The sequence below is a fragment of the Streptomyces sp. CB02056 genome (assembly GCF_001905545.1).
GTDB lineage: Bacteria > Actinomycetota > Actinomycetes > Streptomycetales > Streptomycetaceae > Kitasatospora.
This window is the reverse complement of sequence record NZ_LIPD01000011.1, coordinates 232,181-289,851: the sequence shown is the minus strand read 5'-3', so window position 1 is coordinate 289,851 and position 57,671 is coordinate 232,181. Positions and strand designations below refer to the sequence as shown.

Annotated in this window: 14 protein-coding genes and 1 pseudogene (2 of these 15 running past the window's edge); 4 read left to right on the top strand and 11 right to left on the bottom strand. The window is 76.7% G+C overall.

Going from position 1 to position 57,671, the window contains the following annotated elements:
• The 11 genes from AMK13_RS43740 to AMK13_RS29120 all read right to left on the bottom strand — a co-directional run.
• Positions 1 to 509, bottom strand: partial view of a hypothetical protein gene (locus AMK13_RS43740; protein ID WP_074004773.1) — the 5' portion only. 1,378 nt of this gene lie to the left of the window's left edge; the window shows 509 of its 1,887 coding nt (coding positions 1-509); it begins with the start codon at positions 507 to 509; its stop codon lies beyond the left edge, outside the window.
• Positions 506 to 2,578 (bottom strand): hypothetical protein, encoded by a 2,073-nt coding sequence (locus AMK13_RS29165; RefSeq protein WP_241853077.1) that lies wholly within the window; start codon positions 2,576 to 2,578, stop codon positions 506 to 508. Before AMK13_RS29165 ends, AMK13_RS43740 begins: the two co-directional genes overlap by 4 nt.
• On the bottom strand, positions 2,575 to 5,133 hold the full coding sequence (locus AMK13_RS29160) for a hypothetical protein (RefSeq protein ID WP_074004771.1): 2,559 nt from the start codon (positions 5,131 to 5,133) through the stop codon (positions 2,575 to 2,577). The genes AMK13_RS29165 and AMK13_RS29160 overlap by 4 nt, the downstream gene beginning before the upstream one ends.
• Positions 5,130 to 8,690, bottom strand: coding sequence for a tubulin-like doman-containing protein (locus AMK13_RS29155; RefSeq protein WP_074004770.1), 3,561 nt, complete (start codon positions 8,688 to 8,690; stop codon positions 5,130 to 5,132). The genes AMK13_RS29160 and AMK13_RS29155 overlap by 4 nt, the downstream gene beginning before the upstream one ends.
• Before the next feature lie 97 nt (positions 8,691 to 8,787).
• Positions 8,788 to 11,157: a choice-of-anchor X domain-containing protein gene (locus AMK13_RS43735; protein ID WP_158077756.1), complete on the bottom strand. Its 2,370-nt coding sequence runs from the start codon at positions 11,155 to 11,157 to the stop codon at positions 8,788 to 8,790.
• Between the two features lie 129 nt (positions 11,158 to 11,286).
• Entirely contained in the window at positions 11,287 to 11,856 is a 570-nt protein-coding gene (locus tag AMK13_RS29145; protein ID WP_074004769.1) for a Pycsar system effector family protein, read from the bottom strand.
• A gap of 6 nt (positions 11,857 to 11,862) precedes the next feature.
• Positions 11,863 to 13,110: a hypothetical protein gene (locus AMK13_RS29140; RefSeq protein ID WP_074004768.1), complete on the bottom strand. Its 1,248-nt coding sequence runs from the start codon at positions 13,108 to 13,110 to the stop codon at positions 11,863 to 11,865.
• A complete protein-coding gene (locus AMK13_RS29135; RefSeq protein WP_198959455.1) occupies positions 13,107 to 15,785 on the bottom strand; it encodes a hypothetical protein in 2,679 nt (892 codons plus the stop codon). The genes AMK13_RS29140 and AMK13_RS29135 overlap by 4 nt, the downstream gene beginning before the upstream one ends.
• Entirely contained in the window at positions 15,778 to 16,629 is an 852-nt protein-coding gene (locus AMK13_RS29130) for a hypothetical protein (RefSeq protein WP_074004766.1), read from the bottom strand. The genes AMK13_RS29135 and AMK13_RS29130 overlap by 8 nt, the downstream gene beginning before the upstream one ends.
• A 91-nt stretch (positions 16,630 to 16,720) precedes the next feature.
• Positions 16,721 to 17,458 (bottom strand): Crp/Fnr family transcriptional regulator, encoded by a 738-nt coding sequence (locus tag AMK13_RS29125; RefSeq protein ID WP_074004765.1) that lies wholly within the window; start codon positions 17,456 to 17,458, stop codon positions 16,721 to 16,723.
• A gap of 235 nt (positions 17,459 to 17,693) precedes the next feature.
• Positions 17,694 to 18,452 carry a thioesterase II family protein gene (locus tag AMK13_RS29120; protein WP_074004764.1) on the bottom strand — a complete coding sequence of 253 codons (759 nt, stop codon included), beginning with the start codon at positions 18,450 to 18,452 and terminating at the stop codon, positions 17,694 to 17,696.
• Positions 18,453 to 18,738: 286 nt separating this feature from the next.
• Between AMK13_RS29120 and AMK13_RS45290 the strand changes: the two are divergent.
• The 4 genes and pseudogenes from AMK13_RS45290 to AMK13_RS29100 form a co-directional block, all read left to right on the top strand.
• Positions 18,739 to 35,505: pseudogene (locus AMK13_RS45290) on the top strand (SDR family NAD(P)-dependent oxidoreductase); the annotation flags it as partial.
• Between the two features lie 247 nt (positions 35,506 to 35,752).
• Complete coding sequence (locus AMK13_RS29110) at positions 35,753 to 45,196, top strand: type I polyketide synthase (RefSeq protein WP_079272579.1); 9,444 nt, start codon at positions 35,753 to 35,755, stop codon at positions 45,194 to 45,196.
• A gap of 29 nt (positions 45,197 to 45,225) precedes the next feature.
• Positions 45,226 to 56,736 carry a type I polyketide synthase gene (locus AMK13_RS29105; RefSeq protein ID WP_074004762.1) on the top strand — a complete coding sequence of 3,837 codons (11,511 nt, stop codon included), beginning with the start codon at positions 45,226 to 45,228 and terminating at the stop codon, positions 56,734 to 56,736.
• A 142-nt stretch (positions 56,737 to 56,878) separates the two neighbouring features.
• Positions 56,879 to 57,671 carry the 5' portion of a type I polyketide synthase gene (locus AMK13_RS29100; protein WP_074004761.1) on the top strand. Its footprint extends 4,595 nt past the window's final position, so 793 of the gene's 5,388 nt are visible here — the first part of the coding sequence; its start codon is at positions 56,879 to 56,881; the stop codon falls past the right edge of the window.

The window sequence follows — 57,671 nt, the reverse complement described above, 5'->3', positions numbered from 1 at the left end:
GGGTGGCGCAGCAGGGCGGCGGTGGCGGCGGTGAGCGTGTCACGGACGTCCGGCAGGAGGGCCAGGGTGTCGGCCCAGGCCGGCACCACGGTCGCCTCCAGGTCCGCCATCGCGAGCCGGGGCTGCCCACCGTGGGCCTGTTCGGCGAACTCCTGCCCGCTCCACGTCCAGTCGCGCAGGGCCAGGCAGGTGCGGGGGCCGAGCAGGCCGGTCGGCCCGACCAGGACGTGGGCGGCCGTGTTGGGCCGCCCGCCCGGGTCGGCCGTGGGCCAGCGCTGGACGAGGGCGGCGCGATCGTCCCGCAGCCGGGTGCGGACCACGCTGGGGCACGGCGCGCCGTCGACCCGCAGGAACGGGGCGAGCTCCTGGCCGAGCTCCTCGGCGTCCTCCTCGGGGCAGGACCAGGCGGCGGCGGTCAGGCCGGCGCTGCGCCGGCCCTGGTTGCCCTGCCAGCGGAAGACGATCTGGTCGACGGCGTCCCGGTCGGAGCCGGGGCCCTGAGCACTCATCGGTCCACCTCGTCGACGGGTCGGCCCTCGGGGAGTTCGACGATGCCGTGCATCGCGAACAGCGAGAGCAGGGGTTCCAGGACCCGCTGGGCGCGGACGCCGCGCGGGTAGCGGCTGTCCTCCTGCCGGCCTCCGGTCGCCGAGGCCACGTGCAGGGTGCAGTGCAGAGCGGTGTCGAAGGGGCGCAGCCAGGCCTTTCCGGCATCGCGGTCGAGCAGTGCGTACACGTCGCGGCTCTCCTCGTGGAGCCGTCGGCGGCTCAGCGCGGTGTGGCCCGGTTCGCCGAGCCAGCGGTCGACGGGGGGTTCGGACCGCAGCAGGTCGGCCTTGGCGACGACCACGGCGGACGGGACGGTCAGGTAGGGGCCGGTGCGGGGGACGCGGTCCAGGACGGTGGCGAAGGCCGGGTCGCCGTCCCGGTTGACGTGCTGGTCGAGCGTCGTGCGGACCTCGTCGAGCTGGGCGAGCGGCATGGCGATCGTGGGGTCGACGACGAAGATCAGGGCGTCGATGCCCAGCAGGAACCGCAGCAGGGCGTCCGTGCGCAGCAGGTCCTCGCCGGCGAGGTCGAAGAACGCGAGCGGCCTGGTCCGTCCGGACGCGTCGGTGATCAGCAGGGACTCGACGAACCGGGCGGTCTCGTCCTGGCCGAGGCCGGCGGTGTGGGCGAGCACCCGGCCGTCGCGCAGCGGCACCACCCGGCTGTTCAGGAATCCGGCGTGCTGGCGCGGGTTGACGGACTGCCAGCTGATGCCGTACGGCTTCAGCCGGTCGTCGGCGATCTCGGCCACCATCTGGGTGAGCAGGTGGCTCTTGCCGGTGTTGGACTGCCCGATCATGGCCACCGTCAGCGGGCGGCCGTTGGTCAGGTAGGGGACGGGGATGTGGTGCTCCCGGACGGTGCCGTTGCCCGGGCAGAGCTGGAAGGCGCCGCGCAGTTCGTCGGCGAGCAGTCGCGGGTTGGGCTGGGCGTGCGGGTTGTAGGGGCGGAGCTCCTGGACGGCGTCGGGGGTGTGGAGGGCGGTCGGGTCGTAGCGGATCGGCTCCAGGCAGTACGGGCAGAGCACCTCGCCGGTCGGAGCACCGGCCGGGTGGCCGATGGCCTCGCCGACCGCTTCGCCGGGCGCCACCGCGCCGGCCGGACGCTTCGACGCCAGCGCCCGGTCGTACCCGGCGCGGTGCGCGGCGAGCCCGTCGGCGGGCAGCCGGTCGGCGGCGGGGGCCCGGTCGGGGGCGAGCAGGGCGAGCAGGGCGGCCGGGGTGGGGCGGTCGGCGGCGCGCGGGGCGAAGGAGGAGCCCATGGTGTGCGCGAGCGAGCGGTGGTCGGCCAGGTCGGGCGGCGGCCGGTCCGGGGCGCCGGGCCGGCCGGTGACCAGGCTGTACATCACCTGGGCGGCGCTCCACAGGCCGTCGCGGGGGTCGCTGCGACCGGCGCCTTCGCGTACCTCCGGCGGTGCGTACGGCGCGGCGCCGCGCGGTGTGCGGGGGCGGCCGGCGTGGGTCACCGCGTCGAGGCCCCAGAGCTGGATCCGCCGGCCGTCCCAGCGGACCGTCTCCGGGGCGATCCCGTGGTGGACCAGGCCGAGCTCGGCCAGCACGGCGAGGGCGTCCACCAACTCCTGTTCGATGACGCGCAGTTGGGCGCCGGGCAGCCCGTGCATCCGCTCGACGGTCCGGCCGCGCGGCGGCCGGTAGAGCGCGAACGGCTCGGCCGCGTCGAGCTCGTAGCCGATCAGGACCGGGAACGGCCCGCTCGCGCCGGGGGCTCCGAGCGCGCGGTGCAGCCGCAGCGCGACCGCGGTCTCGGCGTCGATGGCCGCGCAGGAGGCGAAGGCCGCCTGGGCGCCGCCGGGCGCGTCCGTCCCGGCGGCCCGGACCTGGACGCACTTGACGGTGTTGTTCAGCAGCGTGTTGCGGGTCCGGACCGGGCCGCGGGAGAGCGGGCCGGTGTCGGGGCCGAACCGGGCCCAGGTCCGGTTCCGCCGCCCGTCGGGGGTCAGGAAGGACAGCTCGACGTGTTTCGCGCGGGCGGGCTCGCCGGACCGGGGACCGGGCCCGGGGGTGGTCACCACTCGTACTCCTCGCTCTCCGGTGCTTCGTCGTGCCACTGCCGGACGGTCCTGACGACACCGGGTTTCAGGCCGGTCAGCCGCAGCAGGCCCGCGTACCGGCCGGCCGCGGTCAGCACCTCCCGCTCCCCCCGCGGGCCCGGCGCGCCGCCGAAGTACCCGTCACCGTAGGGCGTGTCGGGTCCGACGGTGTCGCGGGCCGCCTCCGGGCCGAAGCGGATCAGCGCGACGGCCGACGGATCGCGGCTGAGCAGGTCGAGCTGCTCCGACGCGTTCAGCTGGACCACGGTGTGCCCGTCGGGGTCGAGGGCGGTGGAGTCGGCGGCCCGTCGGGCGTCGATGCCCAGCAGGCCGACCGGCCCGCCGCGGTCGCGGTGCGGCGAGGCGAAGGGCGGGGCGGAGAGCACGTCGTTGTGCCGCAGGTGGTCGCGGGCCACGCCGAGGAGCTCCCGGACCCGCTGGGCGATCCGCTCCTGGGCGGCGTCGCCGACGTGGCCGCGCTCGACCGCGCCCCAGTACGGTTCCAGCGCGGTCAGGGCGGCATCGGTCAGATCGCCGGTCAGCACCGTGACGAGGTCGGGGCCGCCCTTGGCCTCGCCGCGCTCCAGCCAGGGCGGCACGACCGCGGTGGGCCCGGGGTCCGCCCCGGCGCCGGACCCGTCGGCCCCGAAGTCGGCCCCGAAGTCGGAGCCGCCGTCGCCCGCGGCGCCGAACTCCCCTGCGGACCGCGGCGGTTCGAGGTTCCAGTCGTAGTCCTCCGTCCACGACGGCTCGTCGAACTCGGGCCCTTCCTCACCGGACTCGTACAGCCAGAGCTCGGCCCCCTCCTCGGAACTCTCGGCTCCCTCGGCCGCCTCGGGCCGGTCGGCGGCGAGGCCGCGCGCCGCCTCCTCCTCCGCGGTGTCGGCCGTCGTCCGCAGCACCCCGACCACGGCCAGCGCGGCGTCCGCGCAGTAGCGCCGCTCCTCGACGGCCCAGAACTCGCGCAGCGCGCGGGTCAACAGGGCGTCCAGGCCGTCGAGTTCGCCCCGCAGCGGGACGACGCCGCGCTCCCGGCCCCAGCGCTGGGCGTAGCCGTGCCACAGCCCCAGCAGCAGCCGGCCCCAGCAGCCGAGGGCGAGCAGCAGGGCGAGCGCGGCCGCCCAGACCGGCAGACCGGTCAGCCAGGCGCCCGCAACGCCCCCGGCGGCGCCGACGAGCGCGGCCGCGCCGAACCACGACGCGTACACCGCCCGCGCCGAACCGCCCGGCAACCGGCGAGCGACCAGCAGCACGCCCACCAGGACCAGCACGGGGACGGTCAGCGCGGCCGGCAGGGCCGCCCCGCTCCACAGCCCGCCGAGGACGCCGGTCAGCGCCGTGAGGGCGAGGACGCCGGCCCCCGGCGGGTCGGGCTCCGGGCGCCGGCCGTCCGGTCCGCCCGCGCGCAGCCCGTCGAGGGCGGCGAGCAGCGGCGTGTTGGACAACGGCTGCACCTGTTCGGCGAGCTGGGCGAAGCGCTGCGCCACCGCGCGCAGCGGCAGCCCGTCGCGCAACAGCCCCAGAGCGAGGCTGCGCAGGCTGTCGCCGATCCGCTCGCCGCTGGTGGCGGCGGGCGCCACGGCCACCCCGAGCCGGGCGAGCCGGGCCGCGGACTCGGCGGCGGGCTGCGCACCGGCCGTCCCCCCGTCGCTGCGCAGGACCTGTCCGACCACATCGTGGTAGCGGTCCAGTGCCTGCCGGGCGCGGCCGAGCGCCGACTCCAGCTCGGCGCGGCCCGCGCCGGTGAGCAGGCCCGCGGGCCTGCCGAAGGCCAGCAGTCCGGCGTCCGCGTCGGCAAGGGCCTCGGCCGCCGCGTCGTGGGCCCGGGCGGCGTCTCCGCCCTCCTCCCGCCGGCCGGGGCTGCCGGAGGCGGCGCCGACGGCCAGCGTGGAGAGGGCGGGCGGCAGGTCGGCGCCGGTGTGGGCCGCCACCCCGGCCGGGGCGGCGGTGCGGGAGCCGGCGAACCGCAGCAGCGCCTCGCTCCACGCCTGGCTCCGGACCTCCGGGGCCAGGCCGTGCTCCAGCACCCACAGACCGGGCGCGGCCACCCCTTCGGGCAGCGCGCCCAGCACGTCCAGGGTCTCGTCGAACACCTCGGGGAGTCCGAGCAGGTCGACCAGGACGGCCAGCGCGTGCGGGTCGTCGGGCGCGGCGGCCCCGGGCCGGCCGTCGCCGGCGTGGAGGTCGCCGGCCCAGATCAGCCCGGCCTCGGGGCCGCGCAGGGTGTCGGGACGGACCAGTCGGCGCTCGGCCGGGTGGCCCTCGGGGGGATGGGCGGTCAGGTCGCCGACCAGCAGGCAGAGCACCCGCACCCGGCCGGGCGCGGGGTACCCCATCAGCTGCTCGTACCTGGTGCGGTGTCCGACCAGGCCGGCGGGGGTGTCGACGACCAGGAAGCGGTGGTCGTGCGGCCGCGGCCGGGGGAGCCGGGCGGTGACGGCGTTCCGCAGGTCGGCCGGGTCGGTGCCGGCGAGTTCGGCCGTGCGGAGGTCGAGGTGGACGACCGGGGTGTGAGGACGGATCGACTCACTCATGCCGATTCGCCTCCCTCACGGCCGACGGCCTGTCCGTCGAGGTCGTCGTAGTACCAGGACGGCGGCTCGGCGGGCCCGTGGTGCGGCTCGGCCGGCTTGCCGTACGGCTCGGCGGGCTTGCGGTACGGCCCGCCGTTCTCGTGCCGGTGGTCGGGGGCACCCCGGCGCTCATCGTCGCGGTCGCGGTCCTGCTCCGAGGCCCGAACCCGTTCGGGCTCACGCTCCCACCTGCCGTCCCGCTCCCGAGCCCGGTGCCGGTCCTGTTCGGGCCCGCTCTCCCGCTCCCGGTCCGGACCGGTCTCGCGCCGGCCACCGCCGTCGGCGGGACGGACGGTGCCCCAGTCGTTCTCCTCGCCGCGCGAAAGCCGCGCGGGCCCGTCGTCCTCGACCTCCTCGATCTCCTCGACCGGACGCGACGACAGCTCGCCGCGCTGGATCGCCTCCAGGAGCCGGCCCAGGTTCGGCTCGACGGCGCGGTGGTCGGGGAACTCCGCCTTCAGCGCCTCCGGCAGGGTCTCCGCCCAGAACTCCCACAGCGGGCGGAACCAGCCCTCGACGCGCTCCCCGCCCGACTCCCGGCGGGACGCGAGCAGGCGCAGCTGCTGCGGCGCGATCTGCTCGACCAGCCGGACGAACAGCGGGTCGGGACGGCCGACCGACCGGGTCAGCCCGACCGGACGGGCCTCCATCAGCTGCTCGCAGTAGTCCCAGACCGTCCGCTCGTCGTCCAGCACGGTCCAGCGCTCGTAGGCGCGCAGCAGCTCGGCCCAGCTGGAGACGCCGTCGTGCTGCGCGCCGAGGCGCAGCCGCACACCCGGCGCGTCGGTGCCGCGCTCGCGGTGCAGCCGCAGCCGGATCACCCGGGGCGAGTCCTCGGAGCCCTCCAGCACGTCCACCTGGCCGTTCCACAGCAGGCAGAGCAGCCGGTGCAGCACGTGCCGGCGGTCCGCCTCGGTGGACACCAGCCAGTCGTCCCGGTGGCCCAGGCGCTGGCGCCAGCGCAGGACGTCCTCGGCCTGCTCCCCCTCCCTCGCCTTGGCCCACTGGCGCAGCACCTTGCGGACCTCGGGCACCTCGGTGAGGCTCATCTCGCTGCGGAACAGCACGACCGTGATCGACTCCGTCTCGACGCCGCGGAACTCCGCCCGCGCGTCCCCGGGCAGCCGCAGCGCCCGGCGCAGGTAGTCCACGACCTCGTCGACGTTCCCGACCTTCGGGTAGGTCACCAGCGCCTTGAGCGGCCCGGTGCCCTCCGGCACGAAGCCGGCCGGCAGCAGGCCGGCCACCTTGCGGCCGAACTGTTCCAGGGCCTCCCTGCTGACCTGGTCGCCGGCCTCGGCGCTGCCCGCCGCCGCGGCCAGCAGGACCCCCATGGACGGCAGCAGCGGACGCTCCTCCAACTGCTCGCCGCCATCCGCGAAGAGCCGCTTGACGCCGGCCTCCACGATCGCCTTGACCCCGCCGACCGCGCCGTCGGGGTCGCGCCGGCTCGCGGCGTGCGCCGTGCGCCACTCGTCACCCCCGACCAGCCGCAGCAGCAGGGCGGCCTGGTCCCCGCTGTCGGCCAGGCCCTGGCTGGTGGCGAGCCTGGCGACCAGGTCGTCGTAGAAGTGCCGCAGGTCGCGCTGCGGCGGCAACAGGTAGGAGACGCCGGTCCGGTCCTCGTACAGCACCCGGGACTGCTCGGCGAAGGCCTTCGGCTCCTGCGCGGAGTGCCGGTGCAGGGCCTCGACCAGGCGGGTGACCTCCCGCTCCAGGGCCCGGGCGGCCGGCTCCCAGCGCTGCTGCTGGTCCCGCCAGCCGTCGTGCCAGATCTGTCGGCCGCGCCAGCGGTACCAGGCGTCCTGCTCGCGCAGCACGGTCTGGACGTCCTCGTCCCCCCAGCGCGGCTGGGCGAGCCCGTAGGCCCGCCGCCTGATCCGGGGCACCGGCGGCGGCTGGTCCGGGGTGCCCGGGGGCAGGGCCGGGCGCCGGGTGCGGTTGTCGAGCAGGCCGAGGAAGCCGAGGCGGGCGAGGTCGTTGGCCTCCTCCGGCACCCCCTTGACGATCCGCTCGACGGTGAACGGGTCGACGGTGGCGAGCAGTTTGTCCACCGCCCGCCGGGGCGCGAAGTTCTGCGCCATGTCCGCGGTGCGCTGCGCCACCCGGCGGGCCAGGTCGGCGAGGGCCTGCTGCATGTCGCCCTGTCGGGCCATCAGCGCGGCCTCGATCGCCGAACCACCGCGCGGCTCCGAGGCGAACGGCTGGAGCTCCAGCGCCCGGCGCTCCAGGAGTTCCTCCAGACCGGAGTCCGCGAACATCTGCTTCACCAGCTCCTCGGCGGGCCGGTGGGTGCGGCGGGAGCCGCTGCTCAACTGCTCGACCGAGGCGCGCAGGAAGCGGCCCGAGACCAGGGACGCCAACTCGTCCACGGGCGCGGTCATCGAGGCGACCAGGCTGGTCGAGACGCCCTTGCGGCCGATCCCGGCGTCGGACACGATCGACCGGGACACCCCGCGGTTGATGAAGCTCTGGGCGAAGGTCTGGTAGTCGTCGTCGGCCCGGGACCGCCCGTTCTCCCGGCCGTCGCCGAGCTCGGTGCCGATCAGCGACATCACCAGCGAGACCATCGAGCGGCGCAGGTCGTCCTGGCGAATGCCGGCGGTGCGGCTGAACAGGAAGGCGGTCGGCAGGATGCCGCTGCGCAGCCGGATCGGCGCGGTGTGCGGGTAGCGGATCCGCAGCGTCAGGTCCTTGTCGAGGTCGCCGAGTTCGGCCCCCTCGATCGGCGCGTTCTGCTCGTCCACCAGCCGGAACAGGTCGACCAGGGCACGGGCGGAGTTCAGCTCCGCCTCCCGGCCGCCCCCGCGCGCCGCCGGGAACGCGGAGGGCATCACCACCAGCGGGTGGATCTTGACACCGTCGAGGCGCTTCTCCTGGAAGGCGTGGTTGATCAGGTGCAGGTAGTCCAGGAAGATCCCGGCGCCGGTGCCACCGGCGACCGAGAACGCCACGAAGACGTCGCAGCCGGTCACCTGGCCGCCGCCGAGCTGGCTCAGGACACCGCCGGCGCGCGCGAGCACGTCGATGGCGTCGGTCAGCGGGGCCAGCACCGGGTCCAGCCCGTCGCGCAGGGTGCCGAACAACCCGGCGCGGCCGACCGTCGGCAGCTGCCCGGCGCCGTTCTTGAGCGGGACGACTCTGGGCTCGTTGGCGCGCGGCGGCAGCCAGGAGGCCGTCTCGTCGGAGAGGCTGGCCCGCAACATCTTGGTGATGTCGGGCGAACTGTCGTAGTTCGGCAGCAGGTTGGGGGTGGCGCGCGAGGTGCGGCTGTACGCGGCACGCAGCGCCGGATCGGCGGTGGCGAGCGGCAGGTGGGCCAGGTCCGCCTCGCTGAAGTCGGCGTAGACGAACTGCAGGCAGTCCGGCAGCTGGTGGGGCGCCATGCCGCCGATGTGGGTGAGTGCGGTGCCGTCGGGGCCGCACAGTTCGGCGCGCAGGCGCCGCTCCAGTTCGGCGCCGACGAGGCCGCCGGTACCGCCCAGGCCGACGAACAGCATCGGCTGGAAGATCTTCATGGGTTCCGCCTTCATCCGGCCGCGCGGGCGCGGCCGGCTCGGGTATCGACCGGCACGGGTCAGGGGTGGTGGAACGGGTGCTCGGGGACGGGGGTGCTCAGATGTAGTCGTCGACGACGGTCTGCGCGCCGGCGTCGGGTGGTGTGGGACGCCCCGCGGGACGGGTCCTGCCGCGCCGTTCGTCCCGGATCCCCACGGCGAGCCCGCCCGCGAGCGGCACCGGCCGGTCCGGCTGGATCCGGGCCCTCGCCTGCCCACGCCGCTCCAGCACCACTCCGCCGTCCAGGCTGCGCTGCACCCGGTACGGTCCGCCGGGCTGCCGGACGAGCCGGGGGTCGGGGCCGCCGAGGCCGTGCACGTCGAACGCGTACCAGCGCTTGGTGCCGGAGTCCGCGGCGATGTCGGCGACTTGGCGGCCCTCCGGGTCCAACAGGAGCAGCCTGAGCCCCGCCGGGTCCTTGCCCAGCCGCGCCCGCAGGCGCAGGGCCAGCCCGGCCAGGACGGCCAGCACCGCCACCAGGCCGCCCAGCAGCAGCGCCCACCACCAGGTCTCCCAGAAGGTCGGCGGCCGGGTGATCGTCAGCGACAGGGGGCTGTCGACCAGGACCCGGTCCCGGTCGGTGGTGTCGACCACGGTGACCTTGCCGCCGAGCCGCAGGTCGCCGCCGTCGAGCAGTCCGTGGAACGCGCCGGGCCGGGCCGCCGTCACCGCGACGTCCACCCGGCGGGACTCGCCGGGCGCCAGGGTGATCTCCTCCGGGGTCACGGCCAGCAGGCCCGGGGCGGTGTCCCGGAGGGCCGGCCGCAGCGTGTGCGGGGCGCCGTCCGCGTTGTGCAGGGCGAGGCTGCCGGCCAGCTCGTCCCCGGGGTGGAGCCGCCGCCCGGCGCCGTCGTCGAGGGTGAGGGCTGCGGTCACCAGCGGCACCGCCGGGGCCACCAGGGTGCCCTGCGAGCGGTCCTCGTCGGCCGTCAGCCCGGACGCGGCGAGGGTGCCGGAGACCTTGATCCGGCCGGTCGCCGCGGCGGGTACGGTCACCGTCCCGCTGAACGCGCCGTCGCCGGCCCTGCCGTCCGGGGCGGAGCCGTCGTCGGCCAGCTTGACCGGCACGGGCGCGAACCCCTCGCCGCTCAGGACGGCGCTGACCCGCAGGTCCTTCAGGTCCTGGGGATCCGTCACCTCCACCCCCTGGCGGGTCTGGAGCCTGAGTGTCACCACGGCCCGCTCGCCGGCCCGCGGCGAGGGCGGCGCCATGGTGATGGAGCCGCGCAGCGCGCCGCGCCACAGCACGTTGACGGTGGCCAGCTGCGCCCGGTGGTCCGCCGGGGCGTCCAGGTGGACCCGCCACTGGCCCGGCTTGGGGTCGGTGATGCGCAGCGACTCGACCGTCTGGTCGCGGGGCGAGAGTTCGAACTTCGAGACCGGGTCGGTGGTGGTGCCGGTGATCTCGCGGCCGTCGGGGTCGACGTAGGTGGCGGTGACGAGGGGGTCACCCTTGTCGACGACGATGCTGCCCACGGTGGTGAGCGGGGAGATCCGCACCTCGATGTCGATCGGCGGGTGGCCGGTGCCACCTGCGGTGGCGCGCAGGCAGTGGGCGGCGGCGAAGGCGGTCCGCATCGCGTCGGCGACGGCGGTGGCGTCCGGTACCACGGTCGCCCGGGGCTGGGCGTCGGGCAGGTCGACGCAACCGCCCTGGAAGCCCGCGGCCGCCATCCGGTCCAGGGCGGCCCGGTCGATGTCCGAGCCGAAGCCGAGCGGCCAGACCTGGATCCGGGCGGCCTGAGCGGCGGCGAGGGCACGGGTCAGCGCCTCCTCGCCGGCGGCGGCGCGGTGGGCCGGGTCGCCGTAGGCCGGGCTGTCGCCGACGTCGAGCCTGCCGTCGGTGAGGAGGAACAGGACCCGGGGCGTGGCCGGGTCGGCCCCGGCGGCGAGCCGGCTGACCCCTTGGAGGACGGCGTTCGGGAAGTCGGTGCCCTGTCCCTCGTCGGGCCTGCGGCTGCGCAGGTCGCTGATGCACCTGCCGATCCGGTCGCGGCCGGCGCCGTCCAGGACGGTGGGCGGGCAGACCTCGTCCACCGGGTGCTGGGACTCGTTGTCCGCGCTGGCGAAGCCGAGCACGGTGACGGTCGACTTCGGGTGGACCTCGCCGAGGGCGATCCCCGCGGCGGCGGCCCGCTCGCGGTCGACCTCGGCGGGCTTGAGGCTGCCCGACTCGTCCACGGCGATCGCGTAGTCGACCGGGCCGACGGCGGCCGGCGGTGCACTCGTCGGCGCGGGGGCCGTCGTGGGGGCCGCCGTGGGGCTCGGCTCGGCGGAGGCCGGGCCGGGCAGGAGGCCGACGGTCAGCAGGGACGCCGCGGTGAGGGCGGCGGCCCGCCCGAGTCCGCCGGTGGCACGCCGGCGTCCACGGGCCCGTGCGCCGGTCGGGCCGCGCCCGGGAGGGCGTGCGAAGAGCAGGTGTGGCACCGTCGTCTCCTCTGGATCGGGGGTGCGTTCCACCGGTCGGCGGACGGACAGGCGTCGGCCGGTGGCAGGCGGTCGGGGTCTGGCGGTCGAGGTAGGGCGGTCGAGGTGGGGCGGTCGGGGCCGGGCGGCTCAGGTGAGCAGGATTCCGGCGGTGGCGAGGACCGAGCCGGGGGCCAGGCAGGCGACGCCCCAGCGGATCCGGCGGTACTTGGCGGCCAGGATGGTGCTGACGTCGACGGCTTGGACGAGCAGCCAGTCGAGCGGGTCCCGGCCGGCCGCGACGATCTGTTCGGTGAGCGCGGGCCGGCCCTCGGAGGTGAGCAGGTCACCGAAGAAGGTCACGCCGTCGTGGTCGCGCAGGGTTCCGGTGCGGGGCAGGATCGCCCGGACCAGCGCGACCGCCCCGGCGGCCCAGAACACGCCGCCGAGCGCGAGCAGGACGGCGGCGAGCGTCCCGGGCCGGCCGTCGGCCCAGTTGCGGTCCAGGAGCAGGGCGGGCAGGCCGAGGGCGGCGGTGAGCAGGATCGAGGACTTGGTGTCGGCCCGTCCGATGTCCTCGCGGACGACGCACAGGAGGCGGTCCGCGACGAAGCGGGCCTCGTCCGAGCAGGGGACGGGTTCGGGGACGGGTTCGGGGGCGGGCGCGGGGGCGGGTTCGGGGGCGGGCGCGGGTGCTGGGGCGGGTCCGGTAGCGGTCATGAGCGGTCAGCTCCTGTCACCGGGGGACCACGGGCGGCGGTCCCGGTCGTCGTCGTGGTCGTCGTGGCGGTCCCTGCGGCGGTCGTCCTCGGAAGCGGCGTGGTCCTGCGGTGCGGTGTCGGAACCGGTGCGGCCCCAGTCGTCGAAGGCCTCGCTGGGCCGGCGCGCGGGCGGAGCCTGCGCGGGGATCCGGTCCCGGGGGGCGGGTTCGGCCTGCACCCACATAGGGGTGAACGCCGGGCCGCCGTCCCGGCGGTCGTCCCGGCCGCCGTGGCCGCTCCCCGGGAGCTCGGGCCTCGCCGCCGGCTCCCGGATCGGCGGCCGGCCGAAGGAGCCCTCGATGCGATACGCGGGCGTTCCCAGCAACTCCCGTACCTGCGCCTCCAGTTCGGCCGACTGGATGACGCCCTTCTCGACCAGCCGCAGGGTGTGCTCCAGCAGCTCGTGCTTGTCCGCGCGGGACTCCTGGCGCAGCAGCTCCATGAAGGCGCGCGCCTGGTCCGGGTTGTCCGAGAGCATGAAGCAGATCTGGTTCCACTCACCGCCGTCCAGCATCGCCCGGAAGGTGCGCATGCGGATCTGGAGCAAACCGGTGCGGTGGTGCTCCGCCGCCACCTCGCGGTCGTAGTCCCGGGCCGTCGTGCGGTCCTCGTAGGCGGAGTTCCGGTCCGCGTCGGCGTGCCGGATGGTCGTGCTGTCCACCGCGACCCGCACGTAGACGTCCGCGTGCAGCCCGAGGTCGTAGCCCAGGTCGTTCCACTGCCCGGTGCGGCAGGCGGAGTTGGCCGCGCGGTCGACCTCGGCGGCGGCGGTCACGGGGTAGCCGGAGCAGATCGCGCGCAGGCGCTCCAGCAGCGGCCCCTTCAGGCGCTCCGCGACGTTCCTGACCTGGCCGTCCACCACCTTGCGGTAGTCGACGACCGACCAGTGCACGTCCACCTCCACCTCGAAGAAGGTGGCGCTGCCGACCGCCGGGATCTGGAGGGACAGCTGGCAGAGGTGGGTGCCCCGGGCCACCTCGCAGATCGTCACCGGCCGGGCGAAGCGCGGGCGGTCGACGTGCTCGGTGCCCATCGCGGTGACCACGCTGTGGCCGCCGTTGCGGTAGAAGTGCACCAGGGCGACCTCGGCGCTCGGCTTGCGGGTGCACTCGGCCGGGCTCCCGTACTCCTTCAGCAGCGGTCCGGCCGGCCGTTCGGGCCGGCCCGCCTTGGCGAGGGCCGGTGGGCCGGCGGCCTGTGGATCGTCCGTCATCGTCGTTCCTCCGTTTCCCTGGTGCCCTCGCCCGGCCGCCCGTCCTCACGGCGGTCCGAGGGCCGCTCCGGTCCGCCGCGCCGGTCGCCGTCAGGGCGGCCGCCGGTGGCGAGGTCCCACAGCTCGCGGGCCCGCGCCGTCGGCAGCGGCTCGTCCGGGTCGCTCATCATGCGTCGCAACAGCCAGTCCAGGAGCCGCCGTTCGCGGTCGGTGCCGACCAGGGCCGGGAGCAGTGCGGCCAGACCGGCCCTGGTGTCCGGGCCGTCCTCGTCGACGGCGGTCCGCAGCCAGAACTCCAGGCAGTCGGTGGCGGCCTCGTAGGAGCGCGGTGTGCGCAGCGCCGTCCACAGCAGGTCGGCCAGCGGGACGGCGCGGTCGGGGCGGGTGGCCGCGAGGGCCAGCGGCAGCGGCCACTCCAGGTACCGGCCCAGGTCCGGCCAGGCCTCGCCGTCCCACACCTCGCCGACCGTGGTCACCGCGAGCCGGACGACCGCCAGCAGGCCCAGGTCCTGGTAGGGCACCCGCTTGTCGGCGGTCCATTCGGCGAGGCGGCGCAGCACGGCCCGGTCGTCGGGGCCGGCGAGCAGCCGGACGATGCCGTGCGAGGCGATCGGCGCCTTGTCACCGTCCTCGTGGGTGCCGATCCGGGCCAGGCCGTCGAGCGCGGCCTCCACGGGCGAGGCGTGGCCGAAGCCGAGCACCAGCGCGGCGGTCCAGCGCAGGTGCGCGGAGGGCGACCTGCTCCAGTCGCCGACGAGGGCGTGGACGGCCGGCCGGTGGCTCTCGTGCCGGGCCGCCTGGTCCAGCACGGTGGCGGCGAAGGCCCGGCGCCGGGCGGCGCGGGCGGTCGCCATCGGCCGGACCAGCTTCTCGTAGCCGGTGGCGAAGTCGCGCGCGCAGAGCTCGCCGGAGGCGAGCGCGGCGCGCACCCAGATCTCGGGCCGGGGGTCGTCGGCGAGCAGCCGCATCCAGCGGACCACCGGCTCGCGGGCCGGGTGGTGCCGGTCCCAGACCTCCGCGAGCACTGCCCCGGACAGGGCCGAGCCCCGGTAGCGGACGATCCGGGCCGGCGCCCGGATGCCCGCCGTCTCCACCTCGCCGTCGGTCAGCTCGGCGCGCAGGGAGGCGAGATCGGAGACCGGGTCGTCGCAGAACAGCGGGCGGGCGGGCGTGTTGCCGGGGTCGCGGGCCACCGCGAGCTCCCAGGTCAGCAGGCGGGCGGCCTCGGCCACCGCACTGTGGGCGGCACCGTTGAGGACCGCCAGGGCGATCCGGGAGGCGGTCGGGTGCAGGACGGCGGCGGCCGACTGCCCGGAGGCCCGGCGGGTGGACGGGCCGGGGGAATCGACCGGGTCGGCGATCTCGCGGTCCGCGCCCGCGAACCACTCCTGGGCCTGCTGCGGGGCCAGGCTGGCGCAGCCCGCGAGGAGTTCCGCGAGGGTCAGCCGGCCGAGCACGTGGGCGGCGGTCAGGTCGGCGAGCAGCTCGGCCTCGGCGGGTCGGAGGTCCTCCAGGCCGACCGCGGAGCGCAGTTCGGCGTCGTCGACGAGCTCGTCGGCCCGCGCGACCAGGTCCTCGGGGGACTCCGCGGCGGCCGCGGCCCCGTCGGCCAGGTGGACGGCGATCCTGGCCCGCAGCAGTTCCTCCGTGGGGGCCGGCGGGCAGATGAGGCCGTACCGGCCGGACAGCAGCGGGGTCGCCGTCGGACCGGCGGCCACCACCAGCACGGCGAAGGAGTCGGAGGCGGAGAGCGCCGTGGCGAGGGCGTCCAGTTCGAACTCGCCCGGGGGCTCGGCGACGCCACCGCGGACGAAGGGGAGTTCGAGCAGGTAGCCGTGCCCGCGCCGGGCGTCGTCGGACACGGTGGCGGCCAGCTGCCGTACGGCGGTCTCCGGGGAGACCCGGGAGACCCGGGACGACGGCTCCGCGACGGCGCCTGCCGCGGGGCCGTCCGTCGGGGCGTCCTGCGCGGCGCCCTCGGCGGACGGCCGGTGCTGCGTCAGCTCGTCGAGCAGGGCGAGCGCGGTGCAGGTCCGCCCGGTGCCGGGGGCGCCGGCGAGCACCAGGACCCGCTGCCGGCGCAGCGTCCGCTGGAGCTCGACGTAGCCCGCCGGCTCCCGGTAGATCCGGCGGACCCGCCGCAGCTCCGCCTCGGGGACCGGTCCGCCGACCCCGCCGACCGCCTGCCGGCTGTCCAGCCGCAGGTGGATGTCGCCGATGTGGGCCTGGTGGAAGACGGTGCGGTCGAACAGGTTGTGGTCGCCGGCCACCCGGTAGGAGCCGCGGGCCTCGCGGTGGGCCCGGGAGGTCGCCCCCAGGCCGGCGGCGGGCCCGCCCTCGTCGTCCTCCTCGTCGAGCAGACTGTCGCGGCTGCGCTCGCGGAACCGGCCGGCGGCCTGCTCGCGTTCGGCGCGCTCCTGCTCCTCGGGGTCCGGACGGCGGCCGTCCCCGACGTGGCCTTCCGGCTGCGGAACGCCGGCTCCGGCGCCCGGCCCGGCGTTCGCCCCCGCGCCCGCTCCCCCGCCGACGGGGGCGGGGCCCTGGTCGGCGGGAGTCCGCGGACGGCCGGCGTCGGAGCCGTTCGGGTCGGAGCCGGCCTCGGGGCGGTCGTCGCCCAGCGGCGGCTTCCACAGGCTCACTTCGGGGGCCTTGACGACGTTCAGCGGCTTAGGCACGGTACGTCCCCCTGACGGTGCGGCCGATGTGCACCGGCCCGTGGTAGACGTTGCCTTCGTTGTTCGACGCATCACCCCCCACGTACACCCCGCCCGGCGCGTGCGGGGCCGCGAGGGTGTCGTCCGCCCCGCCCGGCGCCGCACCCGGTCCGGGGCCCGGCGGGCCGGCGGGCCGGTTGTCGGGCGGGCCGTCGGAGCCGGGCTCCTCCGGCCCCCCGTCGTCCGGCAGCGGTGCCGGCCGGGGCCGGCCGGGCAGCCGGACCCAGGCCGGTGTGGCGCCGTCCTTGAGGCGCAGCCGGGCCGGGGCGTAGTCCTCTGGGTCGACGAAACGGCCGCCGTGGCAGACCACCTCGCGGTAGAGCGAGTCGGAGACGACCACGACCAGGTCGGCCCGGTCCCGGTCGAGCAGCCGGCGGGCCGCCTCCGCGTCGGCGAGCCGGCAGGCGAGGTCGACGGCGTGGCCGCTGATGCCCTGGGCGTCGTGCGTCACCGGGCCGACGTGCAGGGCGATGCGCAGCCCCAGCCGCGTCGCCAACTCCGCGTTCAGCTGACGTAGTTGCTCATGCACCTCGGTGACCCAGACACCGAGGATCCGGGCCGGCGCGATGCCGGGGCCGAGGGCCGCCAGGATGCCGTCGCCCCGGTCCTCCCGGTGGACGGCGCCGGCCGGCACTGCGGCCTCGGTGAACGCCTGGTCGATCACGGCGTACAGCCGCCGGCGCATCCGGGTCTTGCTGGCGTCGTCGTAGGCGCCGGACCTCCGGACGTCCACGCTGACCACCAGCTTGTACACGGCGTCGACTGCGTGGTCGAGCACGGTCACCCCCGCGGTTGTCTTCGACATGCCGCCAGAATCCGGCGCCGCATGCCGGGTTGTCTGTGATGCTTTACATGCGGGCCGGAGTCCCTCCACACCGGTCCCAGGCGTTCGGGTCTCAGGTGTTCGGACGGCCCCCCGGTCCCGGCCCGTACGGCCCCTGGGCGAGCAGCAGGAGCGGGGCGGGGTCGAGGATCTCGACCATCCGGGTGCCGGTGCGCACCAGTCTCTGGTCGCGGAGCAGTTTCAGGGCCTTGGCCACCGCTTCGCGGGTGGCACCGACGGTGGCCGCGAGGTCGTCCTGCGCCAGGTGCACGACGGCGGTCGAACCGCCGCAGGGGCCACGGGAGTCGGCCGTCCGGGCCGTGGCGCCGGTGGCGGAGAGCTCGACGAGGCGCCTGGCCAGGCGCTGGACCACGGTGAGCGAGGCGAAGGCCGAACGCTCGCGGTCGGACTCCCTGAGTCGCGAGGCGAGTTGGGACATCACCTGACTGCCGACCCGGGGGGTCTCGGCCAGGAACCGCCGGAACCGGTCGCCGGGGATCACGAGCGCCTGGACCGTGCCGAGCGCCTGTGCGGTCGCGCTGCGCGGCCGCTCGTCCAACGCGGCCAGCTCGCCCACCAGTTCGCCCGGGCCGCGCAGGCCGAGGACCAGCCGGGTGGCCCCGCGGTCGGTGGCCACGTAGACCATGGACCAGCCGGCCAGCACCAGGAGGACGTGGGTGGTGCGGTCCCCCTCGGAGACCAGGTGCCGCCCGGGAGCGTAGGTCTTCGGGGCTCCGAGTGCGAGAAACGCCTCATGGTCGTGCGCGCTCAGGGTACGGGCGAACGGCAGGTCATCGCCGAGCAGGCCCATGTCACCCCCCAAAGATCGTCAACGGCCTTGGTTCGGTCCGACGTTGGGAGATCGTAGACCTGCCGGAGGCGAACTTCGGCCAAAGCCGCCACAACGCACCCAAGATGGTGCGCAGGGGGTGAATGAGTCTCCTGGGACGCGCGGGGGAAGGGCCCCGGACCGCTCGCGGAGGCGCCGGCTCCGCAACCCCGGCGCCCTCACGGCGACGTACCGGCCGCGCCGCGCCCCGCCGGGTTCAGGAGACCGGCGGCAGCAGGCGGTCGGTGACGATGCGGACGATCTCGCCCTGGTGGTGGGCCAGGTAGAAGTGGCCGCCGGGGAAGACGTGCAGGGCGGAGCCGCCGGTGGTGTGGTCGCGCCAGGACCCGGCCTCGTCGACGGTCGCCTTCTCGTCGCTGTCGCCGACCAGGACGTCGACCGGGCAGGAGAGCGGCGGCCCCGGCCGGTAGCGGTAGGTCTCGACGGCCTTGTAGTCGGCCCGGACCGCGGGGAGGATCATCCGCAGCAGCTCCGGGTCCTGCAGGGCCCGCGGGTCGGTGCCGTCCAGCTTGCGGAGTTCCGCGACGATGCCGTCGACGCCGCGGAGGTGGACGTCCTCGTCCCGGTGCCGGGAGGGTGCGCGGCGGCCGGAGGCGAACAGGGCGACCGGCGGGGTGCCGAGGTCCTCCAGGCGCCGGGCGACCTCGAAGCCGACGACCGCGCCCATGCTGTGGCCGAACAGGGCGAGCGGCAGGTCGCGGTGGGGCAGCAGCGCCTCGGTGACCTGCTCGGCCAGCGCCTCGACGGTCTCGACGCAGGGTTCGTGGCGCCGGTCCTGCCGCCCCGGGTACTGGACCGCGAGGACCTCGATCCCGGCCGCCGTGGCGGCGGACATCGGGTACCAGTAGCTCGCCGACCCTCCCGCGTGGGGCAGGCAGACCAGGCGGACGCGGGCGTCCGGGGCCGGGTGGAAGCGGCGGATCCAGCTGTCGGCCGCGCCGTCGGTGAGCGTCATGGTGTTCCGGTGGTCCCTTCTGGACGGGGTCCTCGCCCCGCCGGCGGGTCCTCCCCACTCCGAGCCTGGTGCAGGCCGGACGGCCGGACAACCCCTCACCACCACCCCCCTTCTCCCGCGGCGGAGCCGGCCGGGACAAGGGCCCGTAGGGGAACCGTAGGGGTGCGGCCCCCGCGGACGGCTGGACGAGACTGCCACGGGATACCGAATGATGCGTCACCCCTCTCTGTTCTCCGGGAGTCCCCAGCCTCCCGTGCTGTTTCCGCGTGCCCAAGGAGCCGTTGACATGCCGCGTACCGAGCTGATCAGGCCGCTGCCCGAACTGCTGCGCTCCCAGGCCGCGTCGCTGCGCGACAAGCCGGCCTTCCGGGACGGCCGCCGGTCCGTGGGCTACGCCGAGCTGGAGCTCCGGACCGGACGGCTGGCCGGCCACCTGGCGGCCCTGGGCCTGGGCCGCGGCGGGCGGGTGGCGATCCACCTGGACGCCGGTGTCGAGGTGGTGGAGGCCTACCTGGCCGCCGTCCGGGCCGCCGGTGTCGCCGTCCCGGTCAACCCGCACTCCAGCGACGAGGAGCTGGCCCACATCCTGGACGACAGCGGCGCCGCCGTGGTCGTCACCGACGCCCGCCACCTGGACCAGGTGCTGCGGCTGCGGGCCGACCGGCCCGGGCTGCTGGTGGTCGTCTCCGGTCCGACGGCGCAGGCGCCGCAGGGGCCGCAGGCGGCGCGGGACCTGCCGTCGTTCGAGGCGCTGGCCACCGTCGAGCCCCCGGTGCCGCCGCGCGACGACCTCGGCCTGGACGAGACCGCCTTCATGCTCTACACCTCGGGCTCCACCGGCGCCCCCAAGGGCGTGCTGTCGACCCAGCGCAGCTGCCTGTGGTCGGTGGCGTCCTGCTACGCGCCGCTGCTCGGGCTCTCCCGCGACGACCTGGTGCTCTGGCCGCTGCCGCTGTTCCACAGCCTGGCGCACATCGTCTGCGTGGTCGGCGTCACCGCGACCGGCGCGACCGCGCACATCATGCCGGGCTTCTCCGCGGACGAGGTGCTGGCCGAGCTGCGCGGCGACGCGTACACCTTCCTCGCCGGGGTGCCCGCCCTCTACCACCACCTGCTGCGGGAGGCCGACGCCGGGCGGCTGGACATGCCGCGGCTGCGGGTCTGCCTGTCGACCGGCGCGGTCACCTCGGCCTCGCTGGCCCGGGACTTCGAGGACGCGTTCGGCATCCCGCTGCTCAACAGCTACGGCTCCACCGAGACCTGCGGCGCGATCGCGACCGAGGCGCCGGGCGCCGAGCGGGTCTCCGGTTCGTGCGGCCTGCCGGTCCCCGGCCTGGAGGTGCGGGTGGTCGACCCGGAGACCGGGATCGACACCGACCCCGGGACGGAGGGCGAGGTGTGGGTGCGCGGGCCGAGCCTGATGCAGGGCTACCACAACCGGCCGGAGGCCACCGCCGAGGCGCTGCGGGACGGTTGGTACCGGACCGGCGACCTGGCGGTCCGGGCGGCCGGCGGCCAGCTGACGATCAGCGGGCGGCGCAAGGAGCTGATCATCCGGGGCGGGGAGAACATCCACCCGGGCGAGATCGAGGACGTCGTCCGCACGGTGCCCGGTGTGCTGGACGTCGCCGTGGCGGGCCGGCCGGACGAGGTGCTCGGCGAGGTGCCGGTCGCGTTCGTGGTCGCCGCGCCGGAGGGCGTCGACGCCGAGCTGGTCTTCGCCGCCTGCGCCGAGCAGCTGTCCTGGTTCAAGGTGCCGCAGGAGGTCCGGGCGATCGCCGCCGTGCCGCGCACCGCCTCGGGCAAGGTCACCCGGCACCGGCTGTTCGACCAGCCCGGCACCCTGCTCGGCGCCCGGGGTGTCCGGCAGGAGTCGCTGTACCGGATGGACTGGGTGCCGCTGCCCGCCGGGCCCGTGGAGCCGGTGCGCGCCGCGCTGCTGGGGAGCCCGTCGGACGGAGCCGCCCGGCTGAACGAACTGGACGGACTTGACGGCCTGGACGGCCTGGCGGTCGACCGCTACGCCGACCTGGCGGAGCTCACCGCGGCCGGTGCGCCCGAGGTCGTCTACCTGCCCTGGCCCGCCGCCGGCGCGGAGCCGGTCGCGGACGCGGCCCGGCGGACCGCCCGCGAGGCCGCCGAACTGCTGACCCGCTGGCTCGCCGACGACCGGCTGCGGGAGACCCGCCTGGTGGTGCTGACCCGGGGCGCGCTGGCCGTGCACCCGGGCGAGGAGGTCCCGGGGCTGGCGCAGGCTCCGCTCTGGGGGCTGCTGCGCGCCGCGCAGACCGCGCACCCCGGCCGCTTCACCGTGGCCGACCTGGACGGCGAGGCCGCCTCCGCGGCCGCCCTGCCGGCCGGTCTGGCCACCGGCGAGCCGCAGTTCGCCGTCCGCGGCGGGGTGCTGCGGGCGCCCCGCCTGGTGCCGGTCACCGCCGCCGCGTCCGGCCGCCGCCTCGACGGCACCGTGCTGGTCACCGGCGCCGGCGGGACGGCCGCGGCCGCGATCGCCCGGCGGCTGGTCGCCGAGCACGGCGTCCGGCACCTGGTGCTGGCCTCCACCACCCCCGACTCGGCCGCGCTGGCCGTGGAGTTGAGCGAGTCCGGCGCGGAGGTCACCCTGGCCGCCTGCGACGCCGCCGACCGCGCGTCCGTCGCCGAGCTGCTCGCGGGCGTCCCGGCCGAGCACCCGCTCACCGCGGTGGTGCACGCGGCCGGCTCCCCCGGGCTGGCCGCCGGCGGGCAGGCCGACCGCTGGGTGCGGACCGGCGTCGACGGCGCGGTGGCCCTGCACGAGCTCACCGCCGGGCTCGACCTGACGGCCTTCCTGCTGGTCTCCTCCACCGGTGCCCTGCGGGGCGCGGACGACGGCGACCACGGCGGCTGCGCCGCGTTCCTGGACGCGCTGGCCCAGCACCGCCGCGCCACCGGCCGGCACGCCGTGTCGCTGGCCTGGGACACCACCGACCCGGGCGCCGTGTCCGACGCCGAGCTGGGTGCGCTGCTGGACTCCGCGCTGGGCGGCGCCGACACCCCCGTGGTCGCCACCCGGGACACCACCGGCGTCCTCTTCCGCGACCCGGCCGCCGCCGACGGCGCGGCGGACACCGTGTTCGCCGCCCGGCTGCGCGCGCTGCCCCGGGCGGAGGCCCGGCAGACGCTGCTCGGCCTGGTGCGGGCCGAGGCGGCCGGGGTGCTCGGCCGGGGCCTGCCGCGGACGATCGCGCCCGAGCGGGCCTTCAAGGACCTCGGGGTGGACTCCGCCTCGGCCGTCCGGCTGCGCAACCGGCTGCGGACCGCGCTCGGCCTGCGCCTCCCGGCGACCGTGGTCTTCGACCACCCCACCCCGGCCCGGCTGGCCGGCTTCCTGCTCGCCGGACTCCTCGACGAGGCACCGGCCCCGGCCGCCCCCGCCCGTCCGGCGGTGGCGGCGGACGAGGACCCGATCGCGATCGTCGCGATGAGCTGCCGCTACCCGGGCGGGGCGATCACCCCCGAGGCCCTGTGGCAGCTGGTCGCCGAGGGCCGGGACGCCGTCTCGGAGTTCCCGACGGACCGCGGCTGGGACACCGACGCCCTGTTCGGCGGCGCCCCCGGCTCGGCCGGCAGCTCCTCGGTCCGGGAGGGCGGATTCCTCTACGACAGCGCCGACTTCGACCCCGACTTCTTCGGCATCAGCCCGCGCGAGGCCCTCGCCATGGACCCGCAGCAGCGGCTGCTGCTGGAGACCTCCTGGGAGGCCATGGAACGGGCCGGGATCGACCCGGAGGCCCTGCGCGGCAGCCGGACCGGCGTGTTCACCGGCGTGATGTTCCACGACTACGCCAGCCGGCTGCCCCGGGTGCCCGAGGAGGTGGAGGGGTACCTCGGCACCGGCACCGCGGGCAGCGTCGCCTCCGGCCGGGTGTCGTACACCTTCGGCTTCGAGGGCCCGGCGATCACCGTGGACACCGCCTGCTCCTCCTCCCTGGTGGCCCTGCACCTGGCGGTCGCGGCCCTGCGGCGCGGGGAGTGCGACCTGGCCCTGGCGGGCGGCGTGGCGCTGATGGCGACGCCCGAGGTGTTCGTCGAGTTCAGCCGCCAGCGCGGCCTCGCCGAGGACGGGCGCTGCAAGTCCTTCGCCGCCTCCGCCGACGGCACCGGCTGGGCCGAGGGTGCGGGTGTGCTGCTGGTCGAGCGGCTGTCGGACGCCCGCCGCAACGGGCACCCGGTGCTGGCCCTGGTCCGCGGCACGGCGGTGAACCAGGACGGCGCGTCCAACGGGCTGACCGCCCCGAGCGGCCCGGCGCAGGAGCGGGTGATCCGCGAGGCGCTGGCCGCCGCGGGCCTGGCCCCGGCCGAGGTCGACGCCGTCGAGGCGCACGGCACCGGCACGAAGCTGGGCGACCCGATCGAGGCCAACGCCCTCCTCGCCACCTACGGCCAGGGCCGCGAACTTCCGCTGCTGCTCGGCTCGTTGAAGTCGAACATCGGGCACGCCCAGGCGGCCGCCGGGGTCGGCGGCATCATCAAGATGGTGCTGGCGATGCGGCACGGGGTGCTCCCCCGCACCCTGCACGTGGACGAGCCCACCCCGCACGTCGACTGGACGGCCGGAGCGGTCGAGCTGCTGACCGAGGACCGGGAGTGGCCGGAGACCGGCCGTCCGCGCCGGGCCGGCGTCTCCTCCTTCGGCGTCAGCGGCACCAACGCCCATGTCATCATCGAACAGCCCGTCGTGGAGGAAGGCCCCACCGGCGAGCCCGCCGCGCACGGCGTGCTGCCGCTGCTGCTGTCCGCGAAGTCGGCGGACGCCCTGCGCGCCCAGGCCGCGCTGCTCCAGGAGTCCGAGGCCGCCCCGATCGACCTCGCCCACTCGCTGGCGACGACCCGCTCGCTGTTCAACCACCGTGCGGTGGTGCTCGGTTCGGACCGCACCGAGCTGACCGAAGGCCTCCGGGCGCTCTCCGAGGGCACCGAGAGCGCCACCGTGCTGACCGGTACGGCGGACGCCACCGGCGGGACCGTCTTCGTGTTCCCCGGGCAGGGCTCGCAGTGGGTCGGGATGGCCGTCGAACTCCTCGACAGCGAGCCGGTGTTCGCCGCGCGGATCGCCGAATGCGCCGACGCCCTGGCCGAGTTCACCGACTGGAACCTGATCGACGTCCTGCGCGGCGCCGATGGTGCCCCCGGCTACGACCGGGTGGACGTCGTCCAGCCCGCCCTCTGGGCCGTCATGGTCTCCCTCGCCGCGCTCTGGCAGGCGCACGGCGTCCAGCCCGACGCCGTCATCGGCCACTCCCAGGGCGAGATCGCCGCCGCCACCGTCGCCGGCGCCCTCACCCTCCAGGACGGCGCCCGCGTCGTCGCCCTGCGCTCCCAGGCCATCACCGCCATCGCCGGAAACGGCGGCATGGTGTCGCTCTCCCAGTCCGCCGAGGACGCGCTCGCCACCATCGCGCCGTGGGCCGACCGCGTCTCCGTCGCGGCCGTCAACGGCCCCTCCTCCGCCGTCGTCGCCGGGGACGCCGACGCCCTGGACGAGCTGCTGCGGCGGTGCGCCGACGACGGCACCCAGGCCCGCCGGGTCACCGTGGACTACGCCTCGCACTCGGCCCATGTCGAGGCCCTGCACGCCGAGTTGCTCGACCTGCTCGCCCCCGTCGCCCCGCGCGGCGCCGACATCCCGTTCTGGTCCACCGTCGACAGCCGCTGGCTGGACACCACGACGATGGACGCCGCCTACTGGTACCGCAACCTCCGCCAGACCGTCCGACTCGCCGACGCCACCCAGCAGTTGGCCGACCAGGGCCACGACCTCTTCATCGAGGTCAGCCCCCACCCCGTCCTCACCGGCGCCATCCAGGACACCCTCCACCACACCACCGCCCACACCCTCGGCACCCTGCGCCGCGACCACGGCGGCACCCGCCGCTTCCTCACCTCCCTCGCCGAAGCCCACGTCCACGGCGCCCCCGCCGACTTCACCCCGCTCCTCACCGACGGCCACCGCACCGACCTCCCCACCTACCCCTTCCAGCGCAACCGCTACTGGCTGGAGGCGGCCCCCGGCGCGTCGGACGTGACCGCCGTCGGTCTGGCCGCGGCCGACCACCCGATGCTCGGCGCGGCCGTCCCGCTCGCCGACGGCCACGGCCACCTGCTGACCGGCCTGATCTCGCGCACCACCCACCCGTGGCTGGCCGACCACACCGTGATGGGCACCACCCTGCTGCCCGGGACCGCCATGGTGGACCTGGCCGTCCGGGCCGGTGACGAGGTCGGCTGCGGCCGCCTCGACGAACTCACCCTGGAAGCCCCGCTGGTGCTGCCCGAGCAGGGCGCCGTCCAGGTCCAGGTGGTGGTCGGCGAGGCCGACGCCACCGGCGCCCGGCCGGTCGGCCTGCACTCGCGGCCGCAGGACGCCGCGGCCTCCCGGCCGTGGACCCGGCACGCCGCGGGCACCCTCTCCCCCGCCGCTCCCGCCGCCCCCGCGGACCTCACCCAGTGGCCGCCGGCCGGCGCCGAACCGCTGCCGGTCGAGGACCTGTACGAGCGGCTGCCCGCCGGGTACGGACCGGCGTTCCAGGGTGTCCGCGCGGCCTGGCGGCGCGGCGAGGAGGTGTTCAGCGAGGTCGTGCTGAGCGAGGAGGTCGCCGACCGGTCGGCCCGCTACGGGCTGCACCCCGCGCTGCTGGACGCCGCCCTGCACGCCATGGACCTCGGCGCCGTCCGGCACCGCGAGGAGTCCGCCGAGGGCCACCTGGCGTTCGCCTGGAGCGGGGTCTCGCTGCACGCCGCCGGCGCGACCGCCCTGCGGGTCCGGCTCTCCCCGGCCGGTCTGGACTCGGTCGCCCTGGAGGCCTCGGACGAGCACGGCGTGCCGGTGGTCTCGGTGGACGGCCTGGCCGTCCGGCCGGTCTCGGCCGACCAGCTGCGCGCGGTCCACGCCGGGCCCGACGGCGACTCGCTGTTCCGCGTCGACTGGACGGACCTGCCCGGGGCCGCCCCGGTCACCGGCCGCTACGCCCTGGTCGGCGAGGACGCCCTCGGCCTGGCCGCCGGGCTCACCGCGGCGGGCAGCACGGTGGACGCGTACCCCGACCTGGCCGCCCTCGCCGCCGCCGACGGCGCCGCCCCCGACACCGTCCTGCTGCCCCTCGCACCGGGCGCCGCACCGGAGTTGGTCCCCGCCGTGCGGGCGGCCACCCACGCGCTGCTGGGCCTGCTCCAGCAGTGGCTCGCCGAGGAGCGCTTCGCCGAGAGCCGCCTGGTCGTGCTCACCCGGGGCGCGGTGGCCGGGGACGGCCCGGGCGACGGCCTGCCGGACCTGGTGACCGCCCCGCTCTGGGGCCTGGTCCGCTCGGCGCAGTCCGAGCACCCGGACCGCATCGTCCTGGTCGACCTGGACGAGCAGGACGCCTCCTACCGCGCCCTGCCCGCCGCCCTGGCCGGCGACGAGCCGCAACTGCTGCTGCACGACGGCTCGGTACGGGCCGCGCGGCTCACCCGGGTCCGGCCCGCCGAGCAGGGCGCCCCCGCGCTCGACCCGAACGGGACGGCCCTGGTCACCGGGGCCACCGGCGGCCTCGGCGTGCTCGCCGCCCGCCACCTGGTCGCCGCCCACGGCGTCCGGCACCTGCTGCTGACCAGCCGCCGCGGCGAGGCCGCCGAGGGCGCCGCCGAACTCCTCGCCGAGCTGCGCGCGACGGGCGCCGAGGTCACCCTGGCCGCCTGCGACGTCGCCGACCGCTCCGCCCTCGCCGAGTTGCTCGCCGCCGTCCCCGCCGAGCACCCGCTCACCGCCGTGGTGCACACCGCCGGGATCGTCGACGACGGCGTGATCGAGACGCTCACCGACGGGCAGTTCGACCGGGTGCTCGCGCCCAAGCTCTCCGGCGCGCTCAACCTGGCCGAGCTCACCCGCGACGCGGACCTGGCCGCCTTCGTGCTGTACTCCTCCGCCGCCGCCGTGTTCGGCGCCGGCGGGCAGGCCAACTACGCCGCCGCCAACGCCTTCCTCGACGCCTACGCCCGGCACCTGCGAGCCGAGGGCCGGTCGGCCGTCTCGCTGGCCTGGGGCCTGTGGGCGGAGCGCAACGGCATGGGCGGCCGGCTCACCGGCACCGACCTGCGCCGGATGGCCGGCGTCGGCACCGCGGCGCTCTCCGCCGAGGAGGGCCTCGCCCTGCTGGACGCCGCCCGCGCGGCCGGTGAACCGGCGCTGATGCCGATCCGGCTCGACCTGGCCGCCGTACGCGCCCAGTCCGACGCCGTCCACCCGCTGCTGCGCGGCCTGGTCCGCACCCGCTCGGGCCGTCGGCGGCCGACCCACCGGGCCGGCGGCTCGGCCCTCGCCCAGCGGCTGGCCGGGCTGACCGGGCCCGAGTGCGACCGGGAGCTGCTGGACCTCGTCCGCGCCACCGCCGGCACCGTGCTCGGGTACCCGGCCGGCACGGCCGTGGACCCCGAACGGACCTTCAAGGAGCTGGGCTTCGACTCGCTCACCGCGGTCGAGCTCCGCAACCGCCTGCACGGCTCGACGGGCCTGCGCCTGCCCGCCACGCTGATCTTCAACTACCCGACCCCGAAGGCCCTGGCCGGCCACCTGCGCGAGCAGGTGCTCGGCGACCGGCTCCCGGCCGCCGCACCGGCCGCGGCCACCACCGCGGCGGCCCGGGACGACGACCCGATCGCGATCGTCGGCATGGGCTGCCGCTTCCCGGGCGGCGTGCGCACCCCGGAGGACCTGTGGGAGCTGGTCCTCGCCGGGCGCGACGCGGTCGGCGCCCTGCCGACCGACCGCGGCTGGGACCTCGACGGGCTCTACGACCCCGACCCCGACCGGGTCGGCACCTCGTACACCCGCGAGGGCGGATTCCTGTACGACGTGGCCGAGTTCGACGCGGCGTTCTTCGGGATCAGCCCGCGCGAGGCGCACGCCATGGACCCGCAGCAGCGGCTGCTGCTGGAGACCTCCTGGGAGGCCTTCGAGCGGGCCGGCGTCGACCCGGTGTCCGTCCGGGGCGGGCAGGTCGGCGTGTTCGTCGGCACCCACGGCCAGGACTACGGCACCCTGCTGGCCGCCGCCCCGCCCGGCAACGAGGGCTACCTGGTCACCGGCAACGCGGCCAGCGTGGTCTCCGGCCGGATCTCCTACGCGCTCGGCCTGGAAGGGCCGGCCGTGACCATCGACACCGCCTGCTCCTCCTCCCTGGTGGCGCTCCACCTCGCCGTCCAGGCGCTGCGCGCCGGCGAGTGCTCGATGGCGCTCGCGGCCGGTGCCGCCGTGATGGCCACCCCCGAGGGCCTGGTGGCGTTCAGCCGCCAGCGCGGCCTCGCCGAGGACGGGCGCTGCAAGGCCTTCGCGGCGGCCGCCGACGGCTTCGGCATGGCCGAGGGCGTGGGCGTGCTGCTGGTCGAGCGACTGTCGGACGCCCGCCGCAACGGGCACCCGGTGCTGGCGGTCGTCCGGGCCACCGCGATCAACCAGGACGGCGCCTCCAACGGGCTCACCGCCCCCAACGGCCCCGCCCAGGAACGCGTCATACGCCAGGCCCTGGCCACCGCCGGCCTCACCGCCGCCGACGTGGACGCCGTCGAGGCGCACGGCACCGGCACCCGGCTCGGCGACCCGATCGAGGCCAACGCGCTCCTCGCCACCTACGGCCAGGACCGCGAACTGCCGCTCCAGCTCGGCTCGGTGAAGTCCAACCTCGGCCACACCCAGAGCGCGGCGGGCGCGGCGGGCATCATCAAGATGGTGCTGGCGATGCGGCACGGGGTGCTACCCCGCACCCTGCACGTGGACGAGCCCACCCCGCACGTCGACTGGTCGGCGGGCGCGGTGGAGCTGCTCACCGAGGAGCGGGAGTGGCCGGAGACCGGCCGCCCGCGCCGGGCCGGCGTCTCCTCCTTCGGCGTCAGCGGCACCAACGCCCACGTCATCCTCGAACAGCCCTCCCCGGAGGCCCCGGCGGGCGAACCGACGGCGCACGGCGTGCTGCCGCTGCTGCTGTCCGCGAAGTCGGCGGACGCCCTGCGCGCCCAGGCCGCGCTGCTCCAGGAGTCCGAGGCCGCCCCGCTCGACCTCGCCCACTCGCTGGCGACGACCCGCTCGCTGTTCAACCACCGTGCGGTGGTGCTCGGTTCGGACCGCACCGAGCTGACCGAAGGCCTCCGGGCGCTCGCCGAGGGCACCGAGAGCGCCGCCGTGGTCGAGGGCACCGTCTCCACCACCGGACGCACGGTGTTCGTGTTCCCCGGGCAGGGCTCCCAGTGGGTCGGGATGGCCGTCGAACTCCTCGACACCGAGCCGGTGTTCGCCGCACGGATCACCGAATGCGCCGACGCCCTCGCCGAGTTCACCGACTGGAACCTGATCGACGTCCTGCGCGGCGCCGACGGCGCACCCGGCTACGACCGGGTGGACGTCGTCCAGCCCGCCCTCTGGGCCGTCATGGTCTCCCTCGCCACCCTCTGGCAGGCCCACGGCATCGAGCCCGACGCCGTCATCGGCCACTCCCAGGGCGAGATCGCCGCCGCCACCGTCGCCGGCGCCCTCACCCTCCAGGACGGCGCACGCGTCGTGGCCCTGCGCTCCCAGGCCATCACCGCCATCGCCGGAAACGGCGGCATGGTCTCCGTCGCCCTCCCGGCCGAGGACATCGACCTCACCCCCTGGCACGACCGCATCTCCGTCGCCGCCGTCAACGGCCCCTCCTCGGCGGTCGTCGCCGGGGACGCCGACGCCCTCGACGAACTCGTCGAGCGCTTCACGGCGGACGGCATCCGTGCCCGCCGGGTCACCGTGGACTACGCCTCGCACTCGGCCCATGTCGAGGCCCTGCAGGCCGAGTTGCTCGACCTGCTCGCCCCCGTCACCCCGCGCGGCGCCGACATCCCGTTCTGGTCCACCGTCGACAGCCGCTGGCTGGACACCACGACGATGGACGCCGCCTACTGGTACCGCAACCTCCGCCAGACCGTCCGACTCGCCGACGCCACCCGGCAGTTGGCCGAGCAGGGCCACGACCTCTTCATCGAGGTCAGCCCCCACCCCGTCCTCACCGGCGCCATCCAGGACACCCTGCACCACACCACCGCCCACACCCTCGGCACCCTGCGCCGCGACCACGGCGGCACCCGCCGCTTCCTCACCTCCCTCGCCGAAGCCCACGTCCACGGCGCCCCCGCCGACTTCACCCCGCTCCTCACCACCGGCCACCGCACCGACCTCCCCACCTACCCCTTCCAGCGCAACCGCTACTGGCTGGACACCGTGGCCGGTGCGGCCGCCGTCACCACGGCGGGCCTCACCGCCCCCGAGCACCCCCTGCTCGGCGCGGCCGTGCCGCTCGCGGACGGCCACGGCCACCTGCTGACCGGGCTGCTCTCCCGGCACAGCACGCCGTGGCTGGCCGACCACACCGTGATGGGCGCGACCCTGCTGCCCGGAACGGCGTTCCTGGAGCTGGCCGTCCGGGCCGGCGACGAGGTCGGCTACGGCCGCCTCGACGAACTCACCCTGGAAGCCCCGCTGGTCCTGCCCGAGCGCGGCGGGGTCCGGCTCCAGGTCCTGGTCGGCGCGGAGCAGGACGGCCTCCGTCCGCTGCGGATCGACTCCCGCCCGGCCGACGCCGCCGAGGACGAGCCGTGGACCCGGCACGCCTCGGGCACGCTCTCCGCGGCCACCGACGCGGCCCTCGACGCGGCAGCCGACGAGTCCGCCGCGGACCTCACCGCCTGGCCGCCGGCCGGCGCGACCCCGCTGGACGTCACCGACGCCTACCAGCGGCTCGCCGACGCCGGGGTGGACTACGGCCCGGCCTTCCAGGGCCTGCGGGCCGCCTGGCAGCACGGCGACCAGGTCTACGCCGAGGTCGCCCTGCCCGCCACCGAGCAGGCCGCGGCCGCCCGCTACGGGCTGCACCCGGCGCTGCTGGACGCCGCCCTGCACGCGATGGGCCTGGTGCCGGACGCCGAACAGGGCAGGCTCGCCTTCTCCTGGGCCGGGATCCGGCTGCACGCGAGCGGCGCGACCGCGCTGCGCGTCCGGCTGGCCCGGACGGCTCCGGAGACCCTGTCGCTGACCGTCGCGGACCTCGGCGGCGCGCCCGTCGCCTCGGTGGACTCGCTGCTGCTGCGGCCCGTCTCCGCCGAGCGGCTGCGCACCGCCGACCGGGCCGTGCGCGAGTCGCTGCTGCGGGTCGAGTGGCTGCCGGTGCCGGCCGGCGACCCGGCCGCCCGCTCCTGGACGCTCCTCGGCACCGACCGCGCCGACAGCGCCGACGGCACGGACAGCACCGACCGCACGGACGGCGCCGGCAGCACGGACTGCCTGGCCGCCCTGGCCGAGCTGGGCTCGGCGGTGGACGCCGGCGCGGCCGTGCCCGACGTGGTCGCGGTGGAACTCGCCCCGTACCAGGGGTCCGAGGCGACGGACGAGCTGGCCGCCGCGGTCGGTGCGACGACCGTACGGGTGCTGCGACTCGTCCAGGAGTGGCTGGTGGACCCGCGGTTCGCCGAGGCCCGGCTGGCCGTGCTGACCCGCGGCGCGGTCGCCACCGGGGAGGGTGCGCCCGATCCGGTCCTGGCCGCCGTGTGGGGCCTGGTCCGGTCCGCGCAGTCGGAGAACCCGGACCGGCTGGTCCTGGTCGACCACGACGGCGGTGAACTGCCGCTGGCCGCACTGCCGGTGGACACCGAGCCGCAGCTGGCCGTCCGGCGGGGCGCCCTGCTCGCCCCGCGCCTGGCCAAGGCGCCGACCGCCGCCGGGAAGGCGGGTGCTGGTGCGCAGGTCCCGCTGGACGTCTCCGGGACCGTCCTGGTCACCGGCGCGATCGGCGGCCTGGGCGAGCTGACCGCCCGCCACCTGGTCGCCGCCCACGGCGCCCGGCACCTGCTGCTGACCAGCCGGCGCGGCCCGGCGGCCGAGGGCGCCGCCGAACTCCTCGCCGAGCTGCGCGCGGCGGGCGCCGAGGTCACCCTGGCCGCCTGCGACGTCGCCGACCGCCGGCAGCTCGCCGAGCTGCTCGCCGCCGTCCCCGCCGAGCGCCCGCTCACCGCCGTGGTGCACACCGCGGGCGTGGTGGACGACGGAACCGTCCTCTCCCTCTCCCCCGAGCAGTTCAACCGGGTGCTCGCACCCAAGGTCACCGGCGCGCTCAACCTGCACGAACTGGCGGGCGACGTCGGCGGGTTCGTCCTCTTCTCGGCCGCGGCCGGTGTGCTCGGCAACCCCGGGCAGGCCAACTACGCCGCCGCCAACTGCTTCCTGGACGCGCTGGCGCAGCGCCGCCGCGCCCAGGGCCGGCCGGCCGTCTCGATGGCCTGGGGCCTGTGGCAGGAGCGGTCCGGCATGGCCGGGCGCCTCGTCGACGCCGACCTGGAGCGGATCGTGCGGGGCGGCGCGGTGCCGATGAGCGCCGAGACCGGACTGGCCCTGTTCGACGCGGCCGTGGCCTCGGGCGAGGCGGTGCTGGTGCCGATCCAGCTGGACCGGGCCCACCTGCGCGGCCGGGCGGCCACCGTCCCCGCGCTGCTGCGCGGCCTGGCCTCCGGTGGCCCGGGCCGCCGCACGGCCGGCGCCCCGGACGCCGCTCCGGCGGGCGGTCTGGCCGGGCGCCTGGCCGGGCTCTCCGGCGAGGACCGCCGGCGGACCGTGCTGGACCTGGTCCGCGGCCACGTCGCCGCGGTACTCGGGCACGACTCGGGCGACGCCGTCGAGGAGGAGAAGGCGCTCAAGGAGCTGGGCTTCGACTCGCTGACCGCGGTGGAACTGCGCAACCGGCTCAACTCCGCGACCGGGCTGCGCCTTCCGGCGACCCTGGTGTTCAACCACCCGACGCCGCGCGCGCTCGCCGCGCACCTGGTCGAGGAGCTGCTCGGCGCGGACGCGGACGACTCCGCCCCGGCCCCGGCCGCGGTGGCGGTCACGGCCGACCCCGACGAGCCGATCGCGATCGTCGCGATGAGCTGCCGCTTCCCCGGGGGGATCGCCACCCCGGAGGCACTGTGGGAGGTGCTCGCCGAGGGCGGTTCGGTGCTCTCGGAGTTCCCGGCCGACCGCGGCTGGGACCTGGAGGGCATCTACCACCCCGAGCCGGGCACCCCGGGCCGCACCTACACCCGGACCGGCGGCTTCCTGACCGACGTGGCCGGGTTCGACCCGGCGTTCTTCGGGATCAACCGCCGTGAGGCGCTGGCGATGGACCCCCAGCAGCGCCTGCTGCTGGAGACCTCCTGGGAGGCCTTCGAACGGGCCGGGATCGACCCGCTCGGCCTGCGCGGCAGCCGGACCGGCGTGTACGCGGGCATGGTCTACCACGACTACGCGACCTGGGTTCAGGACGTGCCCGAGGAGGTCGACGGCTACCTCGGCAACGGCAGCGCGGCCAGCGTGGCCACCGGCCGGGTGGCGTACGCGCTGGGCCTGGAGGGCCCGGCCGTCACCGTGGACACCGCCTGCTCCTCCTCGCTGGTGGCGCTGCACTTCGCGGCGGCCGCCCTGCGGCGCGGCGAGTGCGACCTGGCGCTGGCCGGCGGCGTGACCGTGATGTCCACGCCGAAGCTGCTGATCGAGTTCGCCCGCCAGCGCGGCCTCGCCGAGGACGGCCGCTGCAAGGCCTTCGCGGCCGGCGCCGACGGCACCGGGTTCTCCGAGGGCATCGGCATGCTGCTGGTCGAGCGGCTGTCGGACGCCCGCCGCAACGGGCACCCCGTGCTGGCGGTGCTGCGCGGCAGCGCCGTCAACCAGGACGGCGCCTCCAACGGGCTCACCGCCCCGAACGGCACCGCGCAGGAGCGGGTGATCCGCCAGGCGCTGGCCGCCGCCGGTCTCGCCGCGGGCGAGGTCGACGTGGTGGAGGCGCACGGCACGGGCACGAAGCTGGGCGACCCGATCGAGGCCCAGGCACTGCTGGCCACCTACGGCCAGGACCGCGAACTGCCTTTGCTGCTCGGCTCGGTGAAGTCCAACCTCGGCCACACCCAGGCCGCGGCGGGCGTCGCCGGGGTGATCAAGACGGTGCTCGCGATGCGCAACGGGGTCCTGCCGGGCACCCTGCACGTCGACGAGCCCTCGCCGCACGTGGACTGGACGGCCGGAGCGGTCGAGCTGGCCACTGCGACGCGGGACTGGCCGGAGACCGGCCGCCCGCGCCGGGCCGGCGTCTCCTCCTTCGGCATCAGCGGCACCAACGCCCACCTCGTCCTGGAGCAGGGCGACCCGGCGCCGACGGCCCCCGAGCGGAGCCACGAGGGCCCGGCCGTACGGCCGTTGGTGCTCGCCGGCCGGTCCGAGGAGGCGCTGCGCGGCCAGGCCGGGCGACTGCTGGAGCTGGTCGAGGAGCGGCCGGAGCTGCACCCGGCCGACCTCGGGCTCTCCCTGGCCACCACGCGCTCGCAGTTCCCGCACCGGGGTGCCGTGGTCGCCGCGGACCGGGACGGCCTGCTGGCCGGGCTGCGGGCCCTGGCCGCCGGGACGCCGCAGGCGCCCGGGGTGCTGAGGGCGGTGGCGGCCTCGGGCCGGACGGCCTTCCTGTTCACCGGCCAGGGCGCCCAACGCACCGGCATGGGAAGCGAGTTGTACGCGGCGTACCCCGCGTTCGCGGCGGCGTTCGACGAGGTCTGCGCGGAGCTGGACCGCCACTTGGAGCGCCCGCTGCGCGAGGTGATCGCCGAGGGCGGCGAACTCCTGGACCGTACGGGCTGGACCCAGCCTGCCCTGTTCGCCGTCGAGGTCGCCCTCTACCGCCTGGTCGAATCCTGGGGCGTCCGGCCGCACTTCCTGGCCGGTCACTCGATCGGCGAGGTCGCGGCCTTCCATGTGGCCGGTGTGCTGTCCCTTCCGGACGCCGCCCGCCTCATCACCGCCCGCGCCCGTCTGATGGAGCACCTCCCCACCGGCGGGGCCATGGTGGCGCTCCGGGCCGGCGAGGAGGAGGTCCTGCCGCTGCTCACCGAGCGGGTCTCGATCGCCGCCGTCAACGGCCCCCGCTCCCTGGTCATCGCCGGTGACGCCACCGAAGTCCGGGCCGTCGCCGCACAGTTCGACAAGGCCCGCGAACTGCGCGTCAGCCACGCCTTCCACTCCCCGCTCATGGAGCCGATGCTCGACGAGTTCCGCGACGTCCTCGCCCAACTCACCTACCACGCCCCCGCCATCCCGATCGTCTCCACCCTCACCGGCCGACCCGCCACCACCGACCAGCTCACCGACCCCGACTACTGGATCCGCCACGCCCGCCACACCGTCCGCTTCCACGACGCCGTGGAGACACTGCTGGCGGAGGGCGTCACCACCTTCCTGGAGCTCGGCCCCGACGGTGTGCTCACCGCCATGGGCCAGGAGTTCCTGGATGGCACGGCGGCCGGCGGCCGGGCGGCCCTGGTCGCCGCGCAACGCCGGGACCGCTCCGAGGAGTTCGCCCTGGCGTCCGCGCTGGCCGCGCTGCACCTGCGCGGCGTGCCGGTGGACTGGACGGCGTTCCACGCGGACGGCCACAGGGTCGACCTGCCGACCTACGCCTTCCAGCGCGGGCGGTACTGGCTGGACGTCGTCCAGCCGAAGGCCGCGGCCGGGACGGCCGACCCGCTGGACGCCTCCTTCTGGGCGGCCGTCGAGCAGCAGGACGAGGCCTCGCTGGCCGCCGTCCTGCGGCTGGAGGGCGACGGCGGGGACCTCCCGTCCGAACTGCGGGCCGCGCTGCCGCTGCTCGCCGCCTGGCGGCGCGCCGCCAGGACGGACGCCCCCGCGCCGCGGTCGGCCGACGCGCAGGACGCCGACGCGCCGGGCACCGGTGAGCGGCCGGACCGGTCCGCCGGGCTGCGGGAGCGGCTCGCCGGACTCACCGAGCCGGAGCGCGACGAGCTGCTGCTGGAGCTGGTCGAGGAGTGCGTCGCCGGCGTGCTCGGCGAGGCCCCGCACAGCGGCCTCGACCCCGAGTGCGGCTTCCTGGAGCAGGGCTTCGACTCCCTGACCGCGGTCGAGCTGCGCAAGCTGCTCACCGACGCCACCGGTCTGCGCCTGAGCAGCACGCTGATCTTCGACTACCCGACCCCCGCCGCCCTCGCCAAGCAGCTGCGCACCGCGCTGGACCCCGAGCTGCCGGGCGTCGGCCCGGCCGCGGGCGACGGCGCCGGGGCGACCGGCACCGCCGAGGCGGTCGGCGACGAGCTGATCGACGACATGGATCTGGCCGAGCTGCTCCGCCTGGCCCGCGACAACTCCTAGGCGGCCCCGGTGATCCGCGCCGAGTACCCGGCGCGGATCACCGCCCCCCTAGCCCCGACCTGAGCTTGATGTACGGAGATTTGTGATGAACGCAGCACCCCAGGAAGTCGTCGCGGCACTCCGGGATTCCCTCAAGGAGATCCAGCGGCTGCGCCGGGAGAACCGGCAGCTGGTGGATGCCGGCCGCGAGCCGATCGCGATCGTCGGCATGGCCTGCCGCTACCCCGGCGAGGTGACCTCGCCCGAGGAGCTCTGGCAGCTGGTCGACGGGGGTGTGGACGCGATCTCCGGCTTCCCGGTCAACCGGGGCTGGGACGTCGAGGCGCTGTACGACCCCGACCCGCGGACGCCGGGCACCAGCTACGTCCGCGAGGGCGGCTTCCTGCACCGGGCCGACGAGTTCGACCCGGCGTTCTTCGGGATCAGCCCGCGTGAGGCGCTGGCCATGGACCCGCAGCAGCGGCTGCTGCTGGAGACCTCCTGGGAGGCCTTCGAGCGGGCCGGGATCGCGCCGACCTCGGTGCGCGGCAGCCGGGTCGGGGTGTTCGCCGGTATCGCCACCGCCGACTACGCGGCCCGCTTCCAGTCCGTCCCCGAGGAGGTGGAGGGCTACCTGGGCAACGGCAGCGCCGGCAGCGTGGCCTCCGGCCGGGTGGCGTACGCGCTGGGCCTGGAGGGCCCGGCCGTCACCGTGGACACCGCCTGCTCCTCCTCGCTGGTGGCGCTGCACCTGGCGAGCCAGGCCCTGCGCTCCGGCGAGTGCTCGCTGGCCCTGGCCGGCGGCGTCACGGTGCTCTCGACCCCGGCCGGGTTCGTGGAGTTCAGCCGCCAGCGCGGGCTGGCGCCGGACGGCCGCTGCAAGTCCTTCGCCGCCGCCGCGGACGGCACGGCCTGGGGCGAGGGCGTCGGCATGCTGCTGCTGGAGCGGCTCTCCGACGCCCGGCGCAACGGGCACCCGGTGCTGGCGCTGGTCCGCGGCTCGGGCATCAACCAGGACGGTGCGAGCAGCGGGCTGACCGCGCCGAACGGTCCCGCCCAGCAGCGGGTGATCCGGCAGGCGCTGGAGAGCGCCGGGCTGGCGGCCGACGAGGTGGACGTGGTGGAGGCGCACGGCACCGGCACCACCCTCGGCGACCCGATCGAGGCCCAGGCGCTGCTGGCCGCCTACGGCCAGGACCGCGAACGGCCGCTGCTGCTGGGCTCGTTGAAGTCCAACATCGGCCACACCCAGGCCGCCGCCGGGGTCGGCGGCATCATCAAGATGGTCGAGGCGATGCGCCGGGGCACCGTCCCGCGCACCCTGCACGTGGACGAGCCGACGCCCGAGGTGGACTGGACGGCCGGGTCGGTCGAGCTGGTCACCGAGGCCCGGGACTGGCCGCAGACCGGCCGCCCGCGCCGGGCCGGGGTCTCCTCCTTCGGCGTCAGCGGCACCAACGCCCACGTCATCGTCGAGCAGGCGCCGGAGGCCCCGGCCGACCCGGAGGCCGAGGCGCCGGCCGGGACGGCGCCCGCGCTCGCCCCGCACCTGCTGTCGGCGAAGACCGTCCCCGCGCTGCGGGAGCAGGCCGCCCGGCTGCGCGCCCGGCTGGACGCGGACCCCGGGCTGGACCTCACCGACCTGGCCTACTCGCTGGCCACCGGCCGCGCGCGGTTCGCCCACCGGGCCGCCGTGGTCGCCGCGGACCGCGCCGAACTCGCCGCCGGACTGGCCGCGGTGGCCGAGGGCGACGGGATCACGGCGGCGACGACCGGCAAGACCGCGTTCCTGTTCACCGGCCAGGGCGCCCAACGCGTGGGCATGGGCAGCGAGTTGTACGCGGCATTCCCGGCGTTCGCGGCGGCGTTCGACGAGGTCTGCGCCGAGCTGGACCGGCACCTGGAGCGACCACTGCGCGAGGTGATCGCCGAGGGCGGCGAACTCCTGGACCGTACGGGCTGGACCCAGCCCGCGCTGTTCGCCGTCGAGGTGGCGCTCTACCACCTGGTCGAATCCTGGGGCGTGCGCCCGCACTTCCTGGCCGGCCACTCGATCGGCGAGGTCGCGGCCTTCCACGTGGCCGGTGTGCTGTCCCTGCCGGACGCCGCCCGCCTCATCACCGCCCGCGCCCGTCTGATGGAGCACCTCCCCACCGGCGGCGCCATGGTGGCGCTCCGGGCCACGGAGGACGAGGTCCTGCCCCTGCTCACCGAGCGGGTCTCGATCGCCGCCGTCAACAGCCCCCGCTCCCTTGTCATCGCCGGTGACGCCACCGAAGTCCGGGCCGTCGCCGCACAGTTCGACAAGGCCCGCGACCTGCGCGTCAGCCACGCCTTCCACTCCCCGCTCATGGAACCGATGCTCGACGAGTTCCGCGACGTCCTCACCGAGCTGACCTACCACGCCCCCGCCATCCCGATCGTCTCCACCCTCACCGGCGAACCCGCCACCACCGAGCAACTCACCGACCCCGACTACTGGATCCGCCACGCCCGCCACACCGTCCGCTTCCACGACGCCGTGGAGACGCTGCTGGCGGAGGGCGTCACCACCTTCCTGGAGCTCGGCCCCGACGCCGTGCTCACCGCCATGGGCCGGGACCACGGCGACGACGCCGACGAGGCCTTCGTGCCGGTGCTGCGGCGCGACCGGGCCGAGGTGCGGACCGCCGTGTCCGCCGTGGCGGCGCTGCACGGGCGCGGGGTGCGGGCCGACTGGGCGGCGTTCTTCGCCGGTTCCGGCGCGCGCCGGGTCGACCTGCCCACCTACGCCTTCCAGCGCCGCCGCTTCTGGCTGGACGCCGCGCCCGTCGCGGGCGCCGCCGACCCGGCGGACGCCTCCTTCTGGGCCGCCGTCGAGCAGCAGGACCTGGCCGCCCTCGGTTCGAGCCTCCGGCTGGCCGAGGAGGAGCAGCGCTCGCTGGGCGACCTGCTGCCCGCGCTCTCCTCCTGGCGGCGCGAGCGCCAGGACCGTTCGCTGCTGGACTCCTGGCGCTACCGCGTCGAGTGGCAGCGGCTCGCCGACCCGGCCGCCCCGCCCGGGCTCTCCGGCGACTGGCTGGCCGTCCTGCCGGCCGGCTGGACGGAGGAGGGCACCGGCGGCGCGCTGTCCGCGCTGCGGGCCCGCGGCGCGCGGGTGCTGACCGTCGCGGCGGCCGAGGGCGAGGACTGCGCCGGGCTGGCCGCCCGGCTGCGGGCCGCCGCCGGGGAGCGGCAGCCGGACGGCGTGCTCTCCCTGCTGGCCCTGGACGAGCGGGAGGCGCGGCCCGGGGTGCCGGCCGCGCTGCCCGACACCGTGCTGCTGCTGAACGCCCTGGACGAGGCCGGGCTGGACGCGCCGCTGTGGTGCGCGACCCGGGGCGCGGTGGCGGCCGGGACGGGCGACCGGGTCAGCCCCGCGCAGGCGCAGCTGTGGGGCCTGGGCCGGGTGGCGGCGCTGGAGTGCCCGGTGCGCTGGGGCGGCCTGGTCGATCTGCCGGAGACGGTGGACGGCAAGGCGGCCGACCGGCTGGCCGCGGTACTGGCGGGCGGGTCCGGCGAGGACCAGGCCGCCGTCCGGGCGGACGGGCTGTACGCGCGCCGCCTGGTCCGGGCGGCCGGTGGCGCGGCGGGCCGCGAGTGGCGGCCGCGCGGCACCGTGCTGGTGACCGGCGGTACCGGCGCGCTGGGGGCCCGGATCGGGCGCTGGCTGGCCGCGAACGGCGCGGAGCACGTGGTGCTGACCGGCCGTCGGGGCGGTGCGGCCGCCGGGGCCGCCGCGCTGGAGGCCGAGCTGTCCGCGCTGGGCGCCCGGGTCACGGTGGCGGCCTGCGACGTCGCGGACCGCGCGGCGCTGGCCGGGCTGCTGGACGGGCTCGGCCCGCTGAGCGCCGTGGTGCACGCGGCCGGCTCGGGGGCGATGGGCCCGCTGCGCGAGCTCGACGCGGACGCGCTGGCCGCGTCCAGCGCCGCCAAGGTGACCGGAGCGGCGCACCTGGACGAGCTGCTGGACGGGCAGGAGCTGGACGCCTTCGTGCTGATGTCCTCCGTCGCCGGGGTCTGGGGCGGCGGCGGCCAGGCCGCGTACGGCGCGGCGAACGCGTTCCTGGACGCGCTGGCCGAGCAGCGCCGGGCGCGTGGCCTGACGGCCACCTCGGTGGCCTGGGGCCCGTGGGCCGGGGAGGGCATGTCGGCCGGTCAGGAGGGGCCGCTGCGGCGGATGGGCCTCGGCGCGCTGGCGCCGGACCTCGCGGTCGCGGCCCTGCGGCAGGCGCTGGACCTGGACGACACGGCCGTGACCGTCACCGAGGTCGACTGGTCGCGCTTCCACCCCGGTTTCACCGCCGTCCGGCCGAGCCCGCTGCTGGGCGCGCTGGCCGAGGTGCGGGAGCTGGAGCGCGCCGAGGAGCGGCCCGCGCCCGCCGACGACGCCGCCTCGGCGCTGCGCTCCGCCCTCGCCGGCCTGCCGGTCGCCGAGCGCTCCCGTTCCCTGGTGGAGCTGGTGAGCGGCCTGGCGGCGGAGGTCCTGGGCCACCCCACGGCCGACGGGATCGAGGTGGTCCGCCCGTTCCAGGAGCAGGGCTTCGACTCGCTGACGGCGGTGGAGCTGCGCGACCGGCTCGCCCGGTCGACCGGGGTGCGGCTGCCGAGCACCCTGCTGTTCGACCACCCGACCCCGGAGGCGGTGGCCGCCCGGCTGCTCGGCGAACTGCTCGGCGAGGACGGCTCGGCGGCCGCCCCCACCGCCGGCCCGGTGGACGCCGGGGAGCCGATCGCGATCATCGGGATGAGCTGCCGCTACCCCGGCGGGGTCGGCTCGCCCGAGGAACTGTGGCAGCTGGTCGCCCAGGGCCGGGACGCCGTCGGCGGCTTCCCGCAGGACCGCGGCTGGGACACCGCCGCGCTGTTCAGCGACGACCCCGAGCAGCCCGGCACCTGCTACGCCTCCGAGGGCGGCTTCCTGTACGACGCGGCCGGGTTCGACGCGGCGTTCTTCGGGATCAACCCGCGCGAGGCGCTGGCGACGGACCCGCAGCAGCGGCTGCTGCTGGAGACCTCCTGGGAGGCCTTCGAGCACGCGGGCGTGGACCCGGTGTCGGCGCGGGGCAGCCGGACGGGCGTCTTCACCGGCATCTCGTACCACGACTACGCGGCCCGCTTCAGCACCGTCCCGGAGGAGGTGGAGGGCTACCTGGGCAACGGCAGTTCGGCCAGCGTCGCCTCCGGCCGGATCGCCTACACCCTCGGCCTGGAGGGCCCGGCGGTGTCCGTGGACACGGCCTGCTCCTCCTCGCTGGTCGCCCTGCACCTGGCGGGCCAGGCCCTGCGCTCCGGCGAGTGCTCGCTGGCCCTGGCCGGCGGCGTCGCGGTGATGTCGACGCCGGGTTCGTTCATCGAGTTCAGCCGCCAGCGCGGGCTGGCGCCGGACGGGCGCTGCAAGGCGTTCGCCGAGGCCGCGGACGGCACCGGCTGGGGCGAGGGCGTCGGCATGCTGCTGCTGGAGCGGCTCTCCGACGCCCGGCGCAACGGGCACCCGGTGCTGGCGGTGCTGCGCGGCAGCGCCGTCAACCAGGACGGCGCCTCCAACGGCCTGACCGCGCCCAACGGCCCCTCCCAGGAGCGGGTGATCCGCCAGGCCCTCGACCGGGCCGGGCTGGCCGCCACCGAGGTCGACGTGGTGGAGGCGCACGGCACGGGCACGAGGCTGGGCGACCCGATCGAGGCCCAGGCGCTGCTGGCCACCTACGGCCAGGACCGTGAACGGCCGTTGCTGCTGGGCTCGTTGAAGTCCAACATCGGCCACACCCAGGCCGCGGCCGGGGTCGGCGGCGTGATCAAGATGGTCGAGGCGATGCGCCGGGGCACCGTCCCGCGCACCCTGCACGTGGACGCGCCGTCCTCGCAGGTGGACTGGTCGGCGGGCGCGGTGGAGCTGCTCACCGAGGCCCGGGACTGGCCGGAGACCGGCCGCCCGCGCCGGGCCGGCGTCTCCTCCTTCGGCGTCAGCGGCACCAACGCCCACGTCATCCTCGAACACGCCCCCGAGGAGCAGCCCGCCGAGGAGTCGGCCGAGGAGGCTCCCGCACCGGGCGCGCTCCCCTTCCTCCTCTCCGCCAAGACCGACCAGGCCCTGCGCGACCAGGCCCGCCGCCTGCGCGACCACCTGGACACCGAGGCCGCCTCGGCCGACCTCGGCCTCTCCCTCGCCGTCTCTCGCACACAGTTCGCCCACCGCGCGGCCCTGGTGGCCGCCGACCCGGACGGCCTGCGGGCCGGACTGGAGGCGCTCGCGGCCGGCGAAGCGGCCCCCGAGCTGGTGCGCGGCACCGTCTCCCCCGGCCGCACGGCCTTCCTCTTCACCGGCCAGGGCGCCCAACGCATGGGCATGGGCAGCGAGTTGTACGCGGCGTACCCGGTGTTCGCGGCGGCGTTCGACGAGGTCTGCGCCGAGCTGGACCGCCACCTGGAGCGCCCGCTGCGCGAGGTGATCGCCGAGGGCGGCGAACCCCTGGACCGTACGGGCTGGACCCAGCCCGCCCTGTTCGCCGTCGAGGTCGCCCTCTACCGCCTGGTCGAGTCCTGGGGCGTGCGGCCCGACTTCCTGGCCGGGCACTCCGTCGGCGAGCTGGCCGCCGCGCACGCGGCCGGGGTGCTGTCGCTGGCCGACGCCGCCACGCTGGTCGCCGCCCGCGGCCGGCTGATGGAGCGACTGCCCGCCGGCGGCGCGATGGTGGCCGTGGCGGCCGCCGAGGCCGAGGTGCTGCCGCTGCTCGGTGGCGAGGTGGCCGTGGCCGCCGTCAACGGCCCGCGCGCCACCGTGCTGGCGGGCCCGGAGGAGGCCGTCCTGCGGATCGCCGGGCAGCTCGCCGACGCCGGGCACCGCACCCGGCGGCTGCGGGTCAGCCACGCCTTCCACTCCCCGCTGATGGACCCGATGCTGGCGGAGTTCCGCGAGGTCGCGGCGGCGCTGACGTACCACAAGCCGCGGATCCCGGTGGTCTCCGGCACCGGCCGCCCGGTGGCCGCCGAGGAGCTGTGCACGGCGGAGTACTGGGTCGGCCAGATCCGTGCCGCCGTCCGCTTCGACGACGTGTTCCGGCGGCTGGCCGCCGACGGGGTGAGCCGGTACCTGGAGCTGGGCCCGGACGGCGTGCTGACCGCGATGGGCCAGGACTGCCTGGCCGGGACGGCGCCCGAGGGCGGCTTCGCCCTGCTGCCCGCGCTGCGCCGGGACCGGCCGGAGGCCGCGGCCCTGGTCCGGGCGGTCGGCGCGCTGCACACGCTCGGCGCGGAGGTGGACTGGCCGGCCTTCTTCGCCGCGGCCGGAGCCGCCGCTTCCCGCCGTGTGGAGCTGCCCACCTACGCCTTCCAGCGCGAGCGGTTCTGGCTGGACGGCCCCGCGCCGGCGGCCGACCCGGTGGACACCGCCTTCTGGGCGGCCGTCGAGCAGCAGGACCTGGCCGCGCTCGGCGCGAGCCTCCGGCTGGCCGAGGAGGAGCAGCGCTCGCTGGGCGAGGTGCTGCCCGCGCTGTCCTCCTGGCGCCACCGCAAGCGGGACGGCTCCCGGCTCGACTCCTGGCGCTACCGGGCGGGTTGGCAGCGGCTCCCGGAGCCGCGGGCCGACCGCCCGATGGGCACCTGGCTGGCCGTGCTGCCCGCCGGGGGCGCCCCGGCGGCCGTCGAGGGCGCCCTGGCGGCGCTGGAACGGCACGGCGCGGACCTGCTGCGGGTGACGGTCGCCCCGGACGGCCTCGACCGGAGCACCCTGGCGGGCCCGCTCCGGCAGGCCCTGGACGGCACGGCCCCGACCGGGGTGCTCTCGCTGCTGGCCCTCGCGGACGGCGCCGACGAGCACACCGTCACCTCCGGCGCCGTGGCACTGCTCCAGGCCCTCGGCGACCTCGCCCCGGACGCCCCGCTCTGGTGCGCGACCCGGGCCGGCGTGACGGTCGGCGGGCAGGTCGCGAGCCCGGCGCAGGCCGCGCTGTGGGGCCTGGGACGGGCCGCCGCGCTGGAGCACCCCGACCGCTGGGGCGGCCTGGTGGACCTGCCGGAGGAGTTCGACGGCCCGGCCGGGGACCGGCTGGCCGCGCTGCTGGCGGGCGGGTCCGGCGAGGACCAGGTCGCGGTGCGGCCCGACGGCCTGTACGGGCGGCGGCTGCTGCCCGCGCCGTCGGCCCGGCGCGGCGACGCGCCCGGCTGGGACCCGGAGGGCACGGTACTGATCACCGGCGGCACCGGCGCGCTCGGCGCCCGGCTGGCCCGCCACCTGGTCGCCGGGCACGGCGTCCGCCACCTGCTGCTCACCAGCCGCAGCGGGCCCGGGGCCCCGGGCGCGGCCGACCTGACCGCCGGACTCCGCGCCCTCGGCGCCACCGTGACCGTCACGGCCTGCGACGCCGCCGACCGCGACCGGCTCGCCGCGCTCCTCGCAGACATCCCGGCCGAGCACCCGCTCACCGCGGTGGTGCACGCCGCCGGGGTGCTCGACGACGGCGTGATCGACGCGCTGACCCCGGAGCGGCTGGCGACCGTCCTGCGGGCCAAGGCCGCCTCGGCCCGCCACCTGCACGAGCTGACCCTGGACCTGGAGCCGGCGGCCTTCGTGCTGTTCTCCTCCTTCAGCGGCACGCTCGGCGCCCCCGGGCAGGCCAACTACGCCGCCGCCAACGCCTACCTGGACGCCCTGGCCGAGCGGCGCGCGGCCCTCGGCCTGCCCGCCACCTCGGTGGCCTGGGGGCCGTGGGACGAGGGCGGCATGGCCGCCGGGGGCGAGGTGCTGGAGCGCGCCCGGCGCACCGGGGTGACCCCGCTGGCGCCGGAGTCGGGGCTGGCCGCCCTGGACGCCGCGCTGGCCCAGGGCGACACCGCGGTCGCCGTGGTGGACGTGGACTGGTCCCGGTTCGCGCCGGGGTTCGTCGCGGCCAGGCCCAGCCGGCTGCTCGCCGAGCTCCCGGCCGTCCGGGCACTGGCCCCGGAGCGGGACGGCCCGGCCGCCGCGGCCGAGGACGGGAACGCACTGGCGGCCAGGCTGGCCGGCGTCTCCGCGGCGGAGCGCGAACGCGTCCTGCTGGAGCTGGTCCGCCGGCTCACCGCCGAGGTGCTCGGGCACCGCGGGCCGGAGGCGGTGGAGCCCCGGAAGGGGTTCCTGGAGCTGGGGTTCGACTCGCTGACGGCGGTCGAGCTGCGCAACCGCCTCGGCGGCGCCACCGGCCTCCCGCTGCCCGCCACGCTGCTCTTCGACCACCCGGACCCGGTGGCGCTGGCCGCCCTGCTGGCGGGCCGGCTGGCCCCGGTGGAGGACACCGCCGGGGAACCGGACGTGTTCGCCGGGCTGGACGCGCTGGAGGCGGCGCTCACGGACGCCGGGCTGGACGACGAGGACGGCCGCCGGGTCACCGTCAGGCTGGAGACCCTGCTGGCCAAGTGGCGCGAGTTCAGGGGTGCAGGGGTGGCGGTCAGGGGTGTCCCGGCCCCGGGTGCGGCTGCCACTGTCGAGGCGGACCTCGAACTGCAAGCCGCATCGGTGGATGAGGTGCTCTCCCTGATAGATGCGGAATTCGGCCTCTGAGCGGACAACCGCTGCCTGGAAGGTGTGCAATGCCGACGGATGACAAGGTCGTCGATTACCTCAAGAAGGTGACCGCAGACCTGCGGCGGACGCGTCAGCGGGTCCGCGAGCTGGAGGCCGCGGAGCACGAGCCGATCGCGATCGTCGCGATGAGCTGCCGCTTCCCCGGCGACGTCGGGACACCCGAGGAGCTGTGGCGGCTGCTCGCCGACGGCCGTGACGCGGTCGGCGGGTTCCCCGCCGACCGCGGCTGGGACACCGACCGGCTGCTCGGCGGCAACGCCGACGGCACCGGCGCCTCGTACGTCCGCGAGGGCGCGTTCCTGTACGGGGCCTCGCGGTTCGACGCGGGGTTCTTCGGGATCAGCCCGCGCGAGGCGCTGGTCATGGACCCGCAGCAGCGGCTGCTGCTGGAGACCTCCTGGGAGGCCTTCGAGCGGGCCGGCATCGACCCGCGGTCGCTGCGCGGCAGCCGGACCGGCGTCTTCGCCGGCACCAACGGGCAGGACTACGCGGCGCTGGTGACCAGGGCCCCGGAGGCGGCCGAGGGGTACCTGGCGACCGGCATCGGCGCCAGCGTGGTCTCCGGCCGCATCTCCTACACCTTCGGTCTGGAGGGCCCGGCGGTCACCGTGGACACCGCCTGCTCCGCCTCACTGGTCTCCCTCCACCTCGCCGTCCAGGCGCTCCGCCAGGGCGAGTGCTCGCTCGCCCTGGCGGGCGGGGTCACGGTGATGTCGACCCCGCTGTCCTTCGTGGAGTTCTCCAAGCAGCGCGGGCTCGCCTCGGACGGGCGCTGCAAGGCGTTCGCCGAGGCCGCGGACGGCACCGGCTGGGGCGAGGGCGCCGGCATGCTGCTGCTGGAGCGGCTCTCCGACGCCCGCCGCAACGGGCACCCGGTGCTCGCGGTGGTCCGCGGCAGCGCCGTCAACCAGGACGGCGCGTCCAGCGGTCTGACCGCCCCCAACGGCCCCTCCCAGCAGCGGGTCGTCCGCCAGGCCCTGGAGAACGCCCGACTCTCCACCACCGACGTGGACGCCGTCGAGGCGCACGGCACCGGCACCCGGCTCGGCGACCCGATCGAGGCCCAGGCCCTGCTCGCCACCTACGGCCAGGACCGCGAACGGCCGCTGCTGCTCGGCTCGGTGAAGTCCAACATCGGCCACACCCAGGCCGCCGCCGGGGTGGCCGGCGTGATGAAGATGGTGCTGGCCATGCGGCACGGCCTGCTGCCGCGGACCCTGCACGTGGACGCGCCGTCCTCGCAGGTGGACTGGACGGCCGGGTCGGTGGACCTGCTCACCGAGGCCCGGGAGTGGCCGGAGACCGGCCGCCCGCGCCGGGCCGGCGTCTCCTCCTTCGGCGTCAGCGGCACCAACGCCCACGTCATCCTCGAACAGGCCCCCGAGGAGCAGCCCCCGCCAGCCGCACCGACCGGGCACGGCGCCCTGCCGTTCCTCCTCTCCGCCAAGACCGACCAGGCGCTGCGCGACCAGGCCCGCCGCCTGCGCGACCACCTGGACACCGAGGCAGCCTCGGCCGACCTCGGCCTCTCCCTCGCCGTCTCCCGCACGCAGTTCGCCCACCGCGCGGCCGTGGTCGCCGCGGACGGCGCCGAACTGGCCGCCGCCCTGGAGGCGTTCGCGGCCGGCGAGGAGCCCGCCCGACTGGTCTCCGGCACGGCCGACGTGACCGGCAAGACCGTCTTCGTCTTCCCCGGCCAGGGCTCGCAGTGGGCCGGCATGGCCGTCGAACTCCTCGACAGCGAGCCGGTGTTCGCCGCGCGGATCACCGAATGCGCCGACGCGCTGGCCGAGTTCACCGACTGGAACCTCCTCGACGTCCTGCGCGGCACCGAGGGCGCCCCCGGCTACGACCGGGTGGACGTCGTCCAGCCCGCGCTGTGGGCCGTCATGGTCTCCCTCGCCGCCCTCTGGCAGGCCCACGGCGTCCAGCCCGACGCCGTCATCGGCCACTCCCAGGGCGAGATCGCCGCCGCCACCGTCGCCGGCGCCCTCACCCTCCAGGACGGCGCCCGCATCGTCGCCCTCCGCTCCCAGGCCATCACCGCCATCGCCGGAAACGGCGGCATGGTCTCCATCGCCCAACCCGCCGAGGACATCGACCTCACCCCCTGGCACGACCGGATCTCCGTCGCCGCCGTCAACGGCCCCAGCTCCACCGTCGTCGCCGGAGACGCCGACGCCCTCGACGAGCTCCAGGCCGCCCTCGACGCCCGGGGCGTCCACGCCCGCCGCGTCCCTGTCGACTACGCCTCGCACTCCGCCCACGTCGAGCGGATCCAGGACGAGCTGCTCACCCTGCTTGCCCCGATCGCCCCCCGGACCTCCGAGGTGCCGTTCTACTCGACCGTGGACGACGCCTGGCTGGACACCGTCCGGCTGGACGCCGCGTACTGGTACCGCAACCTGCGCCGGACCGTCCGGCTGGAGGAGGCCGTCCGCGCCCTCGCCGCCGACGGCCACGCCTTCTTCGTCGAGGTCAGCCCGCACCCGGTGCTCGCCTCCGCCGTGCAGGACACCCTGGACGCCGCCGAGGCCACCGCCGTCGCGGCCGGCACCCTGCGCCGCGACCACGGCGGCCCCGCCCGGTTCCGTTCGGCGCTCGCCGCCCTGCACGTCCGGGGGCGCACGGTCGACTGGCCGGCCGTCTTCCCCGGCGCGCGGCGGACCGACCTGCCCACCTACCCCTTCCAGCACGAGCGGTACTGGCTGGAGGCCACCGCCTCCGGCGGGGACGCCGTCGACCTCGGCCTCGGCTCCGCCGACCACCCGCTGCTCGGCGCCTCGCTCACCCTCGCCGACGACGACGGCCTGCTGCTCACCGGCCGGCTCTCGCTGCGCACCCACCCCTGGCTGGCCGACCACGCCGTGCTCGGCTCGGTCCTACTGCCGGGCACCGCCTTCCTCGACCTGCTCGTCCACGCGGGCGACCAGGCCGGCTGCGACCGGGTCGACGAACTCGCCCTGGAGAGCCCGCTGGTGCTCCCGGAGACCGGCGGGATCGCCCTCCAGGTGCGGGTCGGCCCGGCCGACGAGAGCGGCCGGCGCGAGGTCACCGTCCACTCCCTCCGGGAGGACGCGCCGCTGGACGCGCCCTGGGTCCGGCACGCCAGCGGCTGGCTCGCCCAGGCCGCCGCACCGGCCGCCGCCGAGGACCTGACGGCCTGGCCCCCGGCCGGCGCCACCGCCGTCGACCTGGACGGCTACTACGAGCGGCTGGCCGCGGGCGGTCTCGGCTACGGCCCGGCCTTCCGCGGTCTGCGGGCCGCCTGGCTGGACGGCGACGACATCTACGCCGAGGTCCGGCTGCCCGAGGAGCAGCGCTCCCGGGCCGAGCGCTTCGGACTGCACCCGGCGCTGCTGGACGCCGCCCTGCACGCGCTGGGCTGCGCCGTGGACGGCGGCGAGGGCCTGAACCTGCTGCCGTTCGCCTGGAGCGGGGTGACCCTGCACGCCTCCGGCGCGGCCGAGCTGCGCGTGCGGCTCAGCCGCACCGGCCGGGACAGCGTCTCGCTGCTGGTCGCCGACCGGTCCGGCGCCCCGGTGGCCACCGCCGACTCCTTCGTGCTGCGCCCGATCGGCGCCGCCGGCACGACCGCCCGGCCCGCCACCCCCGACTCGCTGTTCCGGATCGACTGGACCGCCGTCCCGCTGCCCGAGGACACCGTCGAGCCGTACCGGACCGACGGCCTGGACGCGCTGCCCGCCGAGGTGCCGGCCACCGTCCTGGTGCCGGTCGACGCGCCGGCCGACGGCGGCACCGCCGAGCAGGCCCGGGCCGTCACCCACCGGGTGCTGGAGCTGCTGCAGACCTGGCTGGCCGAGGACCGCTTCGCGGGGTCCCGGCTGGTCCTGGCCACCAGCGGCGCGGTCGCCGCCCACCCCGGCGAGGCCGTCACCGCCCTGGCCTGCGCCCCGCTCTGGGGCCTGGTCCGCTCCGCGCAGTCCGAGAACCCGGACCGGATCGTCCTGGTCGACCTGGACGGCACCGCCGCCTCGGCCGCCGCGCTGCCCGCCGCCCTCGCCACCGGAGAGCCCCAACTCGCCCTGCGCGAGGGGACGGTGCTGGCCGCGCGGCTGGCCCGCGCGGCCACCTCCGGCGCGCTCACCCCGCCCGCCGGCGAGCCCTGGCGGCTGGACACCACCGGCCGCGGCACCCTGGACAACCTCGTCCTGGCCGGCTGTCCGGACACCCTGGAGCCGCTCGCCCCCGGCCACGTCCGGGTCGCCCTGCGGGCCGGCGGCCTCAACTTCCGCGACGTGCTCAACGCGCTCGGCATGTACCCCGGCCAGGCCGGCCTGCTCGGCAACGAGGGCGCCGGCGTCGTCCTGGAGGTCGCCGGGGACGTCACCGCGCTCGCCCCCGGCGACCGGGTGATGGGCATGTTCGCCGGCTCCTTCGGCACCACCGCCGTCACCGACCACCGGCTGCTGGTCCGGATCCCCCGGGGCTGGGACTTCACCGAGGCCGCGTCCACCCCGATCGTCTTCCTCACCGCCTACTACGCGCTGAAGGACCTGGCCGGGCTGCGCCCCGGCGAGTCCGTCCTGGTGCACGCCGCCGCCGGCGGCGTGGGCATGGCCGCCGTCCAGCTCGCCCGCCACCTGGGCGCCGAGGTGTACGGCACCGCCAGCCAGGGCAAGTGGGACGCGCTGCGGCCGCTCGGCCTGGACGACGCCCACCTGGCCGGCTCCCGCACGCTGGACTTCGGCCGCGAGTTCCTGGCGGCCACCGGCGGCCGCGGCGTGGACGTCGTGCTCAACGCGCTGGCCGGGGAGTTCGTCGACACCTCGCTCGGCCTGCTGCCCCGCGGCGGCCGGTTCGTCGAGATGGGCAAGACCGACATCCGGGACGCCGAGGAGGTCGCCGCCCGGCACCCCGGCGTCGCCTACCGCGCCTTCGAGCTGTTCGAGGCCGGCCCGGAGCGGATCGCCGCGATGCTCGCCGAGCTGGTCGACCTGTTCGAGGCCGGCGTGCTGCGGCCGCTGCCGATCACCACCTGGGACGTCCGCCGCTCGGGCGACGCCTTCCGGTACGTCAGCCAGGCCCGGCACACCGGCAAGGTCGTGCTGACCGTGCCGCCCGCCCCCGACCCGGACGGCACCCTGCTGATCACCGGCGGCACCGGCACCCTCGGCTCCCTGCTCGCCCGCCACCTGGTCACCGAGCACGGCGTCCGCCACCTGCTGCTCACCAGCCGGACCGGCGCCGACGCCCCCGGCGCCGCCGAGCTCACCGCCGAACTCCGCGCCCTCGGCGCCACCGTGACCGTCGCCGCCTGCGACGCCGCCGACCGCGACCGGCTGGCCGCCGTCCTCGCGGAGGTCCCCGCCGCGCACCCGCTCACCGGCGTGGTGCACACCGCCGGGGTGCTCGACGACGGCGTGATCGGCTCGCTCACCCCGGAGCGGATCGACGCGGTGCTGCGGCCCAAGGTCGACGGCGCGCTCAACCTGCACGAGCTGACGCTCGACCGGGACCTGGCCTGCTTCGTCCTGTTCTCCTCCGCCGCCGGTGTGCTCGGCGGCGCGGGCCAGGGCGGCTACGCCGCCGCCAACACCTTCCTGGACGCCCTCGCCCAGCACCGCCGGGCCCGCGGCCTGGCCGGCTCCGCGCTCGCCTGGGGCCTGTGGGAGCAGCGCAGCAGCATGACCGGGCACCTGGACGCCCGGGACGTCGAGCGGATGAGCGAGGGCGGCATGACCCCGCTCGGCTCGGAGCTCGGCATGGCCCTGTACGACGCGGCCGCCCTGCTGGACGAGCCGCTGCTGCTGCCCGCCGACCTCGACCTGTCCGCCCGGCGCGGCCGGGGCCCCGTCCCGGCGCTGCTGCGCGGCCTGCTCCGGGCCCCGGCCCGGCGCAAGGCCGAGGCGGTGTCCGGGCCGAGCGGCTCGGCGCTGACCCGCAGGCTGGCCGCCCTCCCCGAGGCGGACCGTACGGAGCTGCTGCTGGACCTGGTCCGCGGCCACGCGGCCTCGGTGCTCGGGCACGGCTCGGCGGAGGCGATCGACGCGGACCGCGCGTTCAAGGACCTCGGCTTCGACTCGCTGACGGCGGTGGAGCTGCGCAACCGGCTCGGCACCGCGACCGGGCTGCGCCTGCCCGCCACCCTGGTCTTCGACCACCCGAGCCCGACCGCGCTCGGCCGCCACCTGCGCGCCCGGCTGCTCGACGAGCAGGCTCCGGCGACCGCGGGACCGGCCGCGGCCACCGGCGCGACGGCCCGGGACGGCGACCAGGACACCATCGCGATCGTCGCGATGGGCTGCCGCTACCCCGGCGGGGTCGGCTCGCCCGAGGACCTGTGGCGGCTGCTGCGGGCCGGCGGCGACGCGCTGACCGGCTTCCCGGCCGACCGCGGCTGGGAGCCCGGCGGCCAGGGCGGGTTCCTGCACGACGCGGCCGAGTTCGACGCGGCCTTCTTCGGGATCAGCCCGCGCGAGGCGCTCGCCATGGACCCGCAGCAGCGGCTGCTGCTGGAGACCTCCTGGGAGGCCTTCGAGCGGGCGGGCATCGACCCGGCCTCGGTGCACGGCACCCGGGTCGGCGTGTTCACCGGCACCAGCGGCCAGGACTACGCCTCGCGGCTGCGCCGCGTCCCCGGCGAGGTCGAGGGCTACCTGGGCAACGGCAGCGCGGCCAGCGTGATCTCCGGCCGGGTGGCGTACACCTTCGGGCTCGAAGGCCCGGCGATCACCGTGGACACCGCCTGCTCCTCCTCGCTGGTGGCGCTCCACCTGGCGGCGGCCGCGCTGCGCCGCGGCGAGTGCGACCTGGCGCTGGCCGGCGGTGTGGCCGTGATGTCGACGCCCGGCCTGTTCGCCGAGTTCGACCGCCAGGGCGGCATGTCGGCGGACGGCCGCTGCAAGGCCTTCGCCGCCTCCGCCGACGGTACGGGCTTCGCCGAGGGCGTGGGCGTGCTGCTGGTCGAGCGGCTGTCGGACGCCCGCCGCAACGGGCACCCGGTCCTCGCGGTCGTCCGGGCCACCGCGATCAACCAGGACGGCGCCTCCAACGGGCTCACCGCCCCCAACGGCCCGGCCCAGGAGCGGGTGATCCGCGAGGCGCTGGCCGCCGCCGACCTGGCTCCGGCCGAGGTCGACGCCGTCGAGGCGCACGGCACCGGCACCCGGCTCGGCGACCCGATCGAGGCCAACGCCCTCCTCGCCACCTACGGCCAGGGCCGCGAACTGCCGCTCCAACTGGGCTCGTTGAAGTCCAACATCGGGCACTCCCAGGCCGCGGCCGGGGTCGGCGGCATCATCAAGATGGTGCTGGCGATGCACCACGGGGTGCTCCCCCGCACCCTGCACGTGGACGAGCCCACCCCGCACGTCGACTGGACGGCCGGATCGGTGGAGCTGCTCACCGAGGAGCGGCAGTGGCCGGAGACCGGCCGCCCGCGCCGGGCCGGTGTCTCCTCCTTCGGGATCAGCGGCACCAACGCCCACGTCATCGTCGAGCAGGCCCCCGAGGAGCAGCCCCCGCCGGTCGCGCCGACCGGGCACGGCGCCCTGCCGTTCCTCCTCTCGGCCCGCTCCGAGCAGGCGCTTTCCGCCCAGGCCGAGCGGCTGGCCGCCTTCCTGGCCGAGCGCCCGGAGGCCGTCCTGCCGGACCTCGCCCACTCGCTGACCGCCGCCCGGGCGGCGCTGCCGCACCGCGGCGCGGTGGTCGCCCGGGACCGCGAGGGCCTGCTGGACGGCCTGGCGGCCCTGGCCGCCGGCCGCGGCCCGCGCGGCACCGCCGCGACTGGGAAGACCGCCTTCCTCTTCACCGGCCAGGGCGCCCAACGCCCCGGCATGGGCCGGGAGTTGTACGACACCTACCCGGAGTTCGCGGACGCCTTCGACGCCGTCTGCGCCGAGCTGGACCGGCACCTGGAGCGGCCGCTGCGCGAGGTGGTGTTCCAGCAGGGCGAGCTGCTCGACCGGACCGGCTGGACCCAGCCCGCCCTGTTCGCCGTCGAGGTCGCCCTCTACCGCCTGGTCGAATCCTTCGGCGCGCGGCCGGACTTCGTCACCGGCCACTCGGTCGGCGAACTGGCCGCGGCCCACGTCGCCGGGGTGCTGTCGCTGGCCGACGCGGCCGCGCTGGTCGCCGCCCGCGGCCGGCTGATGGAGCAACTGCCCGCCGGCGGTGCGATGGTGGCGGTCCGCGCCACCGAGGAGGAGGTCCGGCCGCTGCTCACCGGGCAGGTCTCGCTGGCCGCCGTCAACGGCCCCGAGGCCGTGGTGATCGCCGGACCGGAGGAGCCGGTGCTGGCCGTCGCCGCCGTGCTCGCCGAGCGCGGGCGCAGCACCCGGCGGCTGCGGGTCAGCCACGCCTTCCACTCCCCGCTGATGGACCCGATGCTGGCGGAGTTCCGCGCCGTCGCCGAGTCGCTGACCTACCACCAGCCGCGGATCCCGCTGCCGGCCGAGGCCACCGACCCCGAGTACTGGGTGCGGCACGTCCGCGAGGCCGTCCGCTTCCACGACACGCTGCTCGCGCTCGCCGAGCGGGGCGTCACCACCTTCCTGGAGCTGGGCCCGGACGCGGTGCTCACCGCGGCCGGCCGGGAGAGCCTGCCCGGCTCCGGGTTCGCGCTGATCGCCGCCCAGCGCCGGGACCGGCCCGAGGAGCAGTCCCTGGTCGAGGCGCTGGCCGCGCTGCGGCTGCGCGGTGCCGCGGTCGACTGGTCGCGGCTGCTGCCCGGCGCCCGCCGGACCGAGCTGCCCACGTACGCCTTCCAGCGCGAGCGGTACTGGCTGGAGGACGACGGGGGCCCGGTCGGCCTGGCCGGGGCCGGACTCGGCTCGCCGGAGCATCCGATGCTCGGCGCGATGGCCGAACTGGCCGACGGCACGGGCTTCCTGTTCACCGGTTCACTCTCCGAGCGGACCCACCCGTGGATCGCCGAGCACGGGGTGATGGGCCGCACCGTCGTCCCCGGCGTCGCCTACGCCGAGCTGGCCCTGCACGCCGCCGAGCAGGTGGGCTGCGACCGGGTCGAGGAGATCACCCACCTCGCGCCGCTGGTCCTGCCGCGCACCGGCAGCGTGCTGCTCCAGCTGCGGGTCGGCCCGGCCGACGCCGCGGGCCGGCGCCCGCTGGCCGTGCACTCGCGGCCGGAGGACGCCCCCGAGGGCGAGTGGACCCACCACGCCGACGCCGTGCTCGGCACCGGCGCCGGCGCCCCGGACTTCGACCTCCGGGCCTGGCCGCCGGCCGGCGCGGAGCAGGTCGACCTGACCGGCTTCTACCGGCGGGCCACCGAGACCGGCTTCGCCTACGGGCCGCTGTTCGCCGGCCTGACGGCGCTCTGGCGGCGCGGGGACGAGGTCTTCGCCGAGGTCGCGCTGCCCGAGGAGGGCCGTACGGCGGCCGCCCGGTTCGGCATCCACCCCGGCATGTTCGACGCGGTGCTCCAGGCGATGGCCGCCTCCACCCTGCTGGAGCGGATCTCCACCGACGAGGCCCCGCACGGCCGGCTGCCCTTCGCCTGGACGGGCGTCGAGCTGTACGCCTCCGGCGCCGCCACCGTCCGGGCCCGGCTCACCCCGGCCCGCGCCGGCGGGGTGGCCTTCGCCATCGCCGACGCCACCGGTGCGCCGGTCGCCTCGGTGGAGTCCCTGGTGATGCGTCCGGTCTCGCCGGAGGCGATCACCGGGGCCGGCACGGGCGGCCGGGACGCGCTCTACCGGGTCGAGCCGGCCGGGCTGCGGCTCCCGGCGGCCCCGGCCACGGCCGACTGGGCCGTGCTCGGCGAGCCGGCCTTCGGCCTGCCGGGCCGGCCGGACCTGGCCGCCTTCGACGCGGCCGCCCCGCACACCGTCCTGGTGCCCTGGACGGCCGAGGTGGCGGGCCCGCTCGCCGAGCGGGTGCACGCCGCCACCGGCCGGGCGCTGACCCTCCTCCAGGAGTGGCTCGCCGACCAGCGGTTCGCCGACTCCCGGCTGGTGTTCGTCACCCGGCACGCGGCCGGGGCCGACCTCCGGGACCTCGCGCACGCCCCGCTCTGGGGCCTGGTCCGCTCGGCCCAGGCCGAGCACCCCGGCCGGTTCGTCCTGGTCGACCTGGACGGGGACGAGGCCTCCGCCGCCGTCCTGCCCGCCGCGCTGGCCACCGACGAGCCCCAGCTGGTCGTCCGCCGGGGCACGGTCTCCGCGCCCCGGCTGGCCCGGGCCGGCGCCGGCGCCGACGCGACCGACGACGCCACCGCCCCGGCCCTGCGCCCGGACGGCACGGTCCTGGTCACCGGAGCCACCGGTGCGCTCGGCCGGCTGGTCGCCCGCCACCTGGTCACCGCGCACGGCGTCCGCCGCCTGCTGCTCACCAGCCGCGGCGGCCCCCGGGCCGAGGGCGCGGACGAGCTCACCGCCGCACTCACCGCGCTCGGCGCCGAGGTCACCCTCGCCGCCTGCGACGCGGCCGACCGGACGGCCCTGGCGGCGCTGCTCTCCGCGCACGACGTCACCGCCGTGGTGCACACCGCCGGGGTGCTCGACGACGGCGTGCTCGACGCGCTCACCCCCGAGCGGGTCGCCACCGTCCTGCGCCCCAAGGTCGACGGCGCGGTCAACCTGCACGAGCTGACGGCCGGCCGGGACCTGGACGCCTTCGTCCTGTTCTCCTCCGTCGCCGGGGTGCTCGGCGCCGCCGGCCAGGCCGGCTACGCCGCCGCCAACACCTTCCTGGACGCGCTCGCCCGCAGCCGCCGCGCCGACGGCCTGCCGGGCACCGCGATCGCCTGGGGCCCGTGGCAGCTCGACGACCCGGCGCACGCCGGCATGGCGGGCGGGCTCGGCAGGGCCGACCTCGGCCGGCTGGCCCGCGGCGGGATGGCGCCGCTCCAGGCGGAGCAGGGCCTGGAGCTGTTCGACGCCGCCCGGACCGGCGCCGACCCGCTGGCCGTCGCGGTCCGGCTGAACCCGGCCGCCTTCCGGGGCGGGGAGGTGCCGCCGATGCTGCGCGGCCTGGTCCGCGCCACCGGCCGACGGGCCGCCGAGACCGGCGCCGGCCAGGACCCGGCCCGCCGGATCGCCGGCCTCACCGGGGAGCACCGGACCCGGGCCCTGCTCGACCTGGTGCGCACCCAGGTGGCGGACGTGCTCGGACACGCCTCGGCGGAGTCCGTACAGGCCACCCGGGCGTTCAAGGAGATCGGCTTCGACTCGCTGACCGCCGTGGAGCTGCGCAGCCGGCTGCACGAGGCGACCGGGCTGCGGCTGCCGGCCACCCTGGTGTTCGACTACCCGACCCCGGCCGCGCTGGCCGGCTTCCTCGACGGTCGGCTGCCCCGGGAGGGAGCACCGCGGGAGGAGCCCGTCCTCGCCGAGCTGGACCGGCTGGAGGCCGCCCTGGAGCGGCGGCTGGCGGACGGCCACGCGCTCGACGGCCTGTCGCCGCGCCTGCGGGCCCTGCTCGACCGCCTGGACGGCCCGGCCGCCTCCGCGGCCGGCCTGGCCGGGGACGACAGCGACCTCGACGCCGCCTCCGACGACGAGCTCTTCGCCCTCGTCGACTCCCTGGACTGATCCAGGAACCCCCCGCGCCGCCGGGCCGGCCCCCTCCGGGGCACGGCCCGGCGGCCCCGGACACGCCCGGACGCGGCCGCGCCCCGCCCCGGAGCCGGACGACCCCGGCAGCCACCACTCCGCCGCAGGAAAGTGATCTGAGATGGCCAACGAAGACCAGCTTCGCGAGTACCTCAAGCGGGCGGTGGCCGATACCCGTAAGGCCCACCGGCGGCTCAAGGAGCTCGAGGACGAGCGCCACGAGCCGATCGCGATCATCGGCATGGCCTGCCGCTTCCCCGGCGGCGTGCGCAGCCCCGAGGGGCTGTGGCGGCTCCTGGTCGACGAGGCCGACGCGATCTCCGAGTTCCCGACCGACCGCGGCTGGGACCTCGACTCGGTGTACGACCCCGACCCGGGCGCCGCCGGCACCAGCTACACCCGCCACGGCGGCTTCCTGGACGGCGCGGCCGGCTTCGACGCGGGCTTCTTCGGCATCAGCCCCAACGAGGCGCTGGCGATGGACCCGCAGCAGCGGCTGCTGCTGGAGACCTCCTGGGAGGCCGTGGAACGCGCGGGCATCGACCCGCAGTCGCTGGCCGGCGGCCGGACCGGCGTCTTCGTCGGCACCACCTCGCAGCTGTACGGCACCGGTTCGGACATCCCGGAGGGCGTGGACCTGTACCTGGGCACCGGCACCACCTCCAGCGTCACCTCCGGCCGGATCGCCTACCACTTCGGCCTGGAGGGCCCGGCGGTCTCGGTCGACACCGCCTGCTCCTCCTCGCTGGTCGCGCTGCACTGGGCCGCCCGCTCGCTGCGCCAGGGCGAGTGCACCACCGCGCTGGCCGGCGGCGTGACGGTGATGTCCAACCCCGGCATGTTCGTGCTGTTCAGCCAGCAGAAGGGGCTGGCCCCGGACGGCCGCTGCAAGGCCTTCGCGGGCGCCGCCGACG

Bases quoted from the DNA above. Each gene is read 5' to 3' on its own strand.
- AMK13_RS29145 (WP_074004769.1), bottom strand. From the start codon at position 11,856: ATGACCGCTACCGGACCCGCCCCAGCACCCGCGCCCGCCCCCGAACCC.
- AMK13_RS29140 (WP_074004768.1), bottom strand. From the start codon at position 13,110: ATGACGGACGATCCACAGGCCGCCGGCCCACCGGCCCTCGCCAAGGCG.
- AMK13_RS29160 (WP_074004771.1), bottom strand. From the start codon at position 5,133: ATGAGTGAGTCGATCCGTCCTCACACCCCGGTCGTCCACCTCGACCTC.
- AMK13_RS29120 (WP_074004764.1), bottom strand. From the start codon at position 18,452: ATGACGCTCACCGACGGCGCGGCCGACAGCTGGATCCGCCGCTTCCAC.
- AMK13_RS29130 (WP_074004766.1), bottom strand. From the start codon at position 16,629: ATGTCGAAGACAACCGCGGGGGTGACCGTGCTCGACCACGCAGTCGAC.
- AMK13_RS29125 (WP_074004765.1), bottom strand. From the start codon at position 17,458: ATGGGCCTGCTCGGCGATGACCTGCCGTTCGCCCGTACCCTGAGCGCG.
- AMK13_RS29155 (WP_074004770.1), bottom strand. From the start codon at position 8,690: ATGAAGATCTTCCAGCCGATGCTGTTCGTCGGCCTGGGCGGTACCGGC.
- AMK13_RS29110 (WP_079272579.1), top strand. From the start codon at position 35,753: ATGAACGCAGCACCCCAGGAAGTCGTCGCGGCACTCCGGGATTCCCTC.
- AMK13_RS29105 (WP_074004762.1), top strand. From the start codon at position 45,226: ATGCCGACGGATGACAAGGTCGTCGATTACCTCAAGAAGGTGACCGCA.